This is a genomic window from Streptomyces sp. DG2A-72, assembly GCF_030499575.1.
Taxonomy (GTDB): Bacteria; Actinomycetota; Actinomycetes; order Streptomycetales; family Streptomycetaceae; genus Streptomyces.
Genome location: NZ_JASTLC010000001.1, coordinates 4,518,380 through 4,574,546 on the forward strand (window position 1 = coordinate 4,518,380; position 56,167 = coordinate 4,574,546).

A 56,167-nucleotide genomic window follows, 5' to 3' on the forward strand; every position below is an offset into this window, starting at 1 on the left:
CGTCGACCTGGTGCCCCTGGTCACCGGCACCTACACGGGCACCGATCAGGTATCGGGAGCCTCGTTCCTCACCACGATGCCCCTCCCCGTGCTGCGCTGGCGGCTGCGCACGCTGTACCGAGCCGGACTCGGTGGCCCCACCTCGTTGCCCGGCACCGACGCTACGGACTCCCTCTGCGCCCGCCCGTCCGACTTGATGCTGTTGATCAACGACTCCGCAGGGTTCCCGGCCTGGAAGCACTTACTTCGCCGGTGGATGAGGGGCCCGCAAGCATCCGGGCTCCTGGGCATGTCCCCATCGTCTGACATCGTCATCAACAGCGGTTTGCTGAGCCTCGGCATGCTGTTCCCCTGGCGCGATCCCGCCCAGCCCGTAGGTACGGCCGACCTCTTCGAGCTGAGCTCCAAGGTGGAGCGGCCGCCGACGGAGGTCGCGGAGCGTCTGAACTGCCTGGGCTACTGCACCGAGTCGCTGTCGGGCTGTGCCGCTGTCGAGTGCTCCGACCTGCCCCTGCTCCGGCCGCTGGGCGACCTGTCGAAATGGCTGGCACCCGGCAGCGCGCTGTCGGCCGCCCAGATCTGCGTCAGCGCGGCACAGGCCGGCTGCTCCACGGCACAGGCCGCCGAGCGCCTGGCGCAGCTGGGGTTCACAGTCCCGGCCGAGTACCCGATGCGGACGCATTGGAGCGAGGAGGAGCTGAACGTCATCAACCAGTTGTGGGAGTCGTACGACACACCGCCCTCGCCCGAGGCAGCGGTGCGGGTCTGCGCGGCGCAGCTGTCAGCGGTAGCCCTTGCGACCAGCCTCACCCTGCACTTCGTCGCGGAGTTCCTGGCGGAACTCGGCTTCCGCATGCCGCCGGACGTGTCGGATCTGCCCGAGCTGACTGATGACGACCGGGCCCTCCTGACTCACGACCCTCAGGTCCAGGTGGATCAGGAGGTGCCACTCCGCTACGTGGCCGCCGCCTCCCGACGCCTCAACCGCCCTGCCCGCACTCTCGCGGAACAACTGCGCGAACTCGGATACAGGGTGTCCGAGGTGCCCGACGACGAACACCTGCCCTCGCGGGAAGACATCGCCTTCCTCGAGTTGGCTCCCGGGCTCAACCTGCACCGGCCCGTTTCCCTGAAGCAGCTGGTGATCATCGCGCAGGACGCCGACATCTCCCCGACGGAAGCGGTCGCCCGACTCACCTCGCTGGGATTCCGCTTCGCCTTCGACTCCGACGTCGTCTCCCGGTTTCGCAACCAGGACACCGAGGCCCTGTACTTCGGGAACTGCCCGGAGCCCGAAGACTCCGGCGTCGTCTCCCCTGCGGACCTGCATGCCATTGCTCTCCACACGCGCCAACCGGTCGGCACCGACAAAATCGCCGCTTCCCTCGCCGGCTTGGGTTTTACCGTCGCCCCGCGACCGGAGGAGTGGATCGACGAACGCCACCTGGAAGAACTACTGCTCGTAGCCCTTCGCTCACAGGACGACGTCCATATACCCCACTTGCCCGACAACCCCCAGATCTCCCTTGTCGCCCTGGCCTACGTGGCCCTGGAAACCCGCATGCCCCTCCGCGACGCAGCCGTCAAGGCCTCAGCGATGGGCATCCGCCACGAAGCCGAAACCTGGTTCACTCCCGCTCCTCCGCCGGAGCCCACCGCCCCTTCGGCCGCCGCAACCCCGCCCCCGTCAGCAGCCGCACCACCTCCCGGCTACTGACCTCCACCGCCCCGGCGGCCACCACGTCCGCGTAACGATGCGACGGGATGTCGTAGTGATCCCGCTCGAAGGCGCGTCGGGGTACGCCCAAGCCCTCGGCGAACGTGTGGAGTTCGTCGTACGAGACGTCGCTGACGAGGTGGGACCACATCCGGCCGTGGCCGGGCCAGGTGGGCGGGTCGATGTAGAGCGTCACGACGAGGCGGTCCCGCCGCTGCACGAACCGAGTGTGCCGACGGAGGCGACTTTCACGCCCGCCTTGTGGCACACCCAGTGCGGGTCGGGCCCGAGTTCCGGTTCGACATCCAGGGCGTGCGGGTCACCGGAGCCGCAGACCGGGCACAGGGGCCAGCGGCCGTACCGCTCCAGCAGCGCGTCCTGTACGTCCTGGGCGACCAGCCCCGCCACATACGCGGCGCCCTCCGGCCACTGCTCCACCCACCAGCGCCGCTGTACGACGGACTCCTCGACCAGCGACACCACGTCCGCCTCGGCGACGTCACCCGCGACCAGGTCGGCGAGCACGAGGGCACGTGCCGCGTGCAACGCCTGCTCCAGGGGGCTGACAGGGGAGTCGGTGGGATCCATGTCTCCATTGTGCGCACTCTTGACCACCACACCGACCCGAAAATATCTTTCAAGAGTGACCCAGGAAGTGAAGGAAAGTTTCGGCACCGGCACCGGCACCGGACCTGGCGGTGCGCCACCCGCGCCACCCGCGCCCGCCGCTCTCGCGGCCAAGGTGCGCACCCTCGCCCCCTCGATGACCCGTTCCATGCAGCGCGTCGCCGAAGCCGTCGCCCACGACCCGGCCGGCTGCGCCGCCCTCACGGTCACCGGCCTCGCCGAACTCACCGGCACCAGCGAGGCGACCGTCGTCCGCACCGCCCGTCTGCTCGGCTACCCCGGTTACCGGGATCTGCGCCTCGCCCTCGCCGGGCTCGCCGCACAGCAGCAGTCCGGGCGCGCCCCCGCGCTCACCACCGACATCGCCGTCGACGACCCGATCGCCGACGTGGTCGCCAAGCTCGCCTACGACGAGCAGCAGACCCTCGCGGACACGGCGGCCGGGCTGGACACGGTGCAGTTGGGCGCGGCCGTGTCGGCGTTGGCCTCCGCGCGCCGGGCCGATGTGTACGGCGTCGGGGCGTCCGGGCTGGTCGCGCAGGACCTCACCCAGAAGCTGCTGCGGATAGGTCTGATAGCCCACGCGCACAGCGATCCGCACCTCGCCGTGACGAACGCGGTGCAGCTCCGCGGGGGTGATGTGGCGATCGCGATCACGCACTCCGGGTCCACGGGGGACGTCATCGAGCCGCTCAGGGTCGCGTTCGAGCACGGGGCCACGACGATCGCGATCACGGGGCGGCCGGACGGGCCCGTCTCGCAGTACGCCGATCATGTGCTGACGACGTCCACGGCCCGGGAGAGTGAATTGCGGCCGGCCGCGATGTCGTCCCGCACCAGTCAGCTCCTCGTCGTGGACTGCCTGTTCATCGGGGTCGCGCAGCGGACGTACGAAACGGCCGCGCCCGCGTTGTCGGCGTCTTATGAGGCGCTGGCGCATCGGCATCGGAATGGTTCGCGGTAGACGTAAGTCCGCCCCTGATCCTTGAGTGACCTTGAGTGAAAGAGCCGCCGCCTCATGACCTCCGCCTCTCCTCAGCGCGACGTCCGTGCCGAGTTGGAATCGCTGACCACGGAAGCCTTCCGGCCCGAACTCTCCGAGATCGATCAGCTGCCGACCCTTGAGATCGCCCGGCTGATGAACGGCGAGGACGCGACCGTCCCCACCGCCGTCGCCGCGAAGCTCCCGCAGATCGCCGCCGCCATCGACGCCGTGGCCGAGCGGATGGCCCGCGGCGGCCGGCTCGTCTACGCCGGTGCCGGGACCGCCGGCCGCCTCGGTGTGCTGGACGCCTCCGAGTGCCCGCCCACCTTCAACACCGACCCCACCCACGTCGTCGGCCTGATCGCGGGCGGCCCGGAGGCCATGGTCACTTCCGTCGAGGGCGCCGAGGACTCCACCGAGCTGGCGAGACGGGACCTCGACGGACTCGGCCTGACCGCCCTCGACACGGTCGTCGGCGTCTCCGCCTCCGGCCGCACCCCGTACGCCGTCGGTGCCGTGGAGCACGCCCGGCAGCTGGGTGCGCTGACCGTCGGTCTGGCGTGCAACGCGGACAGCGCGCTCGCGGCGGCTGCCGATCACGGCATCGACATCGTCGTAGGGCCGGAGTTGGTGACCGGATCCACCCGCCTCAAGGCGGGCACGGCGCAGAAGCTCGTGCTCAACATGCTCTCGACGATCACGATGATCCGGCTGGGCAAGACGTACGGGAACCTGATGGTCGACGTACGCGCCTCGAACGAGAAGCTGCGCGCCCGCTCCCGCCGTATCGTCGCCCTCGCCACCGGCGCGTCGGACGAGGAGATCGAGGCCGCGCTCGCGGCCACGGACGGCGAGGTGAAGAACGCGATCCTGACCATCCTCACCGGCGTCGACGGCCCGACGGCCGCCCGCCTTCTGGAGGAGTCCGGCGGCCATCTGCGCGCCGCGCTGGCGGCGGCGAGGGGCTAGCCCGCACGCTCACCGCATGCACACCCCGCACACCCCCGCGACCACGGCCGCCGCCCTCCTCCCCCTGGTCGGCGGCCCCGCGAACATCACCTCCGTCGCCCACTGCATGACCCGCCTCCGCCTGGGCCTCGCCGACCGCTCCCTGGTCGACGACGAAGCCGTACGGGCCGTGCCCGGCGTCCTGGGCGTGGTCGCCGACGACGACACGTACCAGATCGTGCTGGGGCCGGGGGTGGTGGCGAGGGTGACGCCGGAGTTCGAGGCGTTGGTGACGTCGGCTGCTCAACTGGCCTCGCGTGGAGTGGAGTTGAGAGAGGATCAGCGTCAGCGCAACGCGACCCCGCTCAAACACACCCTCCGCCGCATCGCGAACATCTTCGTCCCCCTCATCCCCGCCCTCATCGGCTGCGGCATCCTCGCAGGCGTCAACGGCCTGCTGCTGAACGCCGGTTGGCTGCCCGGCCTCACCCCCGCCCTCACCGCCGTCGCCTCCGCCTTCATGGCCCTGATCGCGGTCTTCGTCGGCTACAACACGGCGAAGGAGTTCGGCGGCACACCGGTGCTGGGCGGGGCGGTGGCGGCGATCGTCGTGTACCCCGGGGTGGCGAAGGTGACGGCGTTCGGGGTCACCCTCGCTCCCGGCCAGGGCGGGGTGCTGGGCGCGCTGGCGGCGGCGCTGCTGGGGACGTACATCGAGAAGTGGTGCCGCACCCGCGTTCCCGAGACCCTCGACGTCCTCCTCACCCCGACCGTGACCGTCCTCGTCTCCGGCCTGGCCACGCTCTACGGCCTCATGTACGCGGCCGGCGAGATCTCCACCGCCGTCGGCACAGCCGCGAACTGGCTCCTCACGACGACCGGCGCGCTCGCCGGCCTGATCCTCGGCGGCCTCTTCCTCCCCCTCGTCATGCTCGGCCTCCACCAGGCCCTGATCCCCGTCCATGTGACGCTGATCGACCAGCAGGGCCACACCACCCTGCTCCCCATCCTGGCCATGGCCGGCGCGGGCCAGGTCGGCGCGGCGCTCGCGGTGTACGTCCGGCTGCGCCACGACACCTCCATCCGTACGACGATCAAGTCGGCCCTCCCGGCAGGGCTGTTGGGCGTCGGGGAACCGCTGATCTACGGCGTCTCCCTCCCCTTGGGCCGGCCGTTCCTGACCGCCTGCGCGGGCGGAGCGGCGGGCGGCGGCTTCGTGGGCCTGTTCGCGATGCTCGGGGAGCGAGTGGGGGCGACGGCGATCGGACCGTCGGGCTGGGCACTGTTTCCGCTGCTCGCGGGGGACGGGGGGTGGGCGGTGACGGTGGCGGTGTATGCGGGTGGGCTGGTGACGGGGTATGGGGTGGGGTTCGCGGCGACGTATCTCTTCGGGGGCCTGAACGCCCCAAAGGGGCGCGGGGAACTGCGCGACCAGCCACAGCGGACCCGCAGCTGACCAAAGCCCCCTCGCGGCACTACCCGCAAAGCACGTAGCGTGGCCGCATGGCATCGGCAGCAATGACCACGTTCCGGATCGGCGGGGACCTTGAGGTGGGACGGCTCGGATTCGGGGCGATGCACCTGCCGACGGAACCGGCTGACGCGCGAGAAGCAGCCGTCGCGGTCGCGCGACGAGCCGTCGAACTCGGCGTCACCCTGATCGACACGGCGCACATGTACGGCTGGGGCGCGAACGAGGAGCTGCTGGCCGAGGCCCTGCACCCGTACCCGGATGACCTCCTCGTCGCCACGAAGGCCGGCATCTCCCGGGTCGACGGCGAGTGGCGCCAGGACGCCAGCCCCGCCGGGCTGCGGGCAGGCGTCGACGCGGCCCTGCGCCGACTCCGCCTCGACCGCATCGAACTCCTCCAACTGCACCGCATCGACCCGGAGATCCCGGTGGCCGACCAGGTCGGCACGCTCGGCGAGCTGGTGACCGAGGGCAAGGTCGGCCGGATCGGCCTGTCCGAAGTCACGGTCGCCGAACTCGCCGAGGCGCGGACCGTCGCCGACATCGCGAGCGTCCAGAACCGCTACAACCTGCTCGACCGCGAGTACGAGCCCGTCCTGGAGGCCTGCGAGGCAGCGGGCATCGCCTTCCTGCCGTGGCGCCCGGTCGCCCACGGCACATCGGGCACGACCGCCGAGATCGCCGCGGTGGCGACCGAGGTCGACGCCACCGCGACGCAGGTGATGCTGGCCTGGCTCCTCGCACACTCGCCGGTGATGCTGCCGATTCCGGGGACGGCGAACACGGCTCACCTGGAGGAGAACGTGGCGGCGGCGGAACTGGAACTCACCGAGGAACAGATCGCGCGCCTGGACAAGCTCCACGCCGCGTAACCAGGAACTCAGGGCAGCCGCCCTTCCCGGTTGACCTGCCGTACCCGGACCCGCAGTTCTTCCTCCGTCGACATCGAACGCAGCACGTCCGCCAGATACTCGGCCGTCCGTACGTTGCACCGCCCCAGGTCGACCAAGGCGAACGGCTCGTCGCTCGCACCGGTCACCGGGTCCACGCACAGCGACGGCAACACGACATCGATCCCGGCGAGGGCGTCCCGCAGCGACTCCACGATCTCTTCGGTCGAGCGCACGTTTCCCTACCTCCACGGTGAGTTTGCGATTCAGCACACAGAGTGGCGGTGAGCTGTTTAACCTGGCCATATACGGCGTCCCAACAACCCCATGTGTACGACCGGGAGTTGCCCATGTCAGGACCGAAAGACCTCGACCCTTCGTCCTCACCCCGGGCCCTGCTGGGGGCGGAGCTGCGCCATGCGCGCGAGAAGGCGGGGCTGAGCCAGGAGGAACTGGGCGGCCGGATCTTCGTCAGCGGCTCGTTCATCGGCCAACTGGAGGCCGGTACGCGAAGGATGCAGCCGGATCATGCGCGGTTGTTGGACGAAGTGCTGGGGACGGGAGACTTCTTCCAGCGGAACTGCGGGGTGTCGGCCAGGTCCCGTTATCCCGAGCACTTCGCGGAGGCGGCGGAGGCGGAAGCAGAAGCCACGGCGATCCGCCAGTACGCGCCGCTGCTGATCCCCGGACTGCTCCAGACGCCCGGGTACGCACGGGCGGTGAACCGCGCGTACGACCCGACGGCGCCGGAGGAGACCATCGAGGAGTGGGTGGACGGCACGATGGCGCGGACCCGTCTACTCGACCACCCAACAAAGCCGTTGTTGTGGGCGGTGCTTGACGAGGGGGCGCTGCGCCGGGTGACGGGCGGCCCAGCGGTGATGGCGGAGGCCCTGCGCCACGTCGCGGGCCTGGCCCGCCGGGGCCGGGTCATCGTGCAGGTGCTGCCCTTCAGCGCGGGGGCGCACAAGGCGATGGAGGGCTCGCTGAAGCTGATGGACTTCGAGGACGCCCCTCCACTGGTCTACTTCGAGGGGGTCGGCACCGGACGCCTGGAGGACGACCCGGCCACTGTCGCCCGGCTGAGGTTCACCTTCGAACTCCTCACGGCCTCCGCACTCTCGCCGGAGAAGTCCCTGGCAATGATCGAGGCGTTGGCGCAGGATTACGCCCATGAGGAACATCCCTGACTACGACCTGAGCACGGCGACCTGGCACAAGTCGAGCTACAGCGGCGGTGGCGGCAACGACTGCCTCGAAGTAGCCGACGGCCACCCCACCCTCGTCCCCGTCCGCGACTCCAAGAACCCCGACGGCCCGAAGCTCGTATTCCGGGCGTCGGCCTGGTCGGCCTTCGTCAATGCGGTCAGGATCTGACCTAAAGGGCTCCTAGCCTGGCTGTCATGACTGAGACCACGCACACCACCGCCGCCGCCACCGCCACCGACGAGCGCACCGACCTGCTGGAAGCGCTGGCCAAGCAGCGGCACTTCCTGCGCTTCACCACCCGCGACCTCACCGACGAACAGGCCGGTCAGCGCACCACCGCCAGCGAACTGTGCCTGGGCGGCCTGATCAAGCACGTCACGTCGGTGGAGCGGAACTGGGTGGACTTCATCCTGAACGGCCCTTCGGCGATGGGCGACTTCACCGCCATGACCGAGGCCGACTGGGCCAAGCGGGTCGACGAGTTCCGCATGCTGCCCGACGAGACGCTGGTCGGCGTACTGAAGGAGTACGAGGAAGTGGCGTACCGTACGGCCGAGTTGGTCACCACGCTGCCCGATCTGAACGCCTCGCACCCGCTGCCGAAAGCCCCCTGGTTCGAAGCGGACGCGCACTGGTCGGCCCGCAGGACGCTGCTGCACATCATCGCCGAGACGGCTCAGCACACCGGTCACGCCGACATCATCCGGGAGTCCCTGGACGGTGCGAAGAGCATGGGCTGACCGGTCCCGAGGCTCATGTGTTTCCTTCGGTATCCGTAGTGATGTGTCGTCCGTTGGTGTCGTTACGTGTGTCCGGTGCCGGTCTCGGTCGTATCTGAGTGCGTGGATCGAATGCGTGACCTTTTCGCGGGAGTGTCGTTGATCGGATGACAGCATCACGGGCGGGAAAGGGGGGCCGGTGAGCCGGAAGCTGCCGCTGGGCGAGGGTGAGACGGCCCGGACCGCCTGCGCCCGTGGACTGCTGCGTCCGGGCGTGGTGGAGAAGACGGGCGAGGTCCTGTCGGCCGCCGTGCTCGCACAGCGGGTCGGCTGGGCCGCCGATCTGGTCTCCGGCATGGCCGCCGAACTGCTGGCCGAGCATTGGAACGCCACCGATGTGGACACCCTCGCCTCCGGTGAGGACGCGGGCGGGCAAAAGCTGCCGTCGAATGCGTGGATGGCGCTGCGGAGGCTGGACTGGACGGCCGCCCCGGCCGGGGGTGTGAGGGTCAACGACCGGATCGTGCGCATGGCCCAGGAACAGGCCGGACGTACGCTGCGGTCGGCGAAATGGCGGGCCGACCTCACCACCGGAGTCCGCACGACGTGGCCCGCCGAACCAGGCAAGCGCACACCTGAGGAGTGGGATACGGTCCGCGAGGCGATCCCTGACGGCGAGCACCTCCCGTCGAGTGTGATCCGTTCCCGCACCCGGCAGATCGCCGCCTTCGCTGCGGAGAACGGCCGTCTGCCGGCCGATGTGTTCGAGCTGGAGGCTCCGCCCGGGGTGGCGCGGATGCTGCTGCTGTCGGCGTGTGACGGGCAGCAGGCCACCATCGAACGCGGCGAGGAGGACCCGCAACGGGCGCTGCTGCGTCTGCAACTGCCCACCCGGCCCGACCCGCGCTCCTACCGGGACTGGACATGGGTGGCCTGCCCGATCACGCTGCCGCCGACGGTCCCGCCCGGTGCGGTGCTGCACCTGCCCACCCTGCGCCTCGCGAGCGGAAAGGTGCGCGCCGACCTGGCCTACACCCACGCTGTGCCGAAGGCCCGCCGTACCGGCCACACCGTGGCGCTCGGCGTGGACTGGGGCCTGAATACCCTGCTCAGCGCGGGCGCGGCCCGGCTGCACGACGACGGGCGGATCACCGCGCTCGGTCACGGCGGCCAGTTCGGGGCCGCCGGAGTCCTGGCCCGGCAGCACCGGCTGCGGCGCCTGTCGGAACACCTGCACGCCAAGGCCGACCAGTATGAGCGGCTCATCGACGCCGCCGAGCAACACGAGCTCTCCGGCAGACACGGCGTGCTGCGCGGCGAGATCCGCTTCGTGTCCGACCGCAGGTCGAACCTCAACGACGCCCTTGCCTGGGCCGCCGCCCGCTGGACGGTGGACCAGGCCATCGCCGCCCACGCCACGGTCATCTATCTGGAAGACCTGCGGTCGATGGAAGCGGGCGGCATGGGCCGCACCACGAATACACGCCTGTCTCAGACGGTGCGCGGCCAGATCGCCGACCACATGCGCCACCTCGCCGCAGAGGCCGGGATCGCCGTCGTCACCGTCCCGCCCCGCAACACCTCCCGGCACTGCCCCCGATGCCTCACCCCGCTACGGCACCGCAAAGCCCCCGACCGCCCCACCGCACCGGGCTGGAAATGGGCTCTCTGTCCCGACCGGGCCGGATGCGGCTGGCAGGGCGACCGCGACCACGGCGCCTGGCAACGCATCGCCGCCCGCGGCCTCACCCACCAGGCCAGGACCGTCACCGACCGGGCCACCAGGCAGATGGTGATCCGCACGGTGGTCGACACGCTCGAAACCCAAGCGGTCATCACCGAGACCGCCCCGACCAGCCGGGCCGACCGGTCCAAGACCGGCCCCACCCGGCGGAAACCCACACGCCCCGCGCCCAGGCGACGCAGGGCACCCTCCCCCACCGGCCCCTCGGGTCCGGCGGGCCAGCGTCCGGAGGGGCACGCACCACCGGGCCGGAGGAGACTGCCCCGCGCAGCCCACCGGCACCAGGGCGTGACGACGATCAGCACACCACCCTCCCCCAGCCTCCGGCCGGGGGAACCCCCATCCAGCCGACACCGGCCACGAGGAGCAGCACGGGGCGCAGGATTCCACCTGCACGCCCACGCCACCCCTCCACGATGGGCAGATCCCACGCCAGACACCATGTCTGACATGGGATCACTAAGCTGACCAGAGACGCTGGACGGACAGCATGGGCCGCTGACGGCCTCGGAGTTGTCGCACCGGCACACACCACCTGATCATTCCGGGGCCGTCGCCATGCCTGGAGGGCAGAACCCGGCCGTCACATTTCGCACATGATCAGCTACCCGACAGGCTCTCAGGAGGCCAGGGCGGCGCGTACGACCTCGGTCGGCGTCGTGGTGGGCCGGCCCAGCAGGCGCGTGAGGTCGGTGCTGTCGCTGTACAGCGCGCCGCGCTTGACGGCCAGGTCGGAGTCGGCCAGGGCCTTGGCGATCCCGTCGGGCACGCCCACGCCCACCAGCATCGCGGCGAACTGCTCGGGCGGCAGGTCCTGGTAGGTGACGGTGGTTCCGCTGACGTCGGTGATGATCGCGGCCAGTTCGGTCAGGGTGAAGGCGGTGTCGCCGGCCAGTTCGTAGACGGCGCCGGCGTGGCCTTCTCCGGTCAGTACAGCGGCGGCGGCGCCGGCGTAGTCGGCACGGGCCGTCCCGGAGATGCGTCCTTGGCCGGTGCTGCGCACCAGTGCGCCGTGCTCCAGGGCCATGGAAAGCATGCTGGTGTAGTTCTCCACGTACCAGCCGTTGCGCAGCAGGGTGTGGGGTAGGCCGGACTCGGCCAGGGCCTGCTCGGTGGCCACGTGTTCGGCGGCCAGGATCATGCCGGAGGTGTCGGCGCCCAGGAGGCTGGTGTAGGCGACGAGGCCGACTCCGGCCTTGGCCGCGGCGTCGATGGCGTTGACGTGCGGCTGCACGCGCAGTCCGATGTCGTCGCTGGAGACGAGCAGCAGGCGGTCGGTCCCGGCGAACGCGGTGGTGAGTGTCTCCGGGCGGGTGTAGTCGGCCTCGCGGACGATCACGCCCCGGTCGGCGAGGTCGCCGGCCTTGTCGGGTGTGCGGACCGCGGCGACGATGTCGCCCGCGGCGACGCCGCGGGCGAGCAGGTCCTCGATGACGAGTCGGCCGAGGTGGCCGGTGGCTCCGGTGACGGTGATCATGCGAATCCTTCGGTGGGCTGGTGTGGCGACGCCATCCCGGCGCCGCCCACCCACATGAAGCACTAACTATTAGAAAGTGCCAACCATTCCCTAGTGCTTACTTGTTCATTGTGGATGAACTAGACTGGCCGGCATGAGCGTGTCCAGCCCCACCACCTCCGACGGCGACGACACCGACCAGTGGGTCCCCAACGTCTTCGCCCGCGCCTGCGCCTCCCGGCCGGTCCTGGAGCACATCGCCAGCAAGTGGGGCGCCCTCGCCCTGGCGGCGCTACGGGAAGGCCCCTACCGCTTCAACGCGCTACGGCGCCGCGTCGATGGGGTCAGCGAGAAGATGCTGTCGCAGACCCTGCACGCCCTGGAGCGCGACGGCATGGTCAACCGCCACGAGCACAGCGCCATCCCGCCGCGCGTGGAGTACAGCCTCACCCCACTGGGCGCCCAGGTCGCCGACCGGCTGATCGGCGTGATCGAGCTACTGGAAAGCGCGCTACCGCAGATCACCGCGACCCAGCAACGCTACGACGCCGCACGCCAGCCCGCGTCCTCTGAGCCCTCCGAGTCGACAGCGGCGGCGGGACAGCGCGACTCCTGATCTTGGGAGCACCACGCCACGAACGAGTTCCGACGGCTCCGTGCCGCCGACCCCGTGGGCGCCAAGGCGACGCCCGGAGGCGGCCCGCGCCCTGGGCGGCTCCGGCTACTACCGGCTGCACGTGGGAAATTGGCGTGTGCTGTACCGACCGGACGGCGACACCGTCACCGTCCCTGTCCTGAAGGTCGGCCGCAGTACCTGACCAAGGCCCCCGCAAGCCCCGGAGCCACCCCATGAACCACGCCCAGCTGACCGCCCTGGGCCGCGCCCTCCGCCTCCTCGGCGAACACGGCGAGGCGCTCACCACCGACACCCCGGACGCGCGCCTTCACGAGGTCAAGGCCGACCTCCGCCGCGCCCTCGACCTCCTCGACGAGAGCGGCACCACTGCCGCCCCCGCCACCCGCTGCCCCGAGCACCCCACGGGCCCGGTCGACGAGAGCGCCCACGACCTGTGCCTGCTCTGCGAGACCAGGCGCCGCGCCGCCCGCCGCTCCGAGATCAACGGAACAGCGCCCCAGCTCCCCCAGCCCACCTCCCCCGTCCCCTCCCGGTACGGCGTCCGCGACGACCGTCCGCAGCCGCAGCAGCGCTGGCTGCCGGAGATGTGGAACGGCCAGGTCTGGCAGCTGTGCGGCACCCCGCGCCGTGACCGGCGCGAGGCCGAGCTGTATCTCGCCGCCCAGCGACGCGGACCGCGCCCGGCCATGGCGTACCGGCTGGTGCACGAGTTCACCGACTACGAGGTGCTGCGCGTGTGGGGCACGCCGGTGCACGTCGACATCGAGCCGCTCGGGAACCTGTGAACACCAGCGTCCCCTACGACTTCACCGCCGCCCCCGCCTCCCCCGCCGGCTCCGACGCCACCCGCGCCGCCCCCACCCGCGCCTGCTGCTGGCGCGGGATCAGCGAGGCCACCGCGAAGGCCAGCAGCGCCGCTCCGGCGCCCACGGCCAGGACGACCTTGAAGCCGTTCTGGGACGGGAGGGCGTAGCCGCCGAAGTCCGTCGTCATCTGGGCCAGGATCACACCGGCGATGGCGCTCGCCGTCGACGTACCGATGGACCGCATCAGGGTGTTGAGGCTGTTCGCCGCGGCCGTCTCCGACGCGGGCACGGCAGCCATGATGAGCGCGGGCATCGAGCCGTAGGTGAAGCCGATGCCGGCGCCGATGACGCAGGACACCAGGACGAAGTGCCAGACCTCGGACATCAGGACGATGTTGAGGATGTAGCCGGCGGCCACGATCAGGGCACCGATCATCAGCGTGACCTTCGGGCCACGGGCCTTGGACACCGCGGCGGAGACCGGTGCCGTCGCCATCATGACCAGGCCGGACGGTGCCATGACCAGACCGGCGATCAGCATGGACCTGCCCAGGCCGTACCCGGTCTGCGCGGGCAGCTGGAGCAGCTGCGGCAGGACCAGGGACATCGCGAACATCGCGAAGCCGACGGCGATCGAGGCGAGGTTGGTGACCAGGACCTGGCGGCGGGCGGTGGTGCGCAGGTCGACCAGCGGCTGCTCGGTGCGCAGCTCCCACCAGCCCCACAGCAGCAGGATCACGACCGACGACAGGAACAGTCCGATCGTGGTGGCGCTGCCCCAGCCCCAGTCCGCGCCCTTGGAGACCGCCAGCAGCAGGCAGACCAGGCCCGCGGCCATGCCGAGACCGCCCACCAGGTCGAAGCGTCCGCCGGTGCGCACCTTCGACTCCGGTACGAGCGTCAGCATCAGGCCGAGTGCTACGACGCCCAGTGCGGCCGATGTCCAGAACAGGACGTGCCAGTCGAAGTTGTCGGCGATGAGCGCGGCGGTGGGCAGTCCGAGGGCGCCGCCGACGCCTAGGGAGGCGCTCATCATGGCCGTGGCGGAGCCGAGCCGTTCGGCGGGGAGTTCGTCCCGCATGATGCTGATGCCGAGCGGGATCACACCGGAGGCGAGGCCTTGCAGGACCCGGCCGATGATCATCGGGACCAGGGACTCGCTCAGCGCGCAGACCACCGAACCGGCTATCAGCATCACGACACTGACCAGCAGCATCCGCCGCTTGCCGAACATGTCACCGAGCCGGCCGACGACCGGCGTGGCCACGGCCGCGGCGAGCAGCGTCGCCGTGACCGCCCACGCGGTGTCCGAGGCGGGGGCGTCGAGCAGCTTGGGCAGCTCCGGGACGATCGGGATGACCAGGGTCTGCATCAGCGAGACGACGATTCCGGCGAAGGCCAGCACCGCCACCACGGCGTTCGGCCTCGGCGGGGCAGAGCCTGCCGCCTCGGCGGGACGGGCAAGGGCGTCGGACATGACGGGGCCTCCGTAGGAGCGCAATAAGCTTGACCAAGGCAACCTTAAGTCAGTTGATTGACTTAATCAAGCGCCACATTCAACGCCCCTGCACGGCGACGGAGAAGGCGCGGATCAGCGCCCCTCGGAAACGCCCGAGGGCGGCACCCCCTGCGCGAACAGGGAGTACCGCCCTCGGTCGAAGGACAGACGATCAACCGGAGTCGATCAGAAGTCCATGTCACCGCCCGGCATGCCGCCACCGGCGCCGGCGCCGGCACCGGCCTTCTCCGGCTTGTCGGCGATGACGGCCTCGGTGGTGAGGAACAGCGCGGCGATGGAGGCGGCGTTCTGCAGAGCGGAACGGGTCACCTTCGCCGGGTCGATGATGCCTTCGGCGATCATGTCGACGTATTCACCGGTCGCGGCGTTCAGACCGTGCCCGACGGGCAGGTTGCGCACCTTCTCGACGATGACGCCGCCCTCGAGACCACCGTTGACGGCGATCTGCTTGAGCGGGGCCTCCAGGGCGAGCTTCACGGCGTTGGCGCCGGTCAGCTCGTCACCCTCCAGGTCCAGCTTCTCGAAGACCGTGGAGGCCTGGAGCAGGGCCACGCCACCACCGGCGACGATGCCCTCCTCGACGGCCGCCTTCGCGTTGCGAACGGCGTCCTCGATGCGGTGCTTGCGCTCCTTGAGCTCGACCTCGGTGGCGGCACCGGCCTTGATGACGGCCACGCCGCCGGCCAGCTTCGCCAGACGCTCCTGGAGCTTCTCGCGGTCGTAGTCCGAGTCGCTGTTCTCGATCTCGGCGCGGATCTGGTTGACCCGGCCGTTGACCTGGTCGGAGGAGCCGGCACCGTCGACGATGGTGGTCTCGTCCTTGGTGATGACGACCTTGCGGGCGCGGCCCAGGAGGTCCAGGGTCGCGTTCTCCAGCTTGAGGCCGACCTCCTCGGAGATGACCTCGCCGCCCGTGAGGATGGCGATGTCGCCGAGCATGGCCTTGCGGCGGTCACCGAAGCCCGGGGCCTTGACGGCGACGGACTTGAAGGTGCCACGGATCTTGTTGACGACCAGGGTCGACAGGGCCTCGCCCTCGACGTCCTCGGCGATGATCAGCAGCGGCTTGCCCGACTGCATGACCTTCTCCAGGAGCGGGAGCAGGTCCTTGACGGAGCCGATCTTGGAGTTGGCGATCAGGATGTACGGGTCGTCGAGCGACGCCTCCATACGCTCCATGTCGGTGGCGAAGTACGCCGAGATGTAGCCCTTGTCGAAGCGCATACCCTCGGTGAGCTCGAGCTCCAGACCGAAGGTCTGGGACTCCTCGACGGTGATGACGCCTTCCTTGCCGACCTTGTCCATCGCCTCGGCGATGAGCTCGCCGATCTGGGTGTCGGCGGCGGAGATGGAGGCCGTGGAGGCGATCTGCTCCTTGGTCTCCACGTCCTTGGCCTGCTCAAGGAGGGCACCGGAGACGGCCTCGACGGCCTTCTCGATACCGCGCTTGAGGGCCATCGGGTTGGCGCCGGCGGCTACGTTGCGCAGGCCCTCCTTGACCAGGGCCTGGGCGAGAACGGTCGCCGTGGTCGTACCGTCACCGGCGACGTCGTCCGTCTTCTTGGCGACTTCCTTGACCAGCTCGGCGCCGATCTTCTCGTACGGGTCCTCGAGCTCGATCTCCTTGGCGATGGAAACACCATCGTTGGTGATCGTGGGGGCGCCCCACTTCTTCTCGAGGACGACGTTCCGGCCCTTGGGGCCAAGGGTGACCTTGACGGCGTCGGCGAGCTGGTTCATCCCGCGCTCGAGACCGCGCCGTGCCTCCTCGTCGAACGCGATGATCTTGGCCATGTGAAGTGGTCCTCCCGGACTGGGGTGGATTGCTCCGGACCGCGCTGGCGCCCGCGACGGACGGCTCGCCGGCCTGTGGTTCCTTGCCCCACCCGGCCTGCGGGCCTCACCGACCCGGTCCTGGTTGTCACTCTCACCTGCAGAGTGCTAACGCCAATGATTAGCACTCGCCCATGCCGAGTGCAAGCGCTCCTCAGTGATCCTCAGGCGCGGCAAGGGGTCCGGACATGCCGGAGGGCTCGCAACCCATGACTCCCCATGGGAAACGAGCCCTCCGAAGAAGAACAGAAGAACGTCGCTGCAGTCAGTCGGCGCGTGCTTCAGCTGGTCGCCAGACGGACCATGTCCGCCTGCGGCCCCTTCTGGCCCTGCGAGATCTCGAAATCGACTCGCTGACCTTCTTCCAGGGTGCGGTAGCCGTCCATCTGAATCGCGCTGTAGTGGACGAATACATCCGCACCACCGTCGACCGCGATGAAGCCGTACCCCTTCTCCGCGTTGAACCACTTGACGGTGCCCTGAGCCATGCCTAACTCCCCTATTACTGGCCCTTGCACAGATCCACACTTCGCGGATCCGGGTCAGACCTCACCCCCCACGGTTGGGGGCGTGCGCCGGAACGCGTCGACCGCGGCTGAATGTATCTGTCCAACTGCCGTCTGCAACAGGTCAATCGGACGAGAAATCTGGGCGCGATCGGTCGGCGAAATGCGGAGAATTTGTAAAAATCCAGGGCAAGTCGGACCCAATAAAAGGAGCGAATGACGCAAAAGGCCCGCGTACTTTGGCTACTTCTTGTCGGCCGTGCGGGCGGAACTCATATGCGCCCGGCATGAAAGCGCGAGCAGGTTCCCCAACTGTACCGTGCTCAACCATGGAGAATGGCCCCCTCCGCTTCTCTCACGGAGGGGGCCATTCGATGAACAATGCGTGATTCAGCCGCCCGCGACCGCCGGAATGATCGAGACACCGGCCCCGTCCGGCGTCGCCGTCTCCAGCCCCTGCTCAAAACGGACGTCGTCGTCATTGACGTACACATTGACGAACCGCCGCAGCTTCCCCTGATCGTCGAGGATGCGGGCGGCGATGCCGGTGTGGTTCTTCTCCAGGTCGGAGATCACGTCGGCGAGGGTCGCACCCTCGGCGGAAACCTCGGCCGCACCGCCGGTGTAGGTGCGCAGGATGGTAGGGATGCGGACGCTAACGCTCATGACTTGAACCTCCGGTCAGTACAGCGCCCCTTCAGGGGCGCGGGGAACTGCGCGACCAGCCCCCACCGGCCCGCAGACGAAATCAAATGGGACGGGCCCTAGCCCAGACCCGCCTCCCGGAACGAGTCCAGGTTGGGACGAATGGTCGCAGTCAGCCCCGTGCCGGCAACCGCGTCAAGGGTCTTGAGACCATCACCGGTGTTGAGGACGACCGTGGTGAGAGTCGGGTCGAGAACACCGTCCTCGATGAGCTTCTTCGTGACGCCCACTGTCACCCCACCCGCGGTCTCGGCGAAAATACCTTCCGTCCGCGCCAGCAACTTGATCGCATCGACGACCTGCTCGTCCGTCACGTCTTCCACCGCACCGCCGGTACGGCGAGCAATGTCCAGGACATAAGGGCCATCCGCCGGGTTGCCGATCGCCAGCGACTTGGCGATCGTGTTCGGCTTCTGCGGCCGGACGACGTCGTGGCCGCCCTTGAAGGCGATGGAAACCGGCGAGCAGCCCTCGGCCTGCGCGCCGAAGATCTTGTACGGCTTGTCCGCTACGAGCCCGAGCTTGATCAGCTCCTGCAGACCCTTGTCGATCTTCGTGAGCTGCGAGCCGGAGGCGATCGGCACCACGAGCTGGTCGGGCAGCTGCCAGCCGAGCTGCTCGCAGATCTCGTACGCCAGGGTCTTGGACCCTTCCGCGTAGTACGGCCGCAGGTTGACGTTGACGAAACCCCAGCCCTCGCCGGCCGGGTCGCCGATCAGCTCGGAGCAGAAGCGGTTCACGTCGTCGTAGTTGCCCTCGATACCGACGAGCTCACCGCCGTAGACCGCGGCCATGACGACCTTGCCCTGCTCCAGGTCGTGCGGGATGAACACGCACGAACGGAAGCCGGCCCGCGCTGCGGCGGCACCGACAGCACCGGCCAGGTTGCCCGTCGACGAGCAGGACAGCGTGGTGAAGCCGAAGGCGCGCGCCGCCTCCAGCGCCTGCGCCACCACCCGGTCCTTGAAGGAGTGCGTCGGGTTGCCGGAGTCGTCCTTGACGAAGAGCTTGCCGGCGTCGACACCCAGCTCGCGCGCGAGGTTGTCGGCCTTGACGAGCTTGGTCCAGCCCGGGTTGATGTTGGGCTTGTCGGCCACGTCCGCGGGGACGGGCAGCAGCGGTGCGTACCGCCAGATGTTCGCGGGTCCCGCCTCGATCCGCTTACGCAGCTCTTCGGCGTCGTAGGCCGAGAAGTCGTAGGCGATCTCGAGCGGGCCGAAACACTCCTCGCACGCGAAGACCGGGCCGAGGGGTACTCGGTGACCGCATTCGCGGCACGAGAGGGCCGCGGCGGGGCCGAGGTCCACGGTGTGGGTGGTGCTTGCAACTGTCTGCGCAGCCATGTGAGGCGAGGCCCTTTCTCCTCATCTTTCTCACGACGCATCTCGCCGTGAGACGGATTTGGCACCTTCCCTAGCCGGGAGCCTCGCTGTGGAAGACGAGACCGACTGGAGGGTTGCCGGGGCTTCAACGGGCCGTATCCCTCTGCCCCTCTGGATGAGCGGTATTCAGTTGTAGACGCGAACGACCCGCGACATGCGATGGTCATCAGCGTTGTTCAAGACTGTAACCGAAGGCCAGGACAGTTGAGATAGTCGTCCGAACCGCGAGATGGATCACACACCTCCAGTCGTGATCCGCGACAGTGAGGAGCCGCTTACTGTGCTGGAAGAAGTCGAGCGCTGGCTGAGCACACGCTCCTGGTCCCTGACCGATCGCCCGCTTCACAAGATCCTCGCCGCGAAACGCGCCACGGGCCAGACCGTCAGTGTCGTGCTGCCCGCGCTCAACGAGGAGGAGACGGTCGGCGAGATCGTCGCCGTGATCCGTCACGACCTCATGCACCAGGTCCCGCTCGTCGACGAGATCGTCGTCGTCGACTCGGGATCGACCGACCGCACCTCCGAGGTGGCCGCCGCCGCGGGCGCCCGGGTCGTCCACCGCGACGACATCCTGCCGCGCATTCCGGCCGTCCCCGGCAAGGGCGAGGTCCTGTGGCGCTCGCTCCTCGTCACCAGCGGCGACCTCGTCTGCTTCATCGACGCGGACCTGAAGGAGTTCAAGTCGGACTTCGTCTCCGGCATCGTCGGCCCGCTGCTCACCGACCCGGAGGTCGACCTCGTCAAGGGGATGTACGACCGTCCGCTCGGCGGCGCGGCAGGCCAGGGCGGCCGGGTGACGGAACTGATGGCCCGCCCGCTCCTCAACATGCACTGGCCGCAGCTGGCCGGATTCGTCCAGCCGCTGGGCGGTGAGTACGCGGCCCGCCGCTCCCTGCTGGAACAGCTCCCGTTCCCCGTCGGCTACGGCGTGGAGCTGGGCATGCTGGTAGACGCCCTGCATCTGGTGGGCCTCGACGCCCTCGCCCAGGTCGACGTCGGCGTGCGCAAGCACCGGCACCAGGACGGCCAGGCGCTGGGCCGGATGTCGGCCGCGATCTACCGCACGGCCCAGCTGAGGCTGGCCCGCGGGCATCTGATCCGCCCCTCCCTCACCCAGTTCGAACGGAGCGAGGACGGATTCGAACCCCGCACCTACTCCGTGGACACGGAGGAACGGCCTCCGATGGCCGACATCGCCGAGTACCAGTCCCGCAAAGCGGCGTAAATGCGCGCATGGCGTGCGCGTGGCGTAACGGAACGCGCCGGTTGTATACGGCTGATCCGTACGTTTGAGCGGTTCTGGCCTGGGCTAGGTTGAGGCGTATGGCTGCAACCTTCGGTGCTGCGCAGGTACTGGTCGCCTCCAACCGCGGCCCCGTCTCGTACGGGGTGCGCGAGGACGGCTCGCTGCACGCCAAACGCGGCGGCGGCGGGCTGGTGTCCGGTCTCTCCGCGATCGGGCCGGACGCGGACGCCCTGTGGGTCTGCTCGGCCCTCGGCGACGGCGACCGCGAGGCGGTACGGCGCGGAGTCGGCGAGTCCGGTGTGCGGATGCTGGACATTCCGGCCGACGTGCACGCGGACGCGTACAACGGCATCGCGAACTCGGTCCTCTGGTTCGTCCACCACCTGCTGTACCAGACGCCGCTGGAGCCGGTCTTCGACGCGGAGTTCCGGCGGCAGTGGGAGTCGTACGTCCGCTACAACCGCGCGTTCGCCCAGGCGCTGGCGGAGGAGGCGGGGGCCGGAGCGGCGGTGCTGGTGCAGGACTACCACCTGACGCTGGTGCCGGGCATGCTCCGCGAACTCCGCCCCGACCTGCGGATCGGCCACTTCTCGCACACGCCGTGGGCGCCGGTCGAGTACTTCCGCATGCTGCCGGACGACATCTCCGAGCAGGTGCTGCGCGGGATGCTCGGCGCCGACCGGCTGGGCTTCCTCACCCACCGCTGGGCCGACGCGTTCACCGCGTGCGCCGAGGCCCTCGTCGGCGGGCTCGGCGACACCCGGGTCGGCGTGCACGGGCTGGGCGCCGACGCCGACTTCCTGCGCCGGCGCTCGCACGAGACCGACGTCGAGGAACGGATGGCCGCACTGCGGGCCGAGATCGGCCCGGGCCGGCAGACCATCGTCCGGGTCGACCGCACCGAGCTGTCCAAGAACATCGTGCGCGGCCTGCTGGCGTACCGGCAGCTCCTCGACGACCACCCCGAGCTGCGCGGGCGGGTCGTGCATGTCGCGTTCGCGTATCCGTCGCGACAGGATCTCGCCGTCTACCGGGAGTACACGGCCGAGGTGCAGCGGCTCGCGGAGGAGATCAACTCCGGGTACGGCACGGCGGACTGGACGCCGGTCGTGCTGCACGTGAAGGACGACTTCGCCCGCTCGCTGGCGGCGTACCGGCTCGCGGACGTGGCCCTGGTCAACCCGATCCGCGACGGCATGAACCTGGTCGCCAAGGAGATGCCGGTCGTCTCCGACGAGGGGTGCGTGCTGGTGCTTTCGCGGGAGGCGGGGGCGTACGAGGAACTGGGCGAGGACGCGATCACCGTGAACCCGTACGACGTGACGGGCACGGCCGAGGCGTTGTACGAGGCGTTGACGATGCCGGCCGGGGAGCGGGGGGAGCGGACGAAGCGGCTGTCGGCGGCAGCGACGTCACTGCCGCCGGCACAGTGGTTCCTGGACCAGCTGGACGCCCTACCCGATACGGGCCGCCAACTCCGCCAGTAGCCGTACGACCCCCGCCGGACCGTCCACCACCACATCCGCCCGTTCCCTCAGCTCGGTCACCTCGTCGCTGCCGCTGCACACCAGCAGTCCGGGGGTGCCGTCGGAGCGGAGCTCGTCGATGGCGGCGTACGCGGGAAGGTCGCCGAGGTCGTCGCCGGCGTAGAGGACGGACTCGGCGCCGATTTCGCGAGCGTGGTCAGTCAGGGCCGCACCCTTGTCCATGCCCGGTGGGCGTAGTTCGAGGACCAGGCGACCGGGCTCGACGATCAGGCCGTGGCGAGTGGCGAGGTCGGCGAGCGGCTCGCGGAGGGCCTCGAAGGTGGCCTGGGGATCATCGGCACGACGCGTGTGCACGGCTACGGCCCGGCCGCCCTTCTCCTCGATCCAGGCATTGGTCCCGTCCAGGAGCGTCGGCAGCTGCGCGCGGACGGCGGCGACTCCGGGGTGCGGCGGCGGGGCGGTGACGGTGTCGGTGACGGCGTCCCAGCGCTCGGCGCCGTAGTGGCCGAGGACCACGAGATGTTCCAGGCCGGGAACACCGGAGAAGCCGCCGTGCCGGACGGCGACCTCCGCCGGACGCCCGGTGATCACCGCTACGGCAGCCACCTTCGGCGCCAGCGCGGCCAACGCCGGCACCGCGCCCGGATGCGCCCGCGCCCGCTCCGGATCCGCCACGATCGGCGCGAGCGTCCCATCGAAGTCGAGGGCGATCACCGCCCTGCCGGGCCGCTGGAGGATGGCGGCGAGCCCGGCCCGGCCGAGCTGGGTGACGGGGGTCGGCAAGGGTTCGTCTGTAGAGTCCACGGGGCTGCCCATAGGTCGACCATATCCACGCAGGCCGGGTCAGCGCCCCGTCAGGGGCGCGGGGAACTGCGCGACCAGCCACGACGCCGCCGCAGCCAAAAGACGACACACCCCGGCACTACCAGCGGAGCGTCAGCGTTCCGCGCGCCGCGCTTCCCTGACCCTTCTCAGCCTGTTCACCGTCACCGGGTCGTGCGCAAGTGCCCTCGGGTCGTCCAGCAGAGCATTCAGCAGCTGGAAATACCGCACCGGCGCCAACCCCAGCTCCTCCCGTATCGCCCGCTCCTTCGCGCCCGGCCCCGGAAAGCCCCGTCGTTCGAGCGCGAGGATGTCCTGCTCCCTGCGGCCCAGCTGCTCCATGCCCCGCACGCTATCCCCCGCCACTGACAGCGCGCCCGCAGTCACTCGGCACTCGCGGCCGAAACCGCCGTCGCCTGCAGCTGCTTCAGCACCGCCGACGGATTGCCGCCGGAGGCCACGGCCTGCCCGATCCGCTTCTTGACGGCCACGCTGACCTCGGCCCAGGACGTCTTGCCGACCGGATACAGCTCGGAGAGCGGCAACTCGTCCAGGAACGGCTTGAGATCGGCGTCCTGCTTCGCCTCCGACATCGTCGCGGACGCGTCCCGCGTGACCGGCAGCAGGTCGTACTCACGCGAGAAGTCCAGCACGTTCTTCTCGTCGTACACGAAGTCGAGGAAGTCTCCGACCTCGTCGGCGTGCCCGTTCTTCTCGAACGCCGTCATCCAGTCGGCGACCCCCATCGTGGCGTCGCTCTCACCGTCGACGCCGGGCATCGGCACCATGCCGAACTTCACGCCCTTCTTCGCGGCGATCTTCATCAGCGAGGGGTGCCCGTTGAGCATGCCGACGTCCCCCTTGGCGAACGCGGCGAACGCGGCGGCGCGGTTCAGCTCGCCCGGCGCTATGGGCCCGGTCAGGCCCTTGCCGACGAGTTCGTCCTTGAGCCAGGTGAAGGTGTCGACGTTCTGCGCGGAGTCGATGCCGTAGGTGCCGTAGCCGTCGGTGTAGCCGCCCCCGCCGCTGAGCAGCCACTGCATCGTCTCGGCCTGTGCCTCCTCCGGCCCCAGCGGCAGGGCGTACGGGTACTTCACCCCGTCCGCCTTCAGCGCCGCGGCGTCGGCGGCGAGCTGGTCCCAGGTGGTCGGCGGGGTGAGGCCGGCCTTCTTGAAGAGGTCCTTGTTGTAGAACAGCAGCCGGGTGGAGGCGGCGAAGGGCATGCCGTACTGCACCCCGTTCACCTGCCCCGCCTTCGCGAGCTGGGAGGCGAAGCCGGCCTGGGTGGTGATGGAGAGCAGGTCGTCGGCGCGGTAGAGCAGGCCCTTGTCCGCGTAGTCGGCGTACGCACCGATCTGCGCCATGTCCGGGGCTTTGCCGGCGTCGACCAGCTCCTTGACCTTGCGGTCGACGTCGTTCCAGGAGTAGACGCTGACCTCGATCTTCACCCCGGGGTGGTCGGCCTCGTACGCGTCGACCAGCTTGCCCCAGTACTTCTCGGAGCTGTTGGCCGCGCTGTCGCCGTAGTCGGCCGCGACCAGCTTCAGGGTCACCTCGTCCGCGTCACCGCCGAGGCCGCAGCCGCCGAGCACCGCCGTCATGCCCAGAGCGGACACCACCGCGATCGCCCCTGTCCTCTTCCGCCCCTGCACAGCTCTCCTGCCCCACCATCGCGATCGCGCATCACCATCGCGAAAACTTTCGAAAACGTAGCCATAAGGTCTACACCACGCGAGTGGACTAGACCTCTTGTGGGTCCACGGGCCACACTGTCCCCGTGAGACATGTCATCGCCCTCGACGTGGGCGGCACCGGGATGAAGGCCGCCCTCGTAGGGGCGAAGGGCGAACTGCTGCACCGGGCCCGCCGCGCCACCGGCCGCGAGCGCGGACCCGGGGCCGTCGTCGAGAGCATCCTCGACTTCGCCGCGGAGCTACGCGCGTACGGCGACCAGACCTTCGGCGAGCCCGCGGCCGCCGCCGGAGTCGCCGTCCCCGGCATCGTCGACGAGGACCACGGCATCGCCGCCTACTCGGCCAACCTCGGCTGGCGCGACGTACCCCTGCGCGACCTGCTCGCCGCCCGCATCGGCAACGTCCCCGTAGCCCTCGGCCACGACGTCCGCACCGGCGGCCTCGCCGAGGGCCGCATCGGCGCGGGCCAGGGCACCGACCGCTTCCTCTTCGTCGCCCTCGGCACCGGCATAGCGGGCGCGATCGGCATCGAGGGCCGCGTGGAGTCGGGCGCGCACGGCTTCGCGGGCGAGATCGGCCACATCGTCGTACGACCGGCAGGGGCCCCCTGTCCCTGCGGTCAGGTCGGCTGCCTGGAGCGGTACGCGTCGGCGGCGGCGGTGAGCGAAGCCTGGGCGAAGGCTTCCGGGAACCCTGACGCGGACGCGGCGGACTGCGCGAAGGCGGTCGAGGCGGGCGACCCGAAGGCGCAGGGCGTCTGGCAGCAGGCCATCTCCGCCCTGGCCGACGGCCTGACCACCGCCCTCACCCTGCTGGACCCGCGCACACTCATCATCGGTGGCGGCCTGGCCGAAGCGGGGGAAACGTTGTTCACACCGCTGCGGGACGCGGTGAAAGAGCGCATCACTTTCCAGAAGCTGCCGGCCATCGTCCCCGCGGCCCTGGGCGACACCGCGGGCTGCCTCGGTGCCGGCCTGCTGGCCTGGGACCTCCTCGACACAACTGACCGCACGGAGGTAACGACCTGATGGCAACCCCCCCAGGGGCGCGGGGAACTGCGCGACAAGCCCCCACCGGCCCGCAGCCCGCGACGGCGAACGCGCCCCTCATCCTGTCCGGTGCCAACGTGGTCATGCCGACGGGAACCGCCAAAGACGGCTCAGTGATCGTCGACGGCACCCGAATCGCCGCAACCGCCCCGGAAAACGCCCAGGTCATCGACGTAACCGACCACTGGCTGGTACCGGGATTCGTAGACATCCACAACCACGGCGGCGGTGGAGCTTCGTTCACTTCAGGCACGCCAGACGACGTAGTCACCGGCATCCACACCCACCGCCTGCACGGCACCACCACCCTCGTCGCCTCCACCGTCACCGGCGACATGGACTTCCTGGTCCAGCGCGCGGGCCTGCTCAGCGAACTCGCCGAGCAGGGCGACGTCGCCGGCATCCACTTCGAGGGCCCGTTCATCTCACCGTGCCGCAAGGGCGCGCACTCCGAGGAACTGCTGCGGGACCCGGACCCCGCGGAGGTCCGCAAACTGATCGACGCGGCGCGCGGCAAGGCGAAGATGGTCACGCTCGCGACCGAACTCCCGGGCGGCATCGACTCCGTGAGACTCCTCGCCGAGCACGGCGTCATCGCGGCGATCGGCCACACGGACGCGACGTACGAGCAGACGGTGGAGGCGATCGAGGCGGGCGCGACGGTCGCCACGCACCTCTTCAACGCGATGCCGACGCTGGGACACAGGTCGCCGGGCCCGATCGCCGCCCTCCTCGAGGACGACCGCATCACCGTCGAGCTGATCAACGACGGCACGCACCTCCACCCCGCCTCCCTCCAACTCGCCTTCCACCACGCGGGAGCGAGCCGCGTGGCGTTCATCACCGACGCGATGGACGCGGCCGGTTTCGGCGACGGCCGCTACATGCTCGGCCCGCTGGAGGTCGAGGTCAGCGAGGGCGTCGCCCGCCTGGTGGAGGGCGGCTCGATCGCGGGCTCCACCCTCACCCTGGACCGCGCCTTCAAGCGCGCGGTGACGATCGACCGCCTCCCGGTCGAGGACACGGTCACGGCCCTGTCCGCCAACCCGGCCAAGCTGCTGGGGATGTACGACACGATCGGCTCCCTGGAGCCGGGCAAGTACGCGGACCTGGTGATCCTCGACACCGACTTCAACCTGAAGGGCGTCATGCGCCGGGGTGAATGGGTGGTGAATCCCCAACTGGGCTGATCCGTCCGGCAGTCAGCGAGGCGGTGGCCGACCCGGGACTGGGCTCGGCGGCCGTCTCTTTGGCATGATCTGACATCCGGACAGACAGACGGCGAGCGCATTCCGCATTTCATCGGGGGAGGTCGGCCCAGGTGATCCTCACGGTCACGCTGAACACCGCTCTCGACATCACCTATCGCGTACGGGCGCTACGGCCGCACACCACGCACCGGGTGACCGAGGTGACCGAACGCCCGGGAGGCAAAGGCCTGAACGTCGCCCGCGTACTCGCCGCCCTCGGCCACGAGGTGACGGTCACCGGCTTCACGGGCGGCGCGACGGGCCGCGTCATCCAGGACCAACTCACCACCACACCAGGCCTGGTGGACGCCCTCGTCCCGGTCGCCGGCCCGACCCGCCGCACGATAGCCGTCGTGGACGAACAGACCGGCGACACGACCCAGCTCAACGAACCCGGCCCGGTCATCACCCCCGCCGAGTGGTCCGCCTTCCAGGAGGCATACGAGGATCTGCTCCCGTCGGCATCGGCGGTCGCCCTGTGCGGGAGCCTGCCGCCGGGCGTACCGGTGGGCGCGTACGCGGGACTGATCCGGGACGCGAGGGCGGCGGGTGTCCCGGTCCTCCTCGACACCAGCGGCGAACCGCTCCGCCGCGGAGTCGCCGCCCGCCCCGACCTCATCAAGCCCAACGCCGACGAACTCGCCGAGCTCACCGGCTCCCACGAGCCCTTCCGCGCCACCCAGGACGCCCGCCGCCGCGGCGCCCACGCGGTCGTCGCGTCACTGGGCCCCGAGGGACTGCTCGCGGTGACCCCACAGGGCCGCTGGCGCGCAGCCCCACCCACCCCGGTGCACGGCAACCCGACCGGCGCGGGCGACTCCGCGGTCGCGGGCCTGCTGTCGGGCCTCGTCGAGCGCCTGCCGTGGCCGGACCGACTGGCCCGAGCGATCGCCCTGTCGGCGGCGACCGTACTGGCGCCGGCGGCGGGCGAGTTCGACCGAAGGGCGTACGAGGAGCTGGTGGGACGGGTGGCGGTGACCGGGGAAGTCAGCGCTGCCTGACGATCAGGAGTCGACCCAGCCCTTCACCAGCCACACCTGGTCGAGGAGGGCGTCACACTGGTTGCCCTGCTCGCAGGAGATCTTGATGGTGTTGGTGCCCTTGTTGAGCTGGACGTAGTTGTAGGTCTTCGTCCAGCCCTTCTCGAAGTCGCCCTCTGGAGCACGTGCCCAGTTCTTCAGTTCGACGCCCGTGGTCGAGGGCGTGCCGTTGACCGTGAGGGTGGCGCTCTGGTCCTTGCCCGGGACGCTGTAGCCCGTGTACAGGGTGTACTTGCCGGACTTCGGGATGCCGTTGACGGTCCACGTGACCGAGGCGCCGACCGTGTTGAAGCCACTGACGTAGACGCCGCCGTCGGCCTGGGCGCCCTTGACGTCCGAGGCCGTGGCCGCTCCGCCGCCCAGTTGCAAAGCCTTGGCGTCGATCGTCGGCAGTTCCGCCTCACTGCCGGCGTCGCCGCTCGCCGACTGGCTCGGCTCCGCGCTCTGCTCGGCGGACGGCGTGCTGGACGCCCCGCCGCCGTCGGCCTTGTCGTCGCCGTTGCCGTTCATCATCGCCAGGCTGATCCCGATCACGACCGCGGCGACCACCGCGACCGCACCGATCAACAGCCCCTTGGTGTTGGGACCGCGTCCCCGCCCACCGCCGCCATCGCTGTACGCCGGCTGCTGCGGAGACGTAGGAGCCCCGCCGCCGGGAAACGTCTCCGGCGCGGCATAGTGGGCGCTCGGCTGGCCGTGCGCGCCCTGCTGCTGCGGCACGGTCTGGCCGTACTGCGCGGTGGGTGCCGTGGGGACCGATGCCTGCTGGCCGTACTGGCGCTGGCCGACCGAGCGCGCTCTGTTGACGGAGCCGACGGAGCCGGGGTAGCCGTAACCGCCGGAGGGCGGCTGGGCGCCGTTGGCCTGACCGTCGGCGTAGAGGTAGCCGAACGGGTCGTCGTCCTCGGGCGTGCTCGCGCCGTTGTTGCCGGGCGTCATCCCTTGGTCTCCTCAACAGGTGCGGTGCGGATGCAGTGCATAGGGTCAGAATGGCGAGCCTACCCGCTCCGCGAGGCCCAAACGGGTGACTCCGGTCGCATCAACTCACTGACCTGGGGTCATCCCGCACGTCTGTGCTGTTTGGGACGCGATCGTTTCTCGACGTACATCCGCTCGTCAGCGGACTTCAATACTTCGTCCGCCGTCATCCCGCAGTGTGCCCACCCGATACCGAAGCTGGCGCCGACGCGCATGGCGCGGCCGTCGACCCGGATCGGCTGGATGATCTCGGCGCGCAGCCGGGCCGCGAGGTCCGCCGCGTCGGCGCGCCCGAGCCCGTCGGCGAGGACCACGAACTCGTCACCGCCGAGCCGGGCCACCGTGTCGCCGTCGCGGACCCCGCGGGACAGTCGCCTGGCCACCTCGATGAGCACCGCGTCGCCCGCGTTGTGCCCGAACCGGTCGTTGATCGACTTGAAGCCGTCGAGGTCGCAGAAGAGGACCGCGAGTCCCTTGGTGCCGTCGTCGTGCTCGCCCTCGGGGGCGACGGTGTGCACGTGGTGGTCGTAGGCGTCGTAGACATCGATGCCGCCGCCCGGGCGGTAGTCGAAGCCGTGGCCGTTGGCGTCGTAGGCGGGATGGCCGTAGGCCGCGTCGACGGGTTCGAGGGCGCCGGGGTGGGTGGGGCGCTGGCAGAGGCGGGAGGCGAGCCGGGCACGCAGTTCGGCGGAGTTCGGCAGGCCGGTGAGGGAGTCGTGGGAGGCGCGGTGGGCGAGCTGGAGCTCGCGGCGCTTGCGTTCCTCGATGTCCTCGACGTGGGTGAGGAGGAAGCGGGGGCCGTCGGCGGCGTCGGCGACGACGGAGTTGCGGAGGGAGACCCAGACGTACGTCCCGTCGCGGCGTCCGAGCCTGAGTTCCGCCCGGCCGCCCTCCGCCGAGGTCCGCAGCAGCGTGCCTATGTCCTCGGGGTGGACGAGGTCGGAGAAGGAGTAGCGGCGCATCGCGGAGGCGGGGCGGCCCAGCAGACGGCACAGGGCGTCGTTGGTCCTGAGGATCCGGCCGTGCTGGTCGCCGCCCATCTCGGCTACGGCCATGCCGGAGGGGGCGTACTCGAAGGCCTGCCGGAAGCTTTCCTCACTCGCCCGCAGGGCCTGCTGCTCACGTTCGAGCCTGACCAGTGCCCGCTGCATATTCGCGCGTAGACGTGCGTTGCTGATGGCGATGGCGGCCTGAAACGCGTACACCTGCAGGGCCTCGCGGCCCCAGGCGCCGGGCCGGCGGCCGTTGCGCGGCCGGTCCACGGAGAGCACGCCGATCAGCTCGCCGCACGCGCCGCCCTGAATACCCGGCGTGTGCATGGGGGCGAAGAGCCGGTCCGACGGGTGCCACTCGTCCTCGAAGCGGGGCGCGGGCCCGTCGGTGTACCACTGCGGTACGTCGTCGTCATCGAGGACCCAGCCCTCGGTGTGCGGGATGAAGACCAGGTCGCCCCACTGCTCGCCCATGCTGAGGCGGCGATCCCAGGACTCGCGGGAGCCGACACGGCCGGTGATGAGCGCCTCGGCGGCGAGGTTGCCGGCGAACGCGGCGACGACGAGATCGCCGTCCGGCCGGACCAGGTTGACGCATGCCAGCTCATAGCCGAGGCCGGTCACGACGCCGTCGGCGACGCTCTGCAGCGTGTCCGCAAGGCTGCGTGCCGTGTTCATGTCCGCCATGACCTGGTGCAGCTGTCGCAGGGTCGCAAGACGGACGTACGGCTCCGACTCGGTCTCCATGCTCGCCCTCCCCCGAGACCTCGCAGCGAATCAAGGGTTCTCTTCGGCGGTTCTTGATCAGTGGTGCCCTTGCAGCTTCCCGCCACTGAATCACAGCGCGCTGCTCACTCGGTACACAGGGTCAACAATTAACAGCTCTTGTGACTCAAGTCACAGTGCAACATGAACAATTGAGCGGTGTTTCTGCGATTTTCCTGTGCGTTTACCGACCGCAAATTTCGCACCTCTGTGGAGATTGCGTCTCTGGTCGTTTGCGGTCCGTCCGCGGTCCTAGGACCCGGCTCGGGCTGACGCCCGATGTGCCCGCACCGGCCGGAGACTAGCGTTTCCGCGTGCTGAACACTTCCCCTGCCACCACCCCGCCCGTCCCCGTGCCCCGCGCCGGGCATGCTGAGGGGGTGAGCAACGACGAGTTCCGCGCAGCCATGTCCCGGCTGGCCGCGGGCGTGGTCCTGGTGACCGCACAGGAACCCCCGCTCGACCCGGACGACCCCATGTCGCCGAAGGTCGAGGACGTCGGCATGACCGCGACGGCCTTCATGTCGGTGTCCCTCGACCCGCCCCTGGTCCTGGTCAGCCTGCGCGACGGCTCCCGTATGGACGACCTGCTCGCCGAGCAGCCCCTGTGGGCGGTCTCGGTCCTCTCCGAGAGCCAGCGCCACATCGCCGGCCGCTTCGCCATGAAGGGCCGCATCAGCGACCGTCTGCTCTTCGAGGACATCCCCTACGTCCGCGGCGAGGCGACCGGCGCCCCCCTCGTGGGCGGCGCCCTCGCGACACTGGAGTGCCGTACCGAACAGCGGGTGCCCGCGGGCGACCACACGCTGGTGATCGGCCGGGTGCTGACGGCCGCCGTACCGAGCGCGGACGGCGGCCCGCTCGCGTATTTCCGGGGACGGTACCGGCAGTTGGGGTGACGTCACACATCCAGTCACACATCCAGGAGCGTGATGTCGAGGTCGGCGGCGCGGGCGGGGTCGGTCGTGATGTCGATCGCGATGATCCGGTCGTGTGCGACCGTGAAGCTGAGCGCCCGCACGGGGCGGCCGTCCACCAGGACGGCGATGCCGACGTTGCCGCCGATCAGGGCGGGGCGGGTGATCAGGGCGGGCTGTGCCAGGGCGGCCTGCGAGTAACGGGACGCCGAAGAAGCGACCGCCACGGCGCCCGAGGTCACGCCGGCCTCGGACCGCGCCACGACATCCGGGTCCAGGACCTCCACCAGCGCGTCGAAGTCGCCGTCCCGCGCGGCGGCCAGGAAGGCGTCGACGACCCGCCGCTGCCGTACCAGATCGGTGTCCGGGGCCTCGGCGCCCTGCACCCGCCGCCGGGCGCGACTGGCCAGCTGCCGGGCCGCGGTCGGCGTCCGCCCCACGATCGTGGCGACCTCGTCGAACGGCACCGCGAACAGATCGTGCAGCACGAACGCCAGCCGCTCGGCGGGCGACAGCGTCTCCAGTACGACCAGCAGCGCGACACCCACCGAGTCCGCGAGCAGCGCGTCCTGCTCCGGGTCCGGCGCCGTGTCCGTCGGCACGGGCGCGCCGGAGTCGAGGGGCTGTTCGGCGCGGGACTTCCGGGTGCGGAGCATGTCGAGGCAGACCCGGCCCACCACCGTCGTGAGCCAGCCCCCGAGATTGCCGACCTGACTGGTGTCCGACCGGCTCAGCCGCAGCCACGCCTCCTGCACCGCGTCCTCGGCCTCGGCCCGCGAGCCGAGCATGCGGTAGGCGACGGCACTGAGGTGACTTCGGTGCGACTCGAAGTGCTCGGCGAGGAACTCGGTGCTGTGCGGCGCGTCGGTCATGGTCGGGGTCCCCTCGTACGGATCGCGGTCGGTCGACACGAACATGACGGATGGGGTGGGGGAAACGTGACAGGGGAGCCGGTGTTCTCACGCCGACCGGCTCAGGACCGGCCATGCGGCCGACGGCTCAGGACCGGCCATGCGGCCGACGGCTCAGGACCGGCCATGCGGCCGACCGCCTCAGGACCAGTCCCGCCCCGACCGCCCCCGCTTCGTGTCCGACCGCGCCTTCTTCTCCCGCAGCCGCCGCTCGTTGATCCCGCGTGGGATGCGCGTCGGCCGCCGCGGCTTGGGCGGCGGCGCGGTGGCCTCGGCCAGAAGGGCGGCAAGGCGTACGGCGGCGGTCTCGCGGTTGCGCCACTGGGACCGGTGCTCGGAGGACCGTACGGTGATGACCCCGTCGACGAGCCGGGCGGCCAGCCGCTCCAGGGCCCGCCGCTTCCACACCTCGGGCAGGGCCTCGGTCTTCGCCAGGTCGAAGCGCAACTCCACCTGCGAGTCACTGGTGTTGACGTGCTGACCGCCCGGACCCGAGGACCGCGAGAAACGCCACATCAGCTCGGCCTCGGGAAGCGAGACGGAGCCGCGAATGGGATAGGGACCGGACATGGCTCCATGGTCGCCGCTCTGTCCGGTCCACGTCACCCCAATATCCAGAGCGTCCCGGCCATCCCGGGTAAAGAAAGTAAAGCCACCTGGAACCTCGCGTTCGCTCCCGGCGTTCATAGGGGTAGCTGTAGCGTTCTTGCCGTACGTAAACGAGGGAAGGGACTCCCAACAATGGCTGTAAGCCTGTCCAAGGGTGGCAACGTCTCGCTCACCAAGGAGGCTCCGGGCCTGACCGCCGTCACCGTGGGCCTCGGCTGGGACGTCCGCACCACCACCGGCACGGACTTCGACCTCGACGCCTCGGCGATCGCGGTCAACCCGCAGGGCAAGGTGTACTCCAACGCCCACTTCATCTTCTTCAACAACAAGCAGACGCCGGACAACACCATCGTCCACACCGGCGACAACCGCACGGGCGAGGGCGAGGGCGACGACGAGGCGATCAAGGTCAACCTGGCCGGCCTCCCGGCCGACGTCGAAAAGATCGTCTTCCCGGTGTCCATCTACGACGCCGAGAACCGCACGCAGAACTTCGGCCAGGTGCGCAACGCCTACATCCGCATCCTCAACGAGGCCGGCGGCGCCGAGATCGCCCGCTACGACCTCTCGGAGGACGCGGCCACCGAGACGGCCATGGTCTTCGGCGAGCTCTACCGCAACGGCGCGGAGTGGAAGTTCCGCGCAGTCGGCCAGGGCTACGCCTCGGGCCTGGTCGGCATCGCCCAGGACTTCGGCGTGAACGTCTGACGGACACGTCGGCTCACCAAGCCCCCGGCCTTTCGAGGCCGGGGGCTCCGTCGTAGGCGCGTGCGGCAGCCCTCAGCTGACCTCGTCGAGGACCTCGCGCAGCTTGCGCGCGAAGGCCTCGGGCTGCCCGGCATAGCCGAACTCGCCACCGAGGAAGCCGCCGTGGTGACTGGGGAACACCGTCGCCTGCTGACCGAGCAGCTCGGCCGTCGCCACCGAGGTGCGCTACTCACGGCGCAGGAGCGACTGAGAGGCGCTGCCGGCAGTGGCGGTAGAGCTGCCAGGCCATGTAGGACATGACCGGGACCACGACGGTGGGCACGAGCCACCAGGGCAGGCCCAGCCACAGGCTGAGGAAGCCCGCGCCGGTGCAGAGGACGCCCAGGGTGATGAGCAGCCACTTGCCGAACGGGCGCCAGGTGAAGGGTTCGTGGTCGCGGGGCCGGGCCAGCCGTACCGCACCGAATCCGAGCGCCACGGCCGCCAGGAGGCCTGCGAACGTGCCGATGGCGGCTGTCATCTGGGCCTCGTCGCGGGGCGCGTCGGCGGTGTTCTGCCGGGCGTCTCCCTTGGTGATCGTCATGATGTCGCCGCGCCAGACGGTACCGGTGATCCGTTCGCCCGGCCGAAGCCGCTCCAGCACCGGCCCTGGATCACCGAAGGCCACGACGTGGTTCCAGAAGGGAGCGGCGTACAGGGTCGCGTTGTAGGAGACACCCTTTCCGCGGCTGTCGACCTCCGCGTCTTTCACGGTGAAGGAGACCGTACGCAGACAGTCCTCCGCCCGCTGCGTCGCCGCCCGGTCAGGGCACTGCTCGGCCGCCACGTAGTCCCGGTGGCGCCCGACGTCGGAGGGCAGCCAGACGGCGAAGGCGAGGTAGCAGAACAACGCCGGGATCAGCGAGGCGGCGACCAGCGCCCCGCCCATGCCCGTCCCGTTGATCGTGTCCGTACGCGTTGTTGTCACGAGGCCAAAGCTTCTATGGCCGGAAGGCGGAAGGCAACGGGCTCAGTGAGCAACCCAGTGCACTTTTCCTTTCCGTGTTCCGGCAATCACCGCCGCAGCTCACCCCACCCGCGGGAACTTCGCCTGCAAGGTCCAGATCGCCGGATTCTCCGCCAGGTCGTCGTGCAGATCACACAGGTCGGCGATCAGATCCTGGAGGAAGTCCCGTGCCTCGCGCCGCAGCTCGGCGTGGGAGAAGCTCAGCGGTGGCTCCTCCGCCGGCATCCAGTCGGCCTCGATGTCCACCCACCCGAAGCGGCGCTCGAAGAACAGCCGGTCGGTGGACTCGGTGAAGTCGAGTTCCGCCCGCTGGGGGCGGGAGGCCCGGGAGCCGGCCGGATCCCGGTCGATCCGCTCGACGATGTCGCACAGCGCCCACGCGAAGTCCAGCACCGGCACCCATCCCCAGGCTGTGGACAACTCCCGGTCCGCCTTGGTGTCGGCGAGATAGACGTCCCCGCAGAACAGATCGTGCCGCAGCGCCCGGACGTCCGCGCGCCGGTAGTCGGTCTGGGGCGGATCGGGGAAACGGGTGGAAAGGGCGTAGCCGATGTCGAGCACGTACGCGATGGTGTCACGGCCCGCCTAGGATCACGGACGTGTCCCGATCCGCACCCGTTGTCCCGGCCTGCGCACTTGCCCTGCTCACCCTCGCGTCGACCGCGTGCGGCGGCGGAGTCGTCGGCACCCCCGGCGGCTCGGGCCTCGGCGACCCGTACTTCCCGAAGGCGGGCAACGACGGCTACGACGTCACGCACTACGGCCTGACCCTCGACTACGTCCCCGAGACGGAGCACCTCACCGGCACCGCCGAGATCACGGCGACGGCCACCCAGGACCTCTCCGCCCTCAACCTCGATTTCGAGGGCCTGGACGTCGAATCCGTCACCGTGGACACCGAGCGCGCCCGCTGGAACCGCACCGGCCAGGAACTGACCGTCCGCCCGCCCCACGACCTGGACGACCAAGACACCTTCCGCATCACCGTCCGCTACTCCGGCACCCCCGAGACGATCACCGACCCGGACGGCTCGGAGGAGGGCTGGCTGCCCACCGAGGACGGTGCCCTGGCCCTCGGCGAACCGACGGGCTCCATGGCCTGGTTTCCCGGCAATCACCACCCGTCCGACAAGGCGGCGTACGACATCGAAGTGACCGTGCCGAAAGGGCTGCACGCCGTCTCCAACGGGGAGCTGACCAACGAGACGACCAGGGACGGCCGTACGACCTTCACCTGGCACTCCGCCGAGCCCATGCCGAGCCACGCCGCCACGCTCGCCGTCGGCCGCTACGACATCAGCCGCACCACCGTCGCGGACGACCTGCCGGCGTACACGGCCGTGGACCCCCGCCAGACCAAGGCGAGCCGGGAGGTGCTGGGGCGGCTCCCCGAGATCATGGAGTGGGCCGAGGACAACTTCGGCCCGTACCCCTTCTCCTCCACCGGGGCGATCATCGAGCGTGAGGACGACACCGACTACGCCCTGGAGACCCAGAACCGGCCCGTCTTCCCCGGCGCCCCCGACACGGAACTCCTCGTCCACGAACTCGCCCACCAGTGGTACGGCGACTCCGTCTCCCCGAAGACCTGGCGGGACATGTGGCTCAACGAGGGCTTCGCGACCTACGCGGAGTGGCTGTGGCAGGAGGACCACGACGGCGAATCCGCCCAGGAGATCTTCGACCAGCTCTACGCCGGCGACTACTACGACGACCCCGAGGACAACGAGGCGATCTGGGCCTTCCCGCCCGGCAAGCCGACCGACGCCGCGCACATCTCCGACCCCCCTGTCTACGTACGCGGCGCGATGGTCCTCCACAAGATCCGGGAGACGGTCGGCGACGACACGTTCTACGAGATCATCCAGGGCTGGGCCGCCACCCACCGCCACGGCAACGCGGACACCGACGACTTCACGGCATACGTCGAGCGGCAGGCCCCGGATCAGGACTTCACGCCGGTCTGGGAGGAGTGGCTGTACGGCGAGGGCAGGCCGGACCAGCCCTGACGTCATACGATGTGAATCTCCAGTAAACAGTGACAAAAAGGTGCGGAGGGGTGCTGCACGTGCGATCCATTTGGAACGGCGCCATCTCGTTCGGCCTGGTCAGCATCCCGATCAAGCTGGTGAACGCCACCGAGAGCCACTCGATCTCCTTCCGCCAGATCCATACGGAGGACGGCGGCCGTATCCGCTACCGCAAGGTCTGCGAACTGGAGGACCGCGAGGTCACGCAGGGGGAGATCGGCAAGGCGTACGAGGACGCGGACGGCTCGCTCATCCCGATCACCGATGAGGACCTGTCCCACCTTCCGCTCCCCACCGCCAAGACGATCGAGATCGTGGCGTTCGTGCCGAACGACCGGATCGACCCGCTCCAGATGGACGCCGCGTACTACCTCGCGGCGAGCGGCGCCCCGGCCGCCAAGCCGTACACGCTGCTGCGCGAGGCACTCAAACGGAGCAACAAGGTCGCCATCGCGAAATTCGCCCTGCGCGGGCGGGAGCGGCTGGGCATGCTGCGGGTGGTCGGCGACGCGATCGCCATGCACGGGCTGCTGTGGCCGGACGAGGTCCGCGCCCCCGAGGGCGTCGCCCCGGACACCGGAGTCACGGTCCGCGACAAGGAGCTGGACCTCGCGGACGCCCTGATGGACACCCTCGGCGAGGTCGAGCTGGAGGATCTGCACGACGAATACCGCGAGGCCGTCGAGGAGGTCATCGCCGCGAAGGCCGCCGGCGAGGCGCCGCCCGAGGCCCCCGAGCCCGCGAAGGGCGGCAAGGTCCTGGACCTGATGGCCGCCCTGGAGAAGAGCGTCCGGGAGGCGAAGGAGTCCCGCGGCGAAGCGGCGGAAGAGGAACCCGCCGAGGTCAAACGCCTCCCGGCCCGCAAGACCGCCCGCGCCGCTCCCAAGCAGCCGGCCGGCAAGAAGTCGACGGCGGCCAAGAAGACGGCCGCGAAGAAGACAGCATCCGCGAAGAAGACGACGGCCAAGTCGGCGCAGGGCACGAAGAAGTCGACGGCCGCGAAGAGTACGGCGAAGAAGACGCAGGCCAAGAAGACGACGCCCCGCAAGCGGACGGCCTGAGCCGAGCGGACCGGCCCTACAGCTCCTTGCGCAACACCGTGGACGCCAACTGACGTCCTGCCGCCTCATTCCCCGAAGGGAATTGTCCGCCCCTTCCCCCGGTCGAAGGATGTGGTGCGGAGCGCAGCGCCCCAGCCTGCGGTGAACCCGACACCAAGGAGCCACCCCGTGATCGACATCGACGCACAGGACCTCGCCCAGCGTTACGTCGCCCAGTGGACGGAGCCCGATGCCTCGGTCCGCCGCACGGCCATCGAGCGGCTCTGGGCCGAGGACGGCACCCACGTCCTTCAGCCGCCCGAGGAGATGAGGGAGACGGCGGCGGCGCTCGGCTTCGACCACACGGCGCTGGAGGCCCAGGGACACGACGCCATCGAGATCCGCGTGGCGCGCAGCTATGAACGGTTCGTCGAGAAGGAGGGTTTCACCTTCCGGTCGCGCGGTGACGCCGTGCGTCTGCACGGCGTGGTCAAGTTCGGCTGGGACGCGGTGTCCGTCGCCACCGGTGACGTGCTGGGCGGCGGTATCGACATCCTCGTCCTCGATGCCGGCGGCCGGATCCAGACCGACTACCAGTTCCCGGACGCCTGATCCGAACCCGTCGGCGCGTCCGTTCGCCCGGCGGCCACCGCAAGCGCCTGTGCCGTTGCGGCGTCCGCCGGCAGGAACGCCTCCAGCTTCAGCTCCGAGAGCGTCACGTCGACCGCGGTGGCGAAGGTCGTCACCGTCGTCATCAGGTGCAGCTCTCCGTACGGCGACGACAGCCGGAGCGGGACCGCGAAACCGAGCTGCCCGTCGGACGGCTCCAGTTCGGGGACATACCCGGCGAGTTCGTCGCGCAGCTCCGGCAGGTGGTCCAGTCGTACGAGGATGTGGCGGGCCCATTCGGCGAGGTTGCGGATGCGGGGCGCGACCCCGTCCGGATGGAGCGCGAGGCGGTACATGTTCCGGCCCGGACCGACCAGCTCCGGGTCCGCCCCCTCGGTGATCACATCGAAGGCGCTGTTCGCGGCGACCAGATCACCTCGCCGGTCGACGACCAGCGCCGGATAGGGCAGGTGCCCACGCAGGATGTGGTCGATCGCCGCGCGGACGGGCTCCAGCTCGGGGGCGTCGAGGCCACGCTCGGGATAGACGGGCGCGTACCCGGCGGCCAGCAGCAGCTCGTTGCGCTCCCGCAGCGGCAGTTCCAGCGACTCGGCGAGCCGCACCACCATGGCCCGGCCCGGCACGGATCTGCCGGACTCGATGAAGCTGACATGCCGCTGCGTGGTGCCCGCACGCAGCGCCAGATCCAGCTGGCTCAGGTGCCGACGGGCCCGGCGGTCGCGGAGGACGCGGGGGAAGTCCGGGGGATCGGACGAGATCGTCCCCATTCCGTCACCCCTCCACCCGGATTCCCAACTCCCCCGCCAACACCCCTGCCAGATCCAGCAGTTGCCCCGAGCTGATCACCGCCCCCGACAGCCGGCCGATCCCCCGTGCGATGCCCAGTTCCGCCGCTTCCCTCAGGTCGACGTCCATCAGCGTCACCGAGGTGAAGTCGGCTTCCTTGAGGACGCAGCCGGGGAACTCCACGCGTTCCAGGCGGGCGCCGCCGAAGTCCGGTTCGACCAGGACGCAGTTCTCGAAGACGACGTCTCTGACGCGGGCGGCGCGCAGGTTCAGGTAGTCGATCTTGCCGCCGCGGATGACGACGCGTTCCAGGACGGCGCCGTGCAGTTGGGTTCCGCCGAGCCGGGCGTCCAGTACTTCGACATCGCGCAGGGTCGCCTCCGCGAGGTTCGTGCCGACGCCGCGCGGGGCGGTGAGGACCGAGTCGAGGAAGCGGGCGTGGTGCAGCCGTGTCTCGTCCAGCGCGCAGCCCGTCAGCGCGCAGTCCATGAAACGGGCGCCCCCGCCGTCCTGCCCGGCGAGGTCGGACTCCCGGAACTCCAGCCCGTCGTAATCCCCGTCCGGCTCCAACTCCCCGTCCCCGAACGGCTCCAGCGCCGGCAACCGCACCTCCGGCCGCCGCGCCCCCTTCACGGCCTCAGCCTTCTTCGCCACGCCCTGCCTCCCGTCACTCCCGCACCACACCGCCCGTACCGCCCGTACCGCCCCCATACTGCACCCCACCACCGACAATCCCCCTGACCTGCTAAAACCCCACCCCAGCAGCGTGCCATGTCACATTCCGTGCCCCTCCGACCGTCGTACTCCCAGAAAGGCACGCAGCACCCGCACACCCGCACGCAAAAGGCGACCCAACCAGAGGGAGACCCCCAGCCATGCACCGCATCACCGTCATCGGCGGCGGCTTCGCCGGACTCACCGCGGCCATCACCGCCGCGGAGGCGGGCGCCAAGGTCACCATGTACGAAGCGCATCACACCCTCGGCGGGCGGGCGCGGACCGCGGAGGGGCCGTACCGGACGAACGAAGGCCCGCACGCCCTCTACAGCGGCGGCCCGCACTGGGCCTGGCTCCGGCAGCGCGACCTGATCGGGCCGCTCGCCCCGATCCCGCCCCTGGAGGCGGCCCGGCTGCGGCTGAAGCACCACGGCGTGCTGCGCCGCACGCCACCCTTCGCGATGCTCAAGCTGCTCCGCCGCAGCGCCCAACAGGCGCCCGTCGACGTCGACTTCATGACGTGGGCCGAGCGGGAGGCGGGTGAGGAGGGGGCCCGCGCCGCCGCGCACTACTCCGCCGTCGCGCTCTTCCATCACGACCCCGGCAGCCTGTCCGCGGCCTTCGTGCAGGAGCGGCTGCGGCGTGCCACGAAGCTGCCTCCGGAGGCGCACTATCCGCGCGGCGGCTGGGCCACGCTCATCGACCGGATGGCCGCCCGCGCCTGGAACCTCGGTGTCCGGATGGAGACCCTGTCCCGCGTCGACACCCTGCCGACCGACACGCCCGTCGTCGTCGCCACCTCCCTCGACGCCGCTCGCCACCTGCTCAAGGACGACTCCCTGACGTGGACGAGCGGGCGTACGGCCCTCATCGACCTCGCGGTGCGTACCCGGCGCGGGGATGCCTTCGCCGTCTCCGACCTCGACTCCCCCGGCTGGCTGGAGCGGTTCACCGCGCAGGACCGTTCGCTTGCACCGGCCGGTGAGCAGCTCATCCAGGGGCAGATCCCGATCGCCCCGCACGAGTCCCGGGCCGACGGCATCGCCCGTGCCGAGCGGCTGCTCGACATGGCCTTCGAGGGCTGGCGCGAGCGCGTCACCTGGCGCCGGGAGGCCGTGGCGAACGGCCGTACGGGCGCCGTCGACCTGCCCGGCACCAGCTGGCGCGACCGGCCGGCCGTCTACCGCGGTGCCGGCGTCTATCTCGCGGGCGACCAGGTCGCCGCGCCGGGCGTGCTGTCCAAGGTCTCCTTCAACAGCGCGCTCACCGCGGTGTCGCTGGCCCTCGGCCGCCACAACACCCTTGACCTCAAGCAAGCTTGAGGTTGAAGAGTGGGCGCCATACCGAGCGATCGAATCGCCGTACCGAGCGATCACACGAGGAGCGCGCCATGCACGCCATCCGCCTGCACACCTTCGGCCCGGCCGAGAACCTCACCCACGAAGAGGTCGCGGACCCGCGGCCGGGCCCGGGTCAGGTCCGTATCGCCGTGGAAGCGGCCGGAGTCCACCTCCTCGACACCGCCCTGCGCGAGGGCATGCAGGGCCCCCTGCCCGGACCCCCGGCCCTCCCCACCATTCCCGGCCGCGAGGTCGCCGGTGTCGTCGAGTCCCTCGGTGAGGGTGTCGCCCGGCTGTGGCTCGGCAAGCGCGTGGTCGCCCACCTCGGCTTCGCGCCCGGCGGTTACGCCGAACTGGCCGTCACCGACGTCGACCGCGTCCACGAGATCCCCGAGCGCCTGGACTTCGCGCAGGCCGTCGCCATGATCGGCACGGGCCGTACGACGATGGGGATCCTGCAGTTCACCGAGCTGGGCCCCGACTCGGTGGCCGTGGTCCCGGCGGCGGCCGGCGGCATCGGCACCCTGCTCGTGCAGTACGCCCGGAACGCCGGCGCCACCGTGATCGGCCTCGCGGGCGGCCCGGAGAAGGTCGCGCGCGTGCAGGCGAACGGCGCCGATCTCGCCGTCGACTACCAGGACCCCGCCTGGCCGGACAAGGTCCGCGCCTTCCTGGGCGGACGGGGAGCCACCGTCGTCTTCGACGGGGTCGGCGGCGACGTCGCCCGCGCGGCCGTCGATCTGCTCGGGCCCGGCGGGCAGCACATCGTCTTCGGCTGGTCCGGCGAGGGACTCCACGACGGCAGCCCGTACGTCGTCGAAGGCGTGACCGAGCAGGTCCTCGGGCCCGTGATGATGCAGAAGGCGGGCGGCCCCAACCCCGTACGCACCCTCGAACTGCGCGCCCTCGCCGAGGCCGCCGAAGGCCGCCTCATCCCGGCCGTACAGCGCTTCTCGCTCGCCGAGGCCGCCGCCGCGCACCGCGCGCTGGAGAACCGCGGAACCACCGGAAAGGTCGTACTGGAGCCATGAACAGGAAGACCGGCCACTAAGATCCTGAAGATCCTAAAGATGCAATACGATCCGATTCATGGTCTTCTGGCCCGGTGAGTGTCACCCGGACAGGTGAACCCACGGGCGCCGACCCCCGCCGCTGGTGGGGCCTGGTGGTCATCGCCCTCGCTCATTCGGCGCTCGTGCGTTGCAGGGCGTCTTCGCCGCCGTACTCGCCCCGTCCGCGCTCTCCCTGCTCACCACCACCTTCACCGACCCGAAGGAGCGGGCGAAGGCCTTCGGGATCTACGGCGCTCTCGCGGGCAGCGGTTCGGCGATCGGCTTCATCGTCGGCGGGCTGCTCACCGAGTACCTGGACTGGCGCTGGTGTCTTTACGTCAACGTGCCCATCGCCGTCGCCGCCGTCTTCGGCGCGCTCGCCCTGCTGCACGACCGGCCCGGCCACGCGGGCGCCCGCCTCGACGTGCCCGGTGTGCTGCTGGGCTGCGGCGGCCTGGTCGCGATCGTCTACGGCTTCAGCGAGGCCGAGCCGCGGGGCTGGACGGACGGTCTGGTGCTGGGCCTGTTCGCGGCAGGTGTCGTACTCCTGGCCGCCTTCGTGTGGTGGCAGAACCGGGCGCCCGTGCCGCTGCTGCCGCTGCACATCATCAAGGACCGCGACCGCGCGGGCTGCTTCCTGACCATGGCGCTCGCCGTCATCGGCATGTTCGGCCTGTTCCTGTTCATGACTTACTACCTCCAAGCCGTCCTCGGCTACTCGCCCGTCAGGACCGGCCTCGCCTTCCTGCCGCTGACCGCTGCGATCATCGTCGGCTCCACTCAGATCTCGGCCCGGCTGCTGGACCACGTACCGCCACGCATGCTGATGGCCCCCGGCATGGTGCTGGCGGCGGGCGGCATGGTGATCCTCACGCAGATGACGGTGGATTCCTCGTACACCACCGAGATCCTGCCCGCACTGCTCCTGATGGGCCTCGGCATGGGCCTGACCTTCATGCCGGTGTTCGCCACGGCGACGGCGGGCATCGCCCCGCAGGACTCCGGCGTCACCTCGGCGACCGTCAACACCTCGCAGCAGGTGGGCGGTTCGATCGGTACGGCGCTGCTGAACACGATCGCGACGACGAGCAGCGCGGCCTATGTCACCGCCCACCTCACCGACCCCTCCCAGCGGGACCTGGTGGTACGGGAGGGCGTCGTCCACGGCTACACAGTCGCCATCTGGTGGGCCGCCGGCATCATGCTGCTGGCAGGCCTGGTCGCGGCCTTGATGGTGACGGCGAAGGCCCCGAAACACGGCGCCACGACGCAGGCGCCGGTACCGGAATCGGTGGCCTGAGGACGCGGGGAGGGACCCCAACGAACCACGGAGCCCCTCCCCGCCCCGCTCACCGCCAGCTGCGTGCAGCCGAAGCCGCGCGCCCGCGGGCAGCCGAAGCCGCGCAGCCTGCGGGCATTCGTGCCGCAGAGGCGGCGCCCACCCGACAGGCGGCAGGACGGCTCCGCCAAGCTGCGGGCATGCGTGCCGCCTGGGGCGGCACGGGTGGGCGCAGGCGGCGCCCCGTCAGCGCCGGGCTGCGCGACCCACCCCGCCCCCGCCCCCACGCGCTCCGCTGGAGGTGCCGGGATGCGTCGTCGGTCGTCTGCGGCACCATCGTGGCTGGTCGCGCCCGCGCGGCGGAGCCGCATATCGATACAGCCCCGCGCCCCTTCGGGGCCCTCACCGCCCGGCAATCCGGTCAGCGAACCGCGCCAGCCGCGACGTCTCCCCACTCCGCATCGCCGCCTCCCGCCGATCCGCGCCCGATACGTGGCGTACATGCCCTGCACCCCCAGCCAACGCAGCGGCTCCGGCTCCCACTTGCGCACCCTGTGCCCGACCCACGGCAGATCGGTGAGCTCGGTCCGCCCGCCCTGCCCGGAGTCCTGCTGCACCAGATCCCGCAGGGTCCGCGCGGCGAGATTCGCGGTGGCGACGCCCGAGCCGACGTAACCGCCCGCCCAGCCGATCCCCGTCGACCGGTCCAGCGTGACGCCGGCGCACCAGTCGCGCGGCACGCCCAGCACCCCCGACCAGGCATGCTCGATCCGCACTCCGGCGAGCGACGGGAAGAACCGCACGAGGACCTCCCGCAGCGCCTCGATGGTCGCCTCCTGCGTCCGCCCGTCGTTGTCGGTCCGCGATCCGAACCGGTACGGCACTCCACGCCCGCCCAGCACGATCCGCCCGTCGGCGGTGCGCTGCGCGTACATGTAGGCGTGCGCCATGTCGCCCAGCGTCTCGCGCCCGTCCCAGCCGACCGACTCCCACTGCTGGTCGGTGAGCGGCGCGGTCGCGATCATCGACGAATTCATCGGCAGCCAGGTCCGCTTCTGGCCCTTGAGTCCGGCCGTGAACCCCTCGGTGCAGCGCAGCACATACGGCGCCCGGACGGTCCCGTACGGCGTCACCGCGTGCTTCGGCCGGATCTCCGTCACCGGCGTCCGCTCGTACACACTCACCCCGAGCGACTCGACCGCCGCCGCCAGCCCCTTCACCAGCTTGACCGGATGCACCCGCGCCCCATGGGGCGTCCAGCTCGACCCGACGGCATCCATCACCCGGATCCGCTCGGCGGTCTCGCGGGCACCGTACAGCTCGCGGTCCTTCTCGCCGTACGACGACTCGCGCTCGTGGAATGCCTTCAGCCGCGCCAACTGGGCTGGCCCGAGGGCGACTTCGAGGACCCCGCCGCGGTGGATGTCCGCGTCGATCCCTTCCGCCGCGGCGACCTCGACGACCTCGCTCACGGTGTCGTTCATGGCCCGCTGCAGTCGTACGGCGGCCTCGTGGCCGTGCAGCTTCGCGTACCGGTCGCGCCCCGCGATGCCGTTGTACAGCCACCCGCCGTTCCGCCCCGAGGCCCCGTACCCGCAGAACTTCTGCTCCAGGACGGTGATACGGAGGAACGGCGCCGCCTTCTTCAAGTAGTACGCCGTCCACAGTCCCGTATAACCGCCGCCGACGATCACGACATCCGCCGACGCGTCACCGACGAGCGGCTCCCGCACCGCCGGGAGCCCGTCGTCCGCGTACCAGAAGGAGACACCGCCGTTTGTGGCACCGCTTGCCGAGCTGCTCATGGCGAGGACATTAATTCGCGTGAGCCGATTCCCCCACGCCAGTACGGTCACAAGGTGATCGACATTCCGCAGGAGCTCGCCGCATCACAGCAGATGTACAACGGGGAAGCGGGCCGCGCCTTCATCGCCGGACTCCCGGACCTGACGGCCGGCTTCCTGAACCGCTGGCAACTGACGGTCGACGGACGGCCGATGCACGGAGTCGCCGCCCTGGTCGTGCCCGTCGTCCGCGCGGACGGCACGGCAGCCGTCCTGAAACTGCAACTCCTCGACGAGGAGAGCGAGGGCGAACCGGTCGCGCTGCGCATATGGGACGGCGAAGGGGCGGTACGGCTCCTCGACCACGATCCGGCCACCGGCACGATGCTCCTCGAACGCCTCGACGAGACCCGCATGCTGTCGCACCTCGGCGACACCCGCGAGGCCGTGCTGATCATCGCCCGTCTGCTGGCCCACCTGACGTCCGTCCCGGCACCGCACGGCATGCGCCGGCTCGGCGACATCGCCCAGGCCATGCTGGACCAGACCCCCTGGGCGCTCCAGCGGATCCCCGACCCGGAGGCCCGCCACCTGGTCGCCGACTGCGCGTCCGCCGTACGCGAGGTCGTGAACGAACCCGGCGACCGCCTCCTCCACTGGGACCTGCACGACGAGAACGTCCTCGCCTCCGACCGCGCACCCTGGCTCGCCATCGACCCCAAACCACTGTCCGGCGACCCCGGATTCGAACTGTGGCCCGCCCTCGACAACCGCTTCGACGCCGACGAGATCGTCTGGCGCTTCGACGCGATGACGGACGTCCTCGGCCTGGACCGGGCACGCGCGCGTGCCTGGACGCTGGGCAGGCTGCTCCAGAACACCCTCTGGGACATCGAGGACGAACGCCCGCTGGAGGCACGGCAGTTGGAAATCGCCAGACGCCTGAGGAACCACCCTGGCTAACCTCGCCCCATGATTCGCCCCGCCGCCCACGCCCACATCGCCGCCGACGACACGACCGGCGAACCGGTCGGCGGGACCTCTACGTCCGCCCCACTGCCCGCGGCGCCGGCCACGGCAAGGCCATACTCACCGAACTGGCCCGCCTGTACGTGACCCGCGGCTAGGCCGCCTGGAGTGGTCCGTCCGGCTGACGGACGAGGCCCTGACGAGGCTGGGCACCGCCTGAGCGGGACTGGTGAAGTCCGGTGCGGTACAGCGCCCCGTAAGGGGCGCGGGGAACTGCGCGACCAGCCCCCACCGGCCCGCAGCCGCAATCCGCAAACCGCGCTTCCCGCGGAGCGCTCAGCCGAGCCCTCCGATCGCGGCGATCCCCACCCCGACCGTACGCCTCAGCTCCCGTGCATCCGCCCCGGCCCGCGAGCGCAGATTGACCCCGTACGCCAGCAGCGCCAGCAGATCGGCCGCGGCGTCGAGGTCCGTGCCGGGGCCGAGTTCGCCGCGGGCGCGGGCCTGGCCGAGGGCGGAGTGCATCGCGTCCCGCAGCTGCCGGTGGTGCCGTTCGAGGAGGTCGAGGACTTCCGGGTCGCCGTTCTCGGCACCGGCGTGCGCATTGGCGACCATGCAGCCCCAGCGCGCGTACTCGCCCGAACAACGGACCTGGATCAGCCCGTCGAAGAAGTCGGACACGGCCGCCAGCCCTCGCCCGTCCTCGGCGAGGTGGCGGAACGCCGGCCGGGAGTGGGTGTCGACGTACCGGCGCAGCGCGGCCCGGTAGAGATCCTGCTTGCCGCCGAAAGTGGCGTACAGGCTGGAGCGGTTGAGCCCGGTCGCCGCCACGACGTCCTGGATACCGGTCGAGGCCACGCCCTGCCGCCAGAACAGCCGGACCACCGTCTCCAGGGCCGTGTCCGGGTCGAAGTGCTTGATGTCCGGCATGGTTCCTCCGCCATCTTGAACTGACGGTTCCAAGATACGCCGTCAGGGACTATCTTGAAACGGACGTTCCAAGATGCCGTACGAGACCCCTCATCCGGAAGGAACCCGATGACGCTCGACGCCGAACTCCGCGCCCTCTTCGACAACCGCCACACGCGTATCCCCGCCGAAGCCCTGGAGATCATGGACCGCAGGAGCCGCGAACTGGCCGAATCCGGCCAGGCGGACCGCGCCCTGACCGCGGGCGACCGAGCCCCCGCCTTCCGCCTCCCCACCGCAACGGGCGGGACGGTCGCCCTGACCGACCTCCTTGCCGACGGCCCGGTGGTCCTGACCTTCTACCGCGGCGCCTGGTGCCCGTACTGCAACCTCGCCCTGCGAGCCCTCCAGCACATCCACTCCGACATCACCGCACACGGCGCCCAGCTGGTCGCCGTCTCCCCGCAGATCCCCGACGAGTCCCTCTCCCTCACCGAGAAGCACGGCCTCGCCTTCCACGTCCTCAGCGACCTCGGCTCCGACGTCGCCAAGCAGTACGGCCTCGCCTTCGACCTCCCCGACGACCTCGCCACCCTCTACGACAGCTTCGGCTTCGACCTCCAGCGCGTGAACGCGGGCCACGCCCGCACCCTCCCGCTCCCCGCGACGTACGTCATCGACCGGGCCGGCACGATCCGCTGGGCGTTCGTGAACACGGATTACGAGAAGCGGGCGGAGCCGCAGGACATCCTGGGGGCGCTTTCCCGTTACGCAGCGTCCTGAAGCGGCTACGCGTCAGGAACCTCGTGGCTCGGAGAAACGCGCTCTGTGTACAGTGGTGCCGCCTTCGCGTGCGGCACCACTGTACGCGCTGCCTCCTTAGCTCAGATGGCCAGAGCGGGTCACTTGTAATGATCAGGTCGTCGGTTCGAGTCCGACAGGGGGCTCCAACAGCATGGGTAACCCGCCGCGAGGCCCGTGAGCTCGTAGTTTCGGCTACGGTCGAGGTCCCGCGGCGGGGCCGCAAGGGCGGTGAGCCTCGGTGAGGGCCGCCGAGGAGCCCCGCAAGGACGGTTCTCGCGCGGCTGACCTTGAGACGTGGGTGCGGCGTGGCTGTGCCTTGGTCGTGGCGTCGGTGGCCGCGTACGCCTCCTATGTTCACCAGAGGGACTTTGCCCTTCAGGGCGGGACGGACGCGACGAGCGCCGCATTGTGGCCCCTGTCGGTCGATGGGCTTCTGCTCTTGGCGACGGTCGGCCTTCTGAAGCCCGCCGAGCATGCCGGCCGTCGGGCACGCTCCGTGGTGTGGATGGCGTTTCTGCTCGGCATCGGAGTGTCGCTTGCGGCAAATGTCGCTGCGGCTCCCGACCTCGCTTGGAAGCCGGTGCTCGTCGCGGGGTGGCCGCCGGTCGCCCTCCTCTTCTCGGTGGAACTTCTCGCGCATCGGTCCGGAGACCGAGAGCGAACTGAGACGGGACGCGAGAACAGGCCTCCCGTCTCGTCCCGAAGTCATGGCCGAGCGCACCGGAAGCCAAGCGAGACGGGCTCGCTGCACCACAGCGAGACTCTCGGAGCGGGCGCGAGAGCGAGACCAGCGACTCTCGCTCTTCCTCAGTCACGCCACCCAAGGCTGGGCAGAACGCTGAGGAGGTCATGTGGAAGCACTTCCAGCAACAGCGGGCCGTCGGCCGAACGCCGACAGGCGCGGAGCTGGACCGAGTGGCTGGCACCAACAACTACGGTCGAGCTGTCCTCGCGCGCTGGCGGCGAGCAGGCCGCATCCCTGCCGCGCCAGAGGAGGCATCGACAAACCGGTTCGTCACCCTGAGTAAGGACGGGCCGGGCGGTTGATGGAACGCGGAACATCGCGTTCGGGGTTTATCCCTGAATGCCTGATGCGAGCAACGTAGAGGACCTCGGTGATCGCGCCGGGGTCCTCTTTGCACAGCCCGGGGATGGTGAGGGCATGCGGCGCTGGCCCCGGCCACGCCCAAGTCATCGGAAGGGATCGGTCGCCCATGCCAACCCACGGCGAGTCAGAACTTGATGACGGCCTCCCAAGGGGCGGCGGGGCGCGGAGCACAACGCCATCGGATCGGCGTCCGCCGAGCGCGGGCCGACCGGCTACAACAACTGCCCCGACGGCATCGAGCGGGAGGACACGGGGCCACTTCCTCGTGACGCGGGCAGTCCGGTGGGCTGGCCGTGACCGGGATGCGCGTCACGTGGTGTGGCATGACGCTGGATGCATGAAGGCCACGTGGTCCGGGATGATCCGGTTCGGGTTGGTCGGCGCGCCGGTCAGGCTGTACGCCGCCACGGAGGAGCATCCCGTGAGCCTTCACGAGATCCATGTCGCCGATGGAAGCCGCGTCGAGCATCGCCGCTTCTGTAAGGCCGAGAACCGGGAGATCCCGTACGAACAAGTCGGCAGGGGCTTCGCCCTGGGCGACGGGCGTATGGTGCCGCTCACCGAGGAAGACTTGACCCGTCTGCCTTTGCCCACGCAGCGGACGGTCGACGTGCTCGGTTTCGTGCCCTTCGAGGATATCGATCCGATCAGTTACGGGCGGCCGTACTACGCAGCTCCCGACCCGGGCGCAGACCGCCCGTACGCGCTCCTCGTCGAGGTGCTCGCCCGCACCGGCTACGTTGCCGTCTCCAAGGTCGCCCTCTGCGGCCGGGAGCGCCTGGCGCTGCTCCGTCCCCGCCACGGCGTTCTCGTCCTCCAGACACTCCTGTGGCAGGACGAGCTGCGCGATCCCGGAGACCTCGCACCCTCCACTCCGGTCACCGACCGGGAGCTGGAGCTGGCCGAGGTGCTGATCCGGGAACTCGCCGGCATCGATGTCGCCGAGGTGCATGACGAGTACGCCCACGCCCTTGAGCAGCTAGTGGATGCGAAGATCACCGGCGGTGAGCTCGCCGAGCCAGCGGAGGCCTCCCCGGCGCTGGACCTGATGGCGGCGCTGGAGGAGAGCCGTCCGGGCTGCCGAGCGGTCGCACGGACGCCCGTCAGCCCGGCCTCGGCCATAGTCCTCGTGGGCGTACAGAGCCCCGGCCGCCGTGCCAGCGGTCTGACCCGGCGTGAGCCGCTTCGTGATGCGCGGCTCTCCCCACCGGAAGCCCCCCGTACCAGCCGGGAGACGGTTTCACGAGCTGTCAGAAGCGCCCTAGTCTTGGCCTGCCGGTGGCCGAGGAGAGTGAGGCGCGGTGTCGAATCGCGGTGAGGTGCGGGGGCAGGACATCACCCCGGTGGCCTGGAAGAGGGTGGACGAGGAGCTGCGGGCCAACGACGTCGCTGTGATCGCGCTGGCTGACGGGCGGCGGGTGCTCGCTTCGGGCGGCGACGACGGCGCCGCCCACGTGTGGGACGCCCGCGACGGCGGCATCGTGCGCAGCGTGCTCGGGCACAGCGAGTGGGTGTTGTCGGTGGCGTTGACGCAGCTTCCGAGCGGGGCTGTCCTCCTGGCCACCGGCGGGAAGGACGGCCTCGCCCGGATCTGGGGCGCGAAGACGGGCTCCGCGCTACGGACGGTGACCGGGCACGGCCGCGCGGTCAACTCGGTCGCCTGGGCAAGCCCGCCAGGCCGGGAGCCGTGGCTGGTCACCGGGAGCGACGATGCGACCGTGCGGGTCTGGGACGCGAACAGCGGGGCGGCAGAGCGCGTCTTCCCGGCTGGGACGGCGGGCGTGGATCTGGTCTGGTCCGTCGCAACGGCCCTCTCGCCCGCCGGCGAGGTGCACCTCACCGCAGCCACTGACGACAGCGAGGCGACCACCGTGCACATCTGGAACGCCACGACGGGCACGAAGACACACGCCCTGGTCGTCGAACGCGACGGCCTCGGCTCGGCCGAGTCGCAGGTCGCGGTAGCGACCCTGCCGGACGGGTCGTTGCGCGTCGCCGCCATCGTCGGGGCGGCCGTGCGCCTCTGGGACGGCCGCACCGGCCAGGTGATGCGCACCCTGTCCGCGGCCGAGGGCAGCAAGGGGGACGTGGCCGTGGCCGTGGCGCCGGACGGGCGGCTGATCATCGCTGCCACCCGTGGCGAGCAGACCCGGATCTGGGACGCCGACACTGGCATCCTGCACGCCACGCTCGTCCACGGCGGCGGGTACACCGGCGCCATGGACATGGTCGCGCTGCCCGATGGGGCGCTGCTGCTGGCGACCGCACGCGAGGCAGATGCGCCAGCCCGCCTGTGGCGCGTCGACCTGTCCTGATCGCGCCGAGGACCTGTCCGGCAAACGGTCGGCGACTTCGCACCGGCGCCTGCGCGCCAGGAACACCGGGGCGGGGACACCGCCGTGGGAGACCTCCCAGCCCGCCGCCCACCAGGCCAGGCTGTCCCGGCGAACAACTCCGCGGTCGCCTCGTCCATCCGGTCGACGGCGCGGACATCGACCACGCGGCCCTGGCCATCCGCGAGCCGTCTGAAGTAGTCCGGAGCGTGACGGCGCACACGTTTCCCCTCGCCTAGTACAGCCAGAACGGCTGCGACGCGATCTCGACCACCTCCGGATCCCGGTCCATCAAGATCAGCCAGTCCCGCTCCATCTGGGCATTGGATCAACCGTTGCTGTCACAGGTGACCTCCAACTGCGCAAGGTATTGGGCGGCAGCGGGTGCTTCGGCCGCGCCGATCCGCTGGTAAAGGGTCACCGCTTCGCGGAGACCTGAGAGGGCGTTTGAAGTGGGCAGATTGCCGTTTACGTCCTAGCACGTTCCTCGCCAGGCGAGTGTCGTCTCGTCCGTTATGCGCCTGGCGAGGTTGTCGATCGAGGCGATGTGGATCATGGCCTCGGAGCTGGCGGTGAGGGTCTCGTAGTCGCGGGCGAGGCGGCGGTGCATCATGATCCAACCGATACTCCGCTCCACCACCCAGCGCCTTTTCACGACCTGAAAGCCGCGACTCTCCGGATTCCGGTTGACGACTTCGACGTCGATTCCGAGGGTGGCGCCGTGCTCGACGACGGCATTCTTGAAGCCGGTGTCGCCCCAGCTCTTCGAGATGGTCGGGTACGTCTTCTTCGCCTGGTCGAGGAGGCGGATTCCCAGGACGTTCTCCGAGAGACCGGCGGCCGTGACGGTCACGGCGAGGATGAGTCCGATCGTGTCGGTGAGGATGCCCCGCTTCCGGCCCACGATCTTCTTCGCGGCGTCCGTTCCCTGGCTGGTCACGGGCACGTTGATGGAAGTCTTCACGCTCTGCGTGTCGATCACGGATGCGGTCGGCTCAGGATTGCGCCCCTCTTTCACTCGCGCCAGTCCGGTCAGGTCGCAGTTGAGCTGGGCGAGGATTCCTTCGTCGCGCCAGGCGGCGTAGTAGGCGTAAACGGTGCCGTGGTTCGGGAAGTCGTGCGGGAGGAATTTCCAGGAGATTCCGGTGCGGTTCACGTAGAGGATGGCGTTGAAGACGTCCCGTAAATCGACCTTGGCCGGTTGTCCGGTTGGTCTGCGGTCGAGTCGGGCCTTTCTCCAGGCCGTCAACGTCGGCTCGATCAGGGCCCATCGGGCGTCGGACAGGTCGCTGGGGCACGGCTTGCGCTCGCTCACGGCGTAGCGTGATCACGTGCGAGGCGGATGGCTCGGCTCCGTCGTTCATTGGGCGATTCCACGGCAACTTCAAACCAGACGGACTTCCAGGCATGGAAGCGAACGAGACGGATGGCTGAGCTTCCGCCCTGGAGACCGCCATTCACCGCCTATGGGATGAAGGCCCCCAAATCAGGGCAGGGGCGAGAGCTGCATTTAGGGCTTGACCTGCATAAACGCCCTCTGAGTACTTGGGTTGGCGGGCAGCCTCCGCACGGTCGGCGCCCTCTCCTTCATGAGCGTCAGGCGAACCGGGCTCGTTCCATCAGATCGATCACGTAGTGGATGAGCCGATCCGGGCCGGTGGTGGTGGCGAATGCCCTCCTGTCGGCTTGCGCCCTCAGCCGTGACGAGCCCGAGTAGATCACGACCGGTACGTCGATACCTCTCTCACTCATTCGCTTGATCAGAGTGTTCCCGGCGTCCTCGTCGCCGTCGCGCTCCAGGTCGGTGATCACGATGTGGTAGCTCCGCACCTCCAAACGCTCCAAGCCCTCCTCGGTGGAAAGAGCCAGGTCGACCTGCATGCCCATCGATTCGAAGAGGCGAACCAGGGCGATGTTGTTACGTGGACGGTCATCGGCCCAAAGGATCTTGCCGTCCTGCAGGGACTCTGCCGATCGCTCAAGCCGTCGAAGGACGCCGCGCCGAGCAGTCGTGGGCACACGCTCCTCTTGATCTGTGGCGGCATCATCGAGCAGTTCACCTGCTCGCTCCGTGAACTCGATGCTTCCCGCGGGTGTCGCCAAGCTCCGCGTCCTGGCTATCAACTCGCCGATTCCTCTGCGAAATCGATAGAGGAAGATCAAGACCACCGAAGGCCACACGAGTGCTTCGACATACTTAAGGATCAACTCAGCCACGGTCACGACGCCATCATCCCCATGCTGGCCCTCCGGCTTGACCCAGTTGCGCGAAGGGCCCGACGCCGATATCGGTGGATGCGGCTGCAGGCCCTGAGTACTTGGTTGGCGAGTCTCGCCAGATAGAGCGCTCAGTCACAGTGACACTCAGAGCTACGTGGCCACCGGCAGAGCTACCTGGCCACATGGCTCAGTTCGGGCGGCTAGGAGGCGAGCCAGATGCTGTCCGACTCCAAGCAGAGGGCGCACCAGAGCGCGGGTCCCTCGGTGCTCAGGTCGCGCCTTCTGTGTCGTGAGGTCGGCTCGCCGAGTCCGAAGCTTGACTGGGTTCGTCACGCCGGTGGTGCCGGTTGGAGCAGTGGAACCCGGCGTCCACCCGAGACGACACTCGGGCCCTCGTCCTGCCCACCATCAGCCACAGAAAGCGTAACGGCCCACCGCCTACGTCGGCGGACCGTTACGAAAGATCGAGGTTAATGACGTTGCTCTGGGTCCAGAGTTCGAAGCTGGCGGGCCGGTTGTCGAGTTCGCCGTAGGGCAGGACGACGCGGTCCCGAGTTCGCGATCACGCCAACTGACGCAACTCCGCCTGTTGCACAAGGCCGCGGCCCTATCGTGCGGGTACGTGGATGAAAACGAATTCGGCCGCGGGCTCGCCGAGCTAGAGATAAAGCCCGAGCCGAGACCGGCACGAGCAGAAAAGGAAGGGGGAATGGGTGTCCGCCCCGCCGTCGCTCGGGCCTGTCGCACGCCTGCGTGAACAAAACGAACGGGTCCTGAAGCTGCGTCAGCACATCTTCACGGCTGGGATACGCGCGGCGGGTGCGCATCGTCAGGTCTGGCCGGTGATCAGGTCGTTGGCGGCCTCGGCGAAAGCGCGGACGCGGGCGGTGGCTCCGTCGGTCCGCCACAGCAGTCCCCACCGCAGGGGCGGTGCGTCGCTGAAGCGGACGTAGACGACGTCGGGGCGGACGTAGTAGCGCCTAGCCTGGGAGCCCACGGGGAAGACGCCTTGGCCGGCGCCGATGAGGGTGAGCATCTCGTTGAACGTGGCCGCTGAGGGGCCAGGTTCGATCGACCGGCCGGACGGGGTGGTGCGCGGGGTGCGGTCTTCACGCAGGGAGTCGGGCAGGGTGGCGGGCAGTTGGAGCAGCCGGACCCGGGCCAGGTCCTCCAGGGAGACCGACTCGCGGCGGGCGAAGGGGTGCTGTGACGGCACCGCGAGCATGCGCCCTTCGGAGACCAGGACCGGCCCGGTGGTGATCCCGGGCTCGTCGATGGGGAAGGTGCCCAGCGCGATATCGATCTCCCCGTCGCGCAGCCACGGCATCAGGTCGGTCATCTGCGCTTCACGAAGCCGCACGTCGCAGTCGGGGTGGCGCCGCCGGAACAGGTCGGCGGCCCCGACGAGTAGCTGTCCGCCCGCGGCGCCGACGAAGGCAGCCCGCAGCGTGCTCGTGATGCCGCGCCCGGCGGCGATGGCCTGTTCCCACGCGGTAGCGATCTGATCCCAGGCGGGCCGCGTCCTTTCGTACAACTGCCGTCCCACCGCCGTCAGCTCCACGCGGCGGCTGGTGCGGTTGAACAGGGGAACGCCGATGCGCCGCTCCAGCCGGGCGATGATCTGGCTGATCCGCGCGGTCGACACCATCAGGCGCTCGGCGGTGCGGCCGAAGTGCAGTTCCTCGGCGAGGGTGAGGAACGCCTCCAGCTCGTGCCGCTCCAGCATGACCGTTGTCCCGTCCTTCCGATCGTTAAGTCTCCCTTGACGATCCTTGCACAGAATCGCATTGATCGGCCCTTTGCCGCATCCGAGAGTGGAAGCGTTCGACATCCGCTCCGACCTGCACGGGAGCCAGCATGTACGTCACCGGTGAGCAAGCCCTGACCGCGACCGCGGCCGACAGCGCGGACCCACTCCTGCGGGAGATACGCGACCGCGCCGAGATCCTGGACGCGCTGTACCGGTTCGCTCTCGGCCAGGACCTGAAAGACCGGGAACTGCTCGCCTCGGCCTTCGCCACCGATGCCGAGCTGGACTTCCGCCCCGCGGCCGCGAGGTGGGGCGGTCACCCGCCGGTGATATCCGGGCGGGACGCGATCGTGACCACGATTCTGGGCATGTTCACAGGCCGGGTGGACACCACGCACCAGGTCACCAATCCTCGCGTCGCCCTTGACGGCGACATCGCACGCCTGACCGCGCTGGTGGAGGCGCAGCACCTGCTCACTCCCGACCACGCCGTGTCCGCTCTGCTGAAGAACCTCTACGACGTCGAGCTGGTCCGCGCCGGGGAGCGCTGGGTTGTCCACCGCATGCGCATCGACAACGTCTGGTACACCGGCGACCCGGCCGCGATCTTCGGCTGACGATCAGCATCCCGGCACGGCCCGCCCGTCAGCCGGGTCGCCCGATGCGCGTCATCACCCACCTTCCTGCTGTCCGCTGACTCCCTACGGAGGCGTTTCCTCATGTCAGAAGCCCGCGCCACCAGACCCGGGTTCCGTCGCCCCGGGCTGGCCCTGACCCTGCTGGCCTTC

General features: G+C 69.8%; 55 protein-coding genes, 1 tRNA gene, 4 pseudogenes and 1 riboswitch (2 of these 61 cut by a window edge). Of the genes and pseudogenes, 34 read left to right on the forward strand and 26 right to left on the reverse strand.

Going from position 1 to position 56,167, the window contains the following annotated elements:
* A protein-coding gene (locus tag QQY66_RS21265) for a caspase family protein (protein ID WP_301981939.1) crosses the window boundary here: on the forward strand, positions 1-1,717 show its end. It extends 3,095 nt beyond the left edge of the window; the window shows 1,717 of its 4,812 coding nt (coding positions 3,096-4,812); the start codon falls outside the window, past its left edge; it ends in the stop codon at positions 1,715-1,717.
* On the opposite strand, the gene QQY66_RS21270 is transcribed toward QQY66_RS21265, so the two are convergent.
* Together QQY66_RS21270 and QQY66_RS21275 are read right to left on the reverse strand one after the other, a co-directional pair.
* Positions 1,629-1,913, reverse strand: coding sequence for a DUF4031 domain-containing protein (locus QQY66_RS21270; protein ID WP_301987437.1), 285 nt, complete (start codon positions 1,911-1,913; stop codon positions 1,629-1,631). The genes QQY66_RS21265 and QQY66_RS21270 overlap by 89 nt on opposite strands.
* A complete protein-coding gene (locus QQY66_RS21275; protein WP_301981940.1) occupies positions 1,910-2,305 on the reverse strand; it encodes a hypothetical protein in 396 nt (131 codons plus the stop codon). Before QQY66_RS21275 ends, QQY66_RS21270 begins: the two co-directional genes overlap by 4 nt.
* Before the next feature lie 55 nt (positions 2,306-2,360).
* Between QQY66_RS21275 and QQY66_RS21280 the strand changes: the two genes are divergently transcribed.
* The 4 genes from QQY66_RS21280 to QQY66_RS21295 are packed head-to-tail and all read left to right on the forward strand — an operon-like array spanning position 2,361 to position 6,620.
* Positions 2,361-3,308: a MurR/RpiR family transcriptional regulator gene (locus QQY66_RS21280; protein ID WP_301981941.1), complete on the forward strand. Its 948-nt coding sequence runs from the start codon at positions 2,361-2,363 to the stop codon at positions 3,306-3,308.
* Positions 3,309-3,362: 54 nt separating this feature from the next.
* A complete protein-coding gene (gene murQ / locus QQY66_RS21285) occupies positions 3,363-4,298 on the forward strand; it encodes an N-acetylmuramic acid 6-phosphate etherase (protein WP_301981942.1) in 936 nt (311 codons plus the stop codon).
* 16 nt (positions 4,299-4,314) lie between these two features.
* Entirely contained in the window at positions 4,315-5,733 is a 1,419-nt protein-coding gene (locus QQY66_RS21290; RefSeq protein ID WP_301981943.1) for a PTS transporter subunit EIIC, read from the forward strand.
* 47 nt (positions 5,734-5,780) lie between these two features.
* The gene (locus QQY66_RS21295) at positions 5,781-6,620 is read left to right on the forward strand and encodes an aldo/keto reductase (protein WP_301981944.1); all 840 of its coding nucleotides are present in this window, start codon (positions 5,781-5,783) and stop codon (positions 6,618-6,620) included.
* 8 nt (positions 6,621-6,628) lie between these two features.
* Here the strand turns inward: QQY66_RS21295 and QQY66_RS21300 are convergent, their stop codons facing one another.
* Positions 6,629-6,874, reverse strand: a complete 246-nt coding sequence (locus QQY66_RS21300) for a hypothetical protein (RefSeq protein WP_301981945.1) — start codon at positions 6,872-6,874, stop codon at positions 6,629-6,631.
* Positions 6,875-6,988: 114 nt separating this feature from the next.
* Between QQY66_RS21300 and QQY66_RS21305 the strand changes: the two genes are divergently transcribed.
* The 4 genes from QQY66_RS21305 (at position 6,989) to QQY66_RS21320 (ending at position 10,778) form a co-directional block, all read left to right on the forward strand.
* Positions 6,989-7,828: a helix-turn-helix transcriptional regulator gene (locus QQY66_RS21305; protein ID WP_301981946.1), complete on the forward strand. Its 840-nt coding sequence runs from the start codon at positions 6,989-6,991 to the stop codon at positions 7,826-7,828.
* Complete coding sequence (locus tag QQY66_RS21310) at positions 7,812-8,015, forward strand: DUF397 domain-containing protein (RefSeq protein ID WP_301981947.1); 204 nt, start codon at positions 7,812-7,814, stop codon at positions 8,013-8,015. Before QQY66_RS21305 ends, QQY66_RS21310 begins: the two co-directional genes overlap by 17 nt.
* A 26-nt stretch (positions 8,016-8,041) precedes the next feature.
* Entirely contained in the window at positions 8,042-8,587 is a 546-nt protein-coding gene (locus QQY66_RS21315; protein ID WP_301981948.1) for a DinB family protein, read from the forward strand.
* Positions 8,588-8,765: 178 nt separating this feature from the next.
* Entirely contained in the window at positions 8,766-10,778 is a 2,013-nt protein-coding gene (locus tag QQY66_RS21320; RefSeq protein ID WP_301981949.1) for a zinc ribbon domain-containing protein, read from the forward strand.
* 151 nt (positions 10,779-10,929) lie between these two features.
* Here QQY66_RS21320 and QQY66_RS21325 read toward each other — a convergent pair whose 3' ends face one another.
* A complete protein-coding gene (locus QQY66_RS21325; RefSeq protein WP_301981950.1) occupies positions 10,930-11,787 on the reverse strand; it encodes an SDR family oxidoreductase in 858 nt (285 codons plus the stop codon).
* Between the two features lie 133 nt (positions 11,788-11,920).
* Here QQY66_RS21325 and QQY66_RS21330 point away from each other — a divergent pair, with 133 nt between their 5' ends.
* The 3 genes from QQY66_RS21330 to QQY66_RS21340 are packed head-to-tail and all read left to right on the forward strand — an operon-like array spanning position 11,921 to position 13,188.
* On the forward strand, positions 11,921-12,382 hold the full coding sequence (locus QQY66_RS21330) for a helix-turn-helix domain-containing protein (protein WP_301981951.1): 462 nt from the start codon (positions 11,921-11,923) through the stop codon (positions 12,380-12,382).
* 40 nt (positions 12,383-12,422) lie between these two features.
* Positions 12,423-12,584, forward strand: a complete 162-nt coding sequence (locus QQY66_RS21335; protein ID WP_301981952.1) for a type II toxin-antitoxin system RelE/ParE family toxin — start codon at positions 12,423-12,425, stop codon at positions 12,582-12,584.
* 31 nt (positions 12,585-12,615) lie between these two features.
* Complete coding sequence (locus QQY66_RS21340; RefSeq protein WP_301981953.1) at positions 12,616-13,188, forward strand: hypothetical protein; 573 nt, start codon at positions 12,616-12,618, stop codon at positions 13,186-13,188.
* A 13-nt stretch (positions 13,189-13,201) separates the two neighbouring features.
* Here QQY66_RS21340 and QQY66_RS21345 read toward each other — a convergent pair whose 3' ends face one another.
* The 5 genes from QQY66_RS21345 to thrC all read right to left on the reverse strand — a co-directional run bounded on the left by QQY66_RS21345 (position 13,202) and on the right by thrC (position 19,115).
* The gene (locus QQY66_RS21345) at positions 13,202-14,686 is read right to left on the reverse strand and encodes an MFS transporter (RefSeq protein ID WP_301981954.1); all 1,485 of its coding nucleotides are present in this window, start codon (positions 14,684-14,686) and stop codon (positions 13,202-13,204) included.
* Between the two features lie 207 nt (positions 14,687-14,893).
* A complete protein-coding gene (gene groL, locus QQY66_RS21350) occupies positions 14,894-16,522 on the reverse strand; it encodes a chaperonin GroEL (protein WP_301981955.1) in 1,629 nt (542 codons plus the stop codon).
* Positions 16,523-16,842: 320 nt separating this feature from the next.
* Positions 16,843-17,049, reverse strand: a complete 207-nt coding sequence (locus tag QQY66_RS21355) for a cold-shock protein (protein ID WP_019057200.1) — start codon at positions 17,047-17,049, stop codon at positions 16,843-16,845.
* Between the two features lie 408 nt (positions 17,050-17,457).
* Positions 17,458-17,733 (reverse strand): MoaD/ThiS family protein, encoded by a 276-nt coding sequence (locus tag QQY66_RS21360; protein WP_210577855.1) that lies wholly within the window; start codon positions 17,731-17,733, stop codon positions 17,458-17,460.
* Between the two features lie 98 nt (positions 17,734-17,831).
* Entirely contained in the window at positions 17,832-19,115 is a 1,284-nt protein-coding gene (gene thrC / locus QQY66_RS21365) for a threonine synthase (RefSeq protein ID WP_301981956.1), read from the reverse strand.
* A gap of 18 nt (positions 19,116-19,133) precedes the next feature.
* Positions 19,134-19,276, reverse strand: a riboswitch (SAM riboswitch).
* A 158-nt stretch (positions 19,277-19,434) separates the two neighbouring features.
* Between thrC and QQY66_RS21370 the strand changes: the two genes are divergently transcribed.
* Both QQY66_RS21370 and QQY66_RS21375 read left to right on the forward strand, forming a co-directional pair.
* The gene (locus QQY66_RS21370) at positions 19,435-20,379 is read left to right on the forward strand and encodes a glucosyl-3-phosphoglycerate synthase (protein WP_301987438.1); all 945 of its coding nucleotides are present in this window, start codon (positions 19,435-19,437) and stop codon (positions 20,377-20,379) included.
* 98 nt (positions 20,380-20,477) lie between these two features.
* Positions 20,478-21,887: a trehalose-6-phosphate synthase gene (locus tag QQY66_RS21375; protein ID WP_301981957.1), complete on the forward strand. Its 1,410-nt coding sequence runs from the start codon at positions 20,478-20,480 to the stop codon at positions 21,885-21,887.
* Here QQY66_RS21375 and otsB read toward each other — a convergent pair.
* From otsB to QQY66_RS21390, 3 genes are all read right to left on the reverse strand, one after another.
* Positions 21,855-22,703, reverse strand: a complete 849-nt coding sequence (otsB, locus tag QQY66_RS21380; RefSeq protein WP_301981958.1) for a trehalose-phosphatase — start codon at positions 22,701-22,703, stop codon at positions 21,855-21,857. The genes QQY66_RS21375 and otsB overlap by 33 nt on opposite strands.
* Positions 22,704-22,823: 120 nt before the next feature.
* On the reverse strand, positions 22,824-23,051 hold the full coding sequence (locus QQY66_RS21385; RefSeq protein ID WP_301981959.1) for a DUF3263 domain-containing protein: 228 nt from the start codon (positions 23,049-23,051) through the stop codon (positions 22,824-22,826).
* Between the two features lie 41 nt (positions 23,052-23,092).
* Positions 23,093-24,310 carry an extracellular solute-binding protein gene (locus QQY66_RS21390; protein WP_301981960.1) on the reverse strand — a complete coding sequence of 406 codons (1,218 nt, stop codon included), beginning with the start codon at positions 24,308-24,310 and terminating at the stop codon, positions 23,093-23,095.
* 176 nt (positions 24,311-24,486) lie between these two features.
* Between QQY66_RS21390 and QQY66_RS21395 the strand changes: the two genes are divergently transcribed.
* The 3 genes from QQY66_RS21395 to QQY66_RS21405 all read left to right on the forward strand — a co-directional run bounded on the left by QQY66_RS21395 (position 24,487) and on the right by QQY66_RS21405 (position 27,703).
* Positions 24,487-25,431, forward strand: a complete 945-nt coding sequence (locus QQY66_RS21395; RefSeq protein WP_301981961.1) for an ROK family protein — start codon at positions 24,487-24,489, stop codon at positions 25,429-25,431.
* Positions 25,431-26,642 (forward strand): N-acetylglucosamine-6-phosphate deacetylase, encoded by a 1,212-nt coding sequence (gene nagA, locus QQY66_RS21400; protein ID WP_301981962.1) that lies wholly within the window; start codon positions 25,431-25,433, stop codon positions 26,640-26,642. Before QQY66_RS21395 ends, nagA begins: the two co-directional genes overlap by 1 nt.
* Before the next feature lie 131 nt (positions 26,643-26,773).
* Positions 26,774-27,703 (forward strand): 1-phosphofructokinase family hexose kinase, encoded by a 930-nt coding sequence (locus QQY66_RS21405; protein WP_301981963.1) that lies wholly within the window; start codon positions 26,774-26,776, stop codon positions 27,701-27,703.
* 3 nt (positions 27,704-27,706) lie between these two features.
* Here the strand turns inward: QQY66_RS21405 and QQY66_RS21410 are convergent, their stop codons facing one another.
* Positions 27,707-28,681 (reverse strand): carbohydrate-binding protein, encoded by a 975-nt coding sequence (locus tag QQY66_RS21410; RefSeq protein ID WP_301981964.1) that lies wholly within the window; start codon positions 28,679-28,681, stop codon positions 27,707-27,709.
* Positions 28,682-28,800: 119 nt separating this feature from the next.
* Positions 28,801-30,459, reverse strand: a complete 1,659-nt coding sequence (gene cdgB, locus QQY66_RS21415; RefSeq protein WP_301981965.1) for a diguanylate cyclase CdgB — start codon at positions 30,457-30,459, stop codon at positions 28,801-28,803.
* Between the two features lie 335 nt (positions 30,460-30,794).
* Between cdgB and QQY66_RS21420 the strand changes: the two genes are divergently transcribed.
* Complete coding sequence (locus QQY66_RS21420) at positions 30,795-31,376, forward strand: flavin reductase family protein (protein WP_301987439.1); 582 nt, start codon at positions 30,795-30,797, stop codon at positions 31,374-31,376.
* 14 nt (positions 31,377-31,390) lie between these two features.
* Here the strand turns inward: QQY66_RS21420 and QQY66_RS21425 are convergent, their stop codons facing one another.
* Together QQY66_RS21425 and arfB are read right to left on the reverse strand one after the other, a co-directional pair.
* On the reverse strand, positions 31,391-32,266 hold the full coding sequence (locus QQY66_RS21425; protein ID WP_301987440.1) for a sigma-70 family RNA polymerase sigma factor: 876 nt from the start codon (positions 32,264-32,266) through the stop codon (positions 31,391-31,393).
* A gap of 180 nt (positions 32,267-32,446) precedes the next feature.
* A complete protein-coding gene (arfB, locus tag QQY66_RS21430; protein WP_301981966.1) occupies positions 32,447-32,875 on the reverse strand; it encodes an alternative ribosome rescue aminoacyl-tRNA hydrolase ArfB in 429 nt (142 codons plus the stop codon).
* 171 nt (positions 32,876-33,046) lie between these two features.
* Between arfB and QQY66_RS21435 the strand changes: the two genes are divergently transcribed.
* Positions 33,047-33,622 carry a TerD family protein gene (locus QQY66_RS21435; RefSeq protein ID WP_301981967.1) on the forward strand — a complete coding sequence of 192 codons (576 nt, stop codon included), beginning with the start codon at positions 33,047-33,049 and terminating at the stop codon, positions 33,620-33,622.
* A 72-nt stretch (positions 33,623-33,694) separates the two neighbouring features.
* Here QQY66_RS21435 and QQY66_RS21440 read toward each other — a convergent pair.
* The 3 genes and pseudogenes from QQY66_RS21440 to QQY66_RS21450 all read right to left on the reverse strand — a co-directional run.
* A pseudogene (locus QQY66_RS21440) lies at positions 33,695-33,874 on the reverse strand (hypothetical protein); the annotation flags it as partial.
* A complete protein-coding gene (locus QQY66_RS21445; RefSeq protein ID WP_301981968.1) occupies positions 33,852-34,589 on the reverse strand; it encodes a hypothetical protein in 738 nt (245 codons plus the stop codon). The gene QQY66_RS21445 and the pseudogene QQY66_RS21440, both read right to left, overlap by 23 nt.
* Before the next feature lie 99 nt (positions 34,590-34,688).
* Entirely contained in the window at positions 34,689-35,189 is a 501-nt protein-coding gene (locus tag QQY66_RS21450) for a hypothetical protein (RefSeq protein ID WP_301981969.1), read from the reverse strand.
* Positions 35,190-35,227: 38 nt separating this feature from the next.
* Here QQY66_RS21450 and QQY66_RS21455 point away from each other — a divergent pair, with 38 nt between their 5' ends.
* The 3 genes from QQY66_RS21455 (at position 35,228) to QQY66_RS21465 (ending at position 38,310) form a co-directional block, all read left to right on the forward strand.
* Positions 35,228-36,637 carry a M1 family metallopeptidase gene (locus tag QQY66_RS21455; RefSeq protein ID WP_301981970.1) on the forward strand — a complete coding sequence of 470 codons (1,410 nt, stop codon included), beginning with the start codon at positions 35,228-35,230 and terminating at the stop codon, positions 36,635-36,637.
* 50 nt (positions 36,638-36,687) lie between these two features.
* Positions 36,688-37,719, forward strand: a complete 1,032-nt coding sequence (locus QQY66_RS21460; protein WP_301981971.1) for a Ku protein — start codon at positions 36,688-36,690, stop codon at positions 37,717-37,719.
* 168 nt (positions 37,720-37,887) lie between these two features.
* Positions 37,888-38,310 (forward strand): hypothetical protein, encoded by a 423-nt coding sequence (locus QQY66_RS21465; protein WP_301981972.1) that lies wholly within the window; start codon positions 37,888-37,890, stop codon positions 38,308-38,310.
* On the opposite strand, the gene QQY66_RS21470 is transcribed toward QQY66_RS21465, so the two are convergent.
* Positions 38,289-39,095: a helix-turn-helix domain-containing protein gene (locus QQY66_RS21470; protein WP_301981973.1), complete on the reverse strand. Its 807-nt coding sequence runs from the start codon at positions 39,093-39,095 to the stop codon at positions 38,289-38,291. The genes QQY66_RS21465 and QQY66_RS21470 overlap by 22 nt on opposite strands.
* A 4-nt stretch (positions 39,096-39,099) precedes the next feature.
* The gene (locus QQY66_RS21475) at positions 39,100-39,747 is read right to left on the reverse strand and encodes a pentapeptide repeat-containing protein (protein WP_301987441.1); all 648 of its coding nucleotides are present in this window, start codon (positions 39,745-39,747) and stop codon (positions 39,100-39,102) included.
* 242 nt (positions 39,748-39,989) lie between these two features.
* Between QQY66_RS21475 and QQY66_RS21480 the strand changes: the two genes are divergently transcribed.
* From QQY66_RS21480 to QQY66_RS21490, 3 genes and pseudogenes are all read left to right on the forward strand, one after another.
* Positions 39,990-41,153 carry an FAD-dependent oxidoreductase gene (locus QQY66_RS21480; RefSeq protein ID WP_301981974.1) on the forward strand — a complete coding sequence of 388 codons (1,164 nt, stop codon included), beginning with the start codon at positions 39,990-39,992 and terminating at the stop codon, positions 41,151-41,153.
* Between the two features lie 68 nt (positions 41,154-41,221).
* Positions 41,222-42,202: a zinc-binding dehydrogenase gene (locus QQY66_RS21485; RefSeq protein WP_301981975.1), complete on the forward strand. Its 981-nt coding sequence runs from the start codon at positions 41,222-41,224 to the stop codon at positions 42,200-42,202.
* 150 nt (positions 42,203-42,352) lie between these two features.
* Positions 42,353-43,523: pseudogene (locus QQY66_RS21490) on the forward strand (MFS transporter); the annotation flags it as partial.
* Between the two features lie 381 nt (positions 43,524-43,904).
* Here the strand turns inward: QQY66_RS21490 and QQY66_RS21495 are convergent.
* Positions 43,905-45,307 (reverse strand): annotated as a pseudogene (locus QQY66_RS21495) (NAD(P)/FAD-dependent oxidoreductase).
* A gap of 54 nt (positions 45,308-45,361) precedes the next feature.
* Here QQY66_RS21495 and QQY66_RS21500 point away from each other — a divergent pair.
* Positions 45,362-46,249, forward strand: coding sequence for an aminoglycoside phosphotransferase family protein (locus tag QQY66_RS21500; protein ID WP_301981976.1), 888 nt, complete (start codon positions 45,362-45,364; stop codon positions 46,247-46,249).
* An 18-nt stretch (positions 46,250-46,267) separates the two neighbouring features.
* Positions 46,268-46,433, forward strand: a pseudogene (locus QQY66_RS21505) (GNAT family N-acetyltransferase); the annotation flags it as partial.
* 158 nt (positions 46,434-46,591) lie between these two features.
* On the opposite strand, the gene QQY66_RS21510 reads toward QQY66_RS21505, so the two are convergent.
* Positions 46,592-47,185: a TetR/AcrR family transcriptional regulator gene (locus tag QQY66_RS21510; RefSeq protein ID WP_301981977.1), complete on the reverse strand. Its 594-nt coding sequence runs from the start codon at positions 47,183-47,185 to the stop codon at positions 46,592-46,594.
* 108 nt (positions 47,186-47,293) lie between these two features.
* Here QQY66_RS21510 and QQY66_RS21515 point away from each other — a divergent pair, with 108 nt between their 5' ends.
* The 5 genes from QQY66_RS21515 (at position 47,294) to QQY66_RS21535 (ending at position 51,391) form a co-directional block, all read left to right on the forward strand.
* Positions 47,294-47,947: a peroxiredoxin-like family protein gene (locus QQY66_RS21515; protein ID WP_301981979.1), complete on the forward strand. Its 654-nt coding sequence runs from the start codon at positions 47,294-47,296 to the stop codon at positions 47,945-47,947.
* 90 nt (positions 47,948-48,037) lie between these two features.
* Positions 48,038-48,114: transfer RNA gene (locus QQY66_RS21520), tRNA-Thr, on the forward strand.
* A 176-nt stretch (positions 48,115-48,290) separates the two neighbouring features.
* Positions 48,291-48,992: a DUF2637 domain-containing protein gene (locus QQY66_RS21525; protein ID WP_301987442.1), complete on the forward strand. Its 702-nt coding sequence runs from the start codon at positions 48,291-48,293 to the stop codon at positions 48,990-48,992.
* Positions 48,993-49,413: 421 nt separating this feature from the next.
* Positions 49,414-50,394, forward strand: coding sequence for a Ku protein (locus tag QQY66_RS21530; RefSeq protein ID WP_301981980.1), 981 nt, complete (start codon positions 49,414-49,416; stop codon positions 50,392-50,394).
* Complete coding sequence (locus tag QQY66_RS21535; RefSeq protein ID WP_301981981.1) at positions 50,378-51,391, forward strand: WD40 repeat domain-containing protein; 1,014 nt, start codon at positions 50,378-50,380, stop codon at positions 51,389-51,391. Before QQY66_RS21530 ends, QQY66_RS21535 begins: the two co-directional genes overlap by 17 nt.
* A gap of 493 nt (positions 51,392-51,884) precedes the next feature.
* Here QQY66_RS21535 and QQY66_RS21545 read toward each other — a convergent pair whose 3' ends face one another.
* The 3 genes from QQY66_RS21545 to QQY66_RS21555 form a co-directional block, all read right to left on the reverse strand.
* Entirely contained in the window at positions 51,885-52,724 is an 840-nt protein-coding gene (locus QQY66_RS21545) for an IS5 family transposase (RefSeq protein WP_301981982.1), read from the reverse strand.
* Between the two features lie 281 nt (positions 52,725-53,005).
* The gene (locus QQY66_RS21550) at positions 53,006-53,632 is read right to left on the reverse strand and encodes a response regulator (RefSeq protein WP_301981983.1); all 627 of its coding nucleotides are present in this window, start codon (positions 53,630-53,632) and stop codon (positions 53,006-53,008) included.
* Between the two features lie 826 nt (positions 53,633-54,458).
* Positions 54,459-55,355, reverse strand: a complete 897-nt coding sequence (locus tag QQY66_RS21555; RefSeq protein WP_301981984.1) for a LysR family transcriptional regulator — start codon at positions 55,353-55,355, stop codon at positions 54,459-54,461.
* A 131-nt stretch (positions 55,356-55,486) separates the two neighbouring features.
* Here QQY66_RS21555 and QQY66_RS21560 point away from each other — a divergent pair, with 131 nt between their 5' ends.
* Positions 55,487-55,996, forward strand: a complete 510-nt coding sequence (locus QQY66_RS21560) for a nuclear transport factor 2 family protein (RefSeq protein ID WP_301981985.1) — start codon at positions 55,487-55,489, stop codon at positions 55,994-55,996.
* A gap of 102 nt (positions 55,997-56,098) precedes the next feature.
* Positions 56,099-56,167 carry the start of an MFS transporter gene (locus QQY66_RS21565; protein ID WP_301981986.1) on the forward strand. It continues 1,392 nt past the right edge of the window, so 69 of the gene's 1,461 nt are visible here — the first part of the coding sequence; it begins with the start codon at positions 56,099-56,101; its stop codon lies beyond the right edge, outside the window.

Excerpts from the sequence above, each read along its gene's own strand:
- QQY66_RS21275 (WP_301981940.1), bottom strand. The coding sequence starts at position 2,305 with ATGGATCCCACCGACTCCCCTGTCAGCCCCCTGGAGCAGGCGTTGCAC.
- murQ (WP_301981942.1), top strand. The coding sequence starts at position 3,363 with ATGACCTCCGCCTCTCCTCAGCGCGACGTCCGTGCCGAGTTGGAATCG.
- QQY66_RS21290 (WP_301981943.1), top strand. The coding sequence starts at position 4,315 with ATGCACACCCCGCACACCCCCGCGACCACGGCCGCCGCCCTCCTCCCC.
- QQY66_RS21295 (WP_301981944.1), top strand. The coding sequence starts at position 5,781 with ATGGCATCGGCAGCAATGACCACGTTCCGGATCGGCGGGGACCTTGAG.
- QQY66_RS21305 (WP_301981946.1), top strand. The coding sequence starts at position 6,989 with ATGTCAGGACCGAAAGACCTCGACCCTTCGTCCTCACCCCGGGCCCTG.
- QQY66_RS21310 (WP_301981947.1), top strand. The coding sequence starts at position 7,812 with ATGAGGAACATCCCTGACTACGACCTGAGCACGGCGACCTGGCACAAG.
- QQY66_RS21315 (WP_301981948.1), top strand. The coding sequence starts at position 8,042 with ATGACTGAGACCACGCACACCACCGCCGCCGCCACCGCCACCGACGAG.
- QQY66_RS21325 (WP_301981950.1), bottom strand. The coding sequence starts at position 11,787 with ATGATCACCGTCACCGGAGCCACCGGCCACCTCGGCCGACTCGTCATC.
- QQY66_RS21330 (WP_301981951.1), top strand. The coding sequence starts at position 11,921 with ATGAGCGTGTCCAGCCCCACCACCTCCGACGGCGACGACACCGACCAG.
- QQY66_RS21340 (WP_301981953.1), top strand. The coding sequence starts at position 12,616 with ATGAACCACGCCCAGCTGACCGCCCTGGGCCGCGCCCTCCGCCTCCTC.
- QQY66_RS21345 (WP_301981954.1), bottom strand. The coding sequence starts at position 14,686 with ATGTCCGACGCCCTTGCCCGTCCCGCCGAGGCGGCAGGCTCTGCCCCG.
- groL (WP_301981955.1), bottom strand. The coding sequence starts at position 16,522 with ATGGCCAAGATCATCGCGTTCGACGAGGAGGCACGGCGCGGTCTCGAG.
- QQY66_RS21355 (WP_019057200.1), bottom strand. The coding sequence starts at position 17,049 with ATGGCTCAGGGCACCGTCAAGTGGTTCAACGCGGAGAAGGGGTACGGC.
- QQY66_RS21360 (WP_210577855.1), bottom strand. The coding sequence starts at position 17,733 with ATGAGCGTTAGCGTCCGCATCCCTACCATCCTGCGCACCTACACCGGC.
- thrC (WP_301981956.1), bottom strand. The coding sequence starts at position 19,115 with ATGGCTGCGCAGACAGTTGCAAGCACCACCCACACCGTGGACCTCGGC.
- QQY66_RS21375 (WP_301981957.1), top strand. The coding sequence starts at position 20,478 with ATGGCTGCAACCTTCGGTGCTGCGCAGGTACTGGTCGCCTCCAACCGC.
- otsB (WP_301981958.1), bottom strand. The coding sequence starts at position 22,703 with ATGGGCAGCCCCGTGGACTCTACAGACGAACCCTTGCCGACCCCCGTC.
- QQY66_RS21385 (WP_301981959.1), bottom strand. The coding sequence starts at position 23,051 with ATGGAGCAGCTGGGCCGCAGGGAGCAGGACATCCTCGCGCTCGAACGA.
- QQY66_RS21390 (WP_301981960.1), bottom strand. The coding sequence starts at position 24,310 with ATGACGGCGGTGCTCGGCGGCTGCGGCCTCGGCGGTGACGCGGACGAG.
- nagA (WP_301981962.1), top strand. The coding sequence starts at position 25,431 with ATGGCAACCCCCCCAGGGGCGCGGGGAACTGCGCGACAAGCCCCCACC.
- QQY66_RS21410 (WP_301981964.1), bottom strand. The coding sequence starts at position 28,681 with ATGACGCCCGGCAACAACGGCGCGAGCACGCCCGAGGACGACGACCCG.
- cdgB (WP_301981965.1), bottom strand. The coding sequence starts at position 30,459 with ATGGAGACCGAGTCGGAGCCGTACGTCCGTCTTGCGACCCTGCGACAG.
- QQY66_RS21425 (WP_301987440.1), bottom strand. The coding sequence starts at position 32,266 with ATGACCGACGCGCCGCACAGCACCGAGTTCCTCGCCGAGCACTTCGAG.
- arfB (WP_301981966.1), bottom strand. The coding sequence starts at position 32,875 with ATGTCCGGTCCCTATCCCATTCGCGGCTCCGTCTCGCTTCCCGAGGCC.
- QQY66_RS21435 (WP_301981967.1), top strand. The coding sequence starts at position 33,047 with ATGGCTGTAAGCCTGTCCAAGGGTGGCAACGTCTCGCTCACCAAGGAG.
- QQY66_RS21470 (WP_301981973.1), bottom strand. The coding sequence starts at position 39,095 with ATGGGGACGATCTCGTCCGATCCCCCGGACTTCCCCCGCGTCCTCCGC.
- QQY66_RS21480 (WP_301981974.1), top strand. The coding sequence starts at position 39,990 with ATGCACCGCATCACCGTCATCGGCGGCGGCTTCGCCGGACTCACCGCG.
- QQY66_RS21485 (WP_301981975.1), top strand. The coding sequence starts at position 41,222 with ATGCACGCCATCCGCCTGCACACCTTCGGCCCGGCCGAGAACCTCACC.
- QQY66_RS21510 (WP_301981977.1), bottom strand. The coding sequence starts at position 47,185 with ATGCCGGACATCAAGCACTTCGACCCGGACACGGCCCTGGAGACGGTG.
- QQY66_RS21515 (WP_301981979.1), top strand. The coding sequence starts at position 47,294 with ATGACGCTCGACGCCGAACTCCGCGCCCTCTTCGACAACCGCCACACG.
- QQY66_RS21530 (WP_301981980.1), top strand. The coding sequence starts at position 49,414 with ATGAAGGCCACGTGGTCCGGGATGATCCGGTTCGGGTTGGTCGGCGCG.
- QQY66_RS21555 (WP_301981984.1), bottom strand. The coding sequence starts at position 55,355 with ATGCTGGAGCGGCACGAGCTGGAGGCGTTCCTCACCCTCGCCGAGGAA.
- QQY66_RS21560 (WP_301981985.1), top strand. The coding sequence starts at position 55,487 with ATGTACGTCACCGGTGAGCAAGCCCTGACCGCGACCGCGGCCGACAGC.